44 protein-coding genes (1 of these 44 only partly in view) are annotated in these 51105 nt (G+C 74.2%); 23 read left to right on the top strand and 21 right to left on the bottom strand.

All coding sequences use genetic code 11. The features are described from left to right. Positions 1-112 precede the first annotated feature (112 nt). A complete protein-coding gene (locus ACWGSR_RS25620; RefSeq protein WP_376234530.1) occupies positions 113-1639 on the bottom strand; it encodes an LVIVD repeat-containing protein in 1527 nt (508 codons plus the stop codon). Between the two features lie 175 nt (positions 1640-1814). Between ACWGSR_RS25620 and ACWGSR_RS25615 the strand changes: the two genes are divergently transcribed. Then, positions 1815-2462, top strand: a complete 648-nt coding sequence (locus ACWGSR_RS25615; protein WP_376234527.1) for a DUF305 domain-containing protein — start codon at positions 1815-1817, stop codon at positions 2460-2462. A 27-nt stretch (positions 2463-2489) separates the two neighbouring features. Here the strand turns inward: ACWGSR_RS25615 and ACWGSR_RS25610 are convergent, their stop codons facing one another. After that, positions 2490-2834 (bottom strand): ArsR/SmtB family transcription factor, encoded by a 345-nt coding sequence (locus ACWGSR_RS25610; RefSeq protein ID WP_453569292.1) that lies wholly within the window; start codon positions 2832-2834, stop codon positions 2490-2492. Positions 2835-2990: 156 nt separating this feature from the next. Between ACWGSR_RS25610 and ACWGSR_RS25605 the strand changes: the two genes are divergently transcribed. Both ACWGSR_RS25605 and ACWGSR_RS25600 read left to right on the top strand, forming a co-directional pair. Then, on the top strand, positions 2991-4073 hold the full coding sequence (locus tag ACWGSR_RS25605) for an NADH:flavin oxidoreductase/NADH oxidase (protein ID WP_453569289.1): 1083 nt from the start codon (positions 2991-2993) through the stop codon (positions 4071-4073). 102 nt (positions 4074-4175) lie between these two features. Then, positions 4176-5258, top strand: a complete 1083-nt coding sequence (locus ACWGSR_RS25600; RefSeq protein ID WP_376234519.1) for a WD40/YVTN/BNR-like repeat-containing protein — start codon at positions 4176-4178, stop codon at positions 5256-5258. Between the two features lie 84 nt (positions 5259-5342). On the opposite strand, the gene ACWGSR_RS25595 is transcribed toward ACWGSR_RS25600, so the two are convergent. Next, on the bottom strand, positions 5343-6020 hold the full coding sequence (locus ACWGSR_RS25595) for a uracil-DNA glycosylase (RefSeq protein ID WP_062757865.1): 678 nt from the start codon (positions 6018-6020) through the stop codon (positions 5343-5345). An 84-nt stretch (positions 6021-6104) separates the two neighbouring features. Here ACWGSR_RS25595 and ACWGSR_RS25590 point away from each other — a divergent pair, with 84 nt between their 5' ends. Both ACWGSR_RS25590 and ACWGSR_RS25585 read left to right on the top strand, forming a co-directional pair. Continuing rightward, positions 6105-7109 (top strand): N-acetylglucosamine kinase, encoded by a 1005-nt coding sequence (locus ACWGSR_RS25590; protein ID WP_453569286.1) that lies wholly within the window; start codon positions 6105-6107, stop codon positions 7107-7109. A 176-nt stretch (positions 7110-7285) separates the two neighbouring features. After that, positions 7286-8209 (top strand): sirohydrochlorin chelatase, encoded by a 924-nt coding sequence (locus ACWGSR_RS25585; protein ID WP_376234515.1) that lies wholly within the window; start codon positions 7286-7288, stop codon positions 8207-8209. Between the two features lie 151 nt (positions 8210-8360). Here the strand turns inward: ACWGSR_RS25585 and ACWGSR_RS25580 are convergent, their stop codons facing one another. Together ACWGSR_RS25580 and ACWGSR_RS25575 are read right to left on the bottom strand one after the other, a co-directional pair. Beyond that, positions 8361-9425 (bottom strand): lactonase family protein, encoded by a 1065-nt coding sequence (locus tag ACWGSR_RS25580; protein WP_453569283.1) that lies wholly within the window; start codon positions 9423-9425, stop codon positions 8361-8363. Between the two features lie 123 nt (positions 9426-9548). After that, positions 9549-11051, bottom strand: a complete 1503-nt coding sequence (locus ACWGSR_RS25575) for an FUSC family protein (protein WP_453569335.1) — start codon at positions 11049-11051, stop codon at positions 9549-9551. Positions 11052-11472: 421 nt separating this feature from the next. Between ACWGSR_RS25575 and ACWGSR_RS25570 the strand changes: the two genes are divergently transcribed. The 3 genes from ACWGSR_RS25570 (at position 11473) to ACWGSR_RS25560 (ending at position 12864) form a co-directional block, all read left to right on the top strand. After that, the gene (locus ACWGSR_RS25570; RefSeq protein ID WP_453569280.1) at positions 11473-11844 is read left to right on the top strand and encodes a DoxX family protein; all 372 of its coding nucleotides are present in this window, start codon (positions 11473-11475) and stop codon (positions 11842-11844) included. Positions 11845-11909: 65 nt separating this feature from the next. Next, complete coding sequence (locus tag ACWGSR_RS25565; RefSeq protein ID WP_366372594.1) at positions 11910-12389, top strand: Lrp/AsnC family transcriptional regulator; 480 nt, start codon at positions 11910-11912, stop codon at positions 12387-12389. An 85-nt stretch (positions 12390-12474) separates the two neighbouring features. Beyond that, positions 12475-12864 carry a TOBE domain-containing protein gene (locus ACWGSR_RS25560; RefSeq protein ID WP_366372592.1) on the top strand — a complete coding sequence of 130 codons (390 nt, stop codon included), beginning with the start codon at positions 12475-12477 and terminating at the stop codon, positions 12862-12864. Positions 12865-12933: 69 nt separating this feature from the next. Here the strand turns inward: ACWGSR_RS25560 and ACWGSR_RS25555 are convergent, their stop codons facing one another. Then, complete coding sequence (locus ACWGSR_RS25555) at positions 12934-15021, bottom strand: SpoIIE family protein phosphatase (RefSeq protein ID WP_453569276.1); 2088 nt, start codon at positions 15019-15021, stop codon at positions 12934-12936. 394 nt (positions 15022-15415) lie between these two features. Here ACWGSR_RS25555 and ACWGSR_RS25550 point away from each other — a divergent pair, with 394 nt between their 5' ends. Further along, complete coding sequence (locus tag ACWGSR_RS25550; RefSeq protein WP_453569272.1) at positions 15416-17218, top strand: serine/threonine-protein kinase; 1803 nt, start codon at positions 15416-15418, stop codon at positions 17216-17218. 24 nt (positions 17219-17242) lie between these two features. Here the strand turns inward: ACWGSR_RS25550 and ACWGSR_RS25545 are convergent, their stop codons facing one another. The 7 genes from ACWGSR_RS25545 to ACWGSR_RS25515 all read right to left on the bottom strand — a co-directional run bounded on the left by ACWGSR_RS25545 (position 17243) and on the right by ACWGSR_RS25515 (position 23210). Further along, positions 17243-17836: an isochorismatase family protein gene (locus ACWGSR_RS25545; RefSeq protein WP_376234507.1), complete on the bottom strand. Its 594-nt coding sequence runs from the start codon at positions 17834-17836 to the stop codon at positions 17243-17245. A gap of 64 nt (positions 17837-17900) precedes the next feature. Further along, positions 17901-18797: a hypothetical protein gene (locus ACWGSR_RS25540; protein WP_453569269.1), complete on the bottom strand. Its 897-nt coding sequence runs from the start codon at positions 18795-18797 to the stop codon at positions 17901-17903. Next, positions 18794-20005, bottom strand: coding sequence for a DUF2306 domain-containing protein (locus tag ACWGSR_RS25535; RefSeq protein ID WP_453569266.1), 1212 nt, complete (start codon positions 20003-20005; stop codon positions 18794-18796). The genes ACWGSR_RS25540 and ACWGSR_RS25535 overlap by 4 nt, the downstream gene beginning before the upstream one ends. 147 nt (positions 20006-20152) lie before the next feature. After that, positions 20153-20668, bottom strand: a complete 516-nt coding sequence (locus tag ACWGSR_RS25530; protein WP_376234500.1) for a PadR family transcriptional regulator — start codon at positions 20666-20668, stop codon at positions 20153-20155. A 20-nt stretch (positions 20669-20688) separates the two neighbouring features. Then, positions 20689-21069, bottom strand: a complete 381-nt coding sequence (locus ACWGSR_RS25525) for an STAS domain-containing protein (protein WP_453569263.1) — start codon at positions 21067-21069, stop codon at positions 20689-20691. Between the two features lie 175 nt (positions 21070-21244). Continuing rightward, entirely contained in the window at positions 21245-21655 is a 411-nt protein-coding gene (locus tag ACWGSR_RS25520) for a nuclear transport factor 2 family protein (RefSeq protein WP_386365834.1), read from the bottom strand. 142 nt (positions 21656-21797) lie between these two features. Further along, positions 21798-23210 (bottom strand): aminopeptidase P family protein, encoded by a 1413-nt coding sequence (locus ACWGSR_RS25515; RefSeq protein WP_453569260.1) that lies wholly within the window; start codon positions 23208-23210, stop codon positions 21798-21800. A 163-nt stretch (positions 23211-23373) separates the two neighbouring features. On the opposite strand from ACWGSR_RS25515, the gene ACWGSR_RS25510 reads away from it, so the two are divergent. Next, the gene (locus ACWGSR_RS25510) at positions 23374-24360 is read left to right on the top strand and encodes a LuxR family transcriptional regulator (protein WP_453569257.1); all 987 of its coding nucleotides are present in this window, start codon (positions 23374-23376) and stop codon (positions 24358-24360) included. Here ACWGSR_RS25510 and ACWGSR_RS25505 read toward each other — a convergent pair. Then, entirely contained in the window at positions 24308-26389 is a 2082-nt protein-coding gene (locus tag ACWGSR_RS25505; protein WP_453569254.1) for a prolyl oligopeptidase family serine peptidase, read from the bottom strand. The two genes, ACWGSR_RS25510 and ACWGSR_RS25505, sit on opposite strands and share 53 nt — an antisense overlap. A 49-nt stretch (positions 26390-26438) precedes the next feature. Then, a complete protein-coding gene (locus ACWGSR_RS25500; RefSeq protein WP_453569252.1) occupies positions 26439-26981 on the bottom strand; it encodes an FABP family protein in 543 nt (180 codons plus the stop codon). Positions 26982-27178: 197 nt separating this feature from the next. Here ACWGSR_RS25500 and ACWGSR_RS25495 point away from each other — a divergent pair, with 197 nt between their 5' ends. The 6 genes from ACWGSR_RS25495 (at position 27179) to ACWGSR_RS25470 (ending at position 32491) form a co-directional block, all read left to right on the top strand. Continuing rightward, positions 27179-27262, top strand: coding sequence for a putative leader peptide (locus tag ACWGSR_RS25495; RefSeq protein ID WP_352027631.1), 84 nt, complete (start codon positions 27179-27181; stop codon positions 27260-27262). Between the two features lie 118 nt (positions 27263-27380). Further along, positions 27381-28256, top strand: a complete 876-nt coding sequence (locus tag ACWGSR_RS25490; protein WP_453569249.1) for an ABC transporter permease — start codon at positions 27381-27383, stop codon at positions 28254-28256. Next, positions 28229-28960 carry an ABC transporter ATP-binding protein gene (locus ACWGSR_RS25485; protein WP_383364701.1) on the top strand — a complete coding sequence of 244 codons (732 nt, stop codon included), beginning with the start codon at positions 28229-28231 and terminating at the stop codon, positions 28958-28960. The genes ACWGSR_RS25490 and ACWGSR_RS25485 overlap by 28 nt, the downstream gene beginning before the upstream one ends. Before the next feature lie 58 nt (positions 28961-29018). Then, positions 29019-30050 carry an ABC transporter substrate-binding protein gene (locus tag ACWGSR_RS25480; RefSeq protein WP_453569245.1) on the top strand — a complete coding sequence of 344 codons (1032 nt, stop codon included), beginning with the start codon at positions 29019-29021 and terminating at the stop codon, positions 30048-30050. Then, the gene (locus tag ACWGSR_RS25475) at positions 30050-31261 is read left to right on the top strand and encodes an LLM class flavin-dependent oxidoreductase (protein ID WP_453569242.1); all 1212 of its coding nucleotides are present in this window, start codon (positions 30050-30052) and stop codon (positions 31259-31261) included. Before ACWGSR_RS25480 ends, ACWGSR_RS25475 begins: the two co-directional genes overlap by 1 nt. Positions 31262-31345: 84 nt before the next feature. Then, positions 31346-32491, top strand: coding sequence for an NAD(P)-binding domain-containing protein (locus tag ACWGSR_RS25470; protein ID WP_453569332.1), 1146 nt, complete (start codon positions 31346-31348; stop codon positions 32489-32491). Between the two features lie 46 nt (positions 32492-32537). On the opposite strand, the gene mltG is transcribed toward ACWGSR_RS25470, so the two are convergent. Together mltG and ACWGSR_RS25460 are read right to left on the bottom strand one after the other, a co-directional pair. Then, the gene (gene mltG / locus ACWGSR_RS25465; RefSeq protein WP_453569239.1) at positions 32538-33404 is read right to left on the bottom strand and encodes an endolytic transglycosylase MltG; all 867 of its coding nucleotides are present in this window, start codon (positions 33402-33404) and stop codon (positions 32538-32540) included. Positions 33405-33495: 91 nt separating this feature from the next. Continuing rightward, positions 33496-35352: an ABC transporter ATP-binding protein gene (locus ACWGSR_RS25460; RefSeq protein WP_453569236.1), complete on the bottom strand. Its 1857-nt coding sequence runs from the start codon at positions 35350-35352 to the stop codon at positions 33496-33498. An 89-nt stretch (positions 35353-35441) separates the two neighbouring features. Between ACWGSR_RS25460 and ACWGSR_RS25455 the strand changes: the two genes are divergently transcribed. From ACWGSR_RS25455 to ACWGSR_RS25445, 3 genes are all read left to right on the top strand, one after another. Continuing rightward, positions 35442-35993: a MarR family winged helix-turn-helix transcriptional regulator gene (locus ACWGSR_RS25455; RefSeq protein ID WP_453569234.1), complete on the top strand. Its 552-nt coding sequence runs from the start codon at positions 35442-35444 to the stop codon at positions 35991-35993. A gap of 39 nt (positions 35994-36032) precedes the next feature. Next, positions 36033-38957, top strand: coding sequence for an FAD-binding and (Fe-S)-binding domain-containing protein (locus ACWGSR_RS25450; RefSeq protein ID WP_453569232.1), 2925 nt, complete (start codon positions 36033-36035; stop codon positions 38955-38957). Between the two features lie 136 nt (positions 38958-39093). Further along, entirely contained in the window at positions 39094-40497 is a 1404-nt protein-coding gene (locus ACWGSR_RS25445) for a Gfo/Idh/MocA family protein (RefSeq protein ID WP_453569230.1), read from the top strand. A gap of 278 nt (positions 40498-40775) precedes the next feature. Here ACWGSR_RS25445 and ACWGSR_RS25440 read toward each other — a convergent pair whose 3' ends face one another. Next, the gene (locus ACWGSR_RS25440; protein WP_453569228.1) at positions 40776-41228 is read right to left on the bottom strand and encodes a hypothetical protein; all 453 of its coding nucleotides are present in this window, start codon (positions 41226-41228) and stop codon (positions 40776-40778) included. 14 nt (positions 41229-41242) lie between these two features. Then, the gene (locus ACWGSR_RS25435) at positions 41243-42847 is read right to left on the bottom strand and encodes a restriction endonuclease fold toxin-2 domain-containing protein (RefSeq protein ID WP_453569226.1); all 1605 of its coding nucleotides are present in this window, start codon (positions 42845-42847) and stop codon (positions 41243-41245) included. Between the two features lie 249 nt (positions 42848-43096). On the opposite strand from ACWGSR_RS25435, the gene ACWGSR_RS25430 reads away from it, so the two are divergent. Further along, positions 43097-44923 (top strand): ABC transporter transmembrane domain-containing protein, encoded by a 1827-nt coding sequence (locus ACWGSR_RS25430; protein WP_453569224.1) that lies wholly within the window; start codon positions 43097-43099, stop codon positions 44921-44923. After that, positions 44920-46701: an ABC transporter ATP-binding protein gene (locus ACWGSR_RS25425; RefSeq protein WP_453569222.1), complete on the top strand. Its 1782-nt coding sequence runs from the start codon at positions 44920-44922 to the stop codon at positions 46699-46701. Before ACWGSR_RS25430 ends, ACWGSR_RS25425 begins: the two co-directional genes overlap by 4 nt. Positions 46702-46769: 68 nt before the next feature. Here the strand turns inward: ACWGSR_RS25425 and ACWGSR_RS25420 are convergent, their stop codons facing one another. Next, positions 46770-47561, bottom strand: a complete 792-nt coding sequence (locus ACWGSR_RS25420; RefSeq protein WP_376234447.1) for a metal-dependent hydrolase — start codon at positions 47559-47561, stop codon at positions 46770-46772. Positions 47562-47692: 131 nt separating this feature from the next. On the opposite strand from ACWGSR_RS25420, the gene ACWGSR_RS25415 reads away from it, so the two are divergent. Continuing rightward, positions 47693-50206, top strand: coding sequence for a DEAD/DEAH box helicase (locus tag ACWGSR_RS25415; RefSeq protein ID WP_453569220.1), 2514 nt, complete (start codon positions 47693-47695; stop codon positions 50204-50206). Positions 50207-50219: 13 nt separating this feature from the next. Next, entirely contained in the window at positions 50220-51086 is an 867-nt protein-coding gene (locus ACWGSR_RS25410) for an acyl-CoA thioesterase (RefSeq protein ID WP_453569218.1), read from the top strand. A 3-nt stretch (positions 51087-51089) separates the two neighbouring features. On the opposite strand, the gene ACWGSR_RS25405 is transcribed toward ACWGSR_RS25410, so the two are convergent. Continuing rightward, positions 51090-51105, bottom strand: the 3' end of a protein-coding gene (locus ACWGSR_RS25405; RefSeq protein WP_453569216.1) for an RNA ligase (ATP). It continues 1055 nt past the right edge of the window; the window shows 16 of its 1071 coding nt (coding positions 1056-1071); its start codon lies off the right edge, out of view; it ends in the stop codon at positions 51090-51092.

Raw genomic sequence — 51105 nt, 5'->3', positions numbered from 1 at the left:
CGTCTCCCCCCTCCCCCGCCTGCCGTCCCCCCCCCGGGTGCCCGGGTCCCCGGCCCCCCCCCGCCCCGCGGCCCGGGTCGACGGCGGGCCCCGAGGGTCCCGCCGGGCGGGGTCAGTCGAAGTAGTCCGGCTGCGTCTGGACGTTGAGCTCGTCCAGCCGGATCCACCTCGCGGGGTCGGTGAGGCGGTCGGAGATCTTGAGGACGTCGAAGCCCTTGGCGATGTCGTTCGAGTAGATGTGGCCGTTGTAGTAGTACGCGGACCACGAGCCGCCGACCGACAGGGTGGTGTCGGAGAGCGGGCCGCGCTCGAAGTAGGCGATCTCCTTCGGCTCGGCCGAGTTCGTGAAGTCCCAGACGGAGACGCCGCCCTGGTACCAGGCCTGGACCATGAGGTCCTTGCCCTTGACCGGGATCAGGGAGCCGTTGTGGGCGACGCAGTTCTCGGTGGCGGCCTGGTGGCGCGGGATCTTGAAGTAGCTGCGGAAGACGAGCTTGCGCTTCTTGCCCTTGCCGACGATGTCGTAGATGCCGTCGGCGCCCCGGTTCGGGCCGACCTCGGCGTTGCAGGTGGCCGCGCCGCCGCCGCCGAGCTCGTCGGTGAAGACGACCTTGTTCGCCTTCAGGTTGAAGGTCGCGGAGTGCCAGAAGGCGAAGTTGACGTTGTCCTGGACGCGGTCGATCACCCGGGGGCGCTCGGGGTCGGAGATGTCGAAGAGGATGCCGTCTCCCATGCAGGCGCCGGCCGCGAGGTCCTCCTCCGGCAGCACGGTGATGTCGTGGCAGCCGGTGGTCTTGGAGACGCCCGGGTTGGTGGGGGCGCCCGGGTTGCCGCCGCCGTCCGGGCCCTCGCCCGGGAAGAGGACGGGGAAGCCGACGAGCCTGGCCTTCTCGGGCGCCTTGCGGGGCACCTTGATGACCGAGATGCCGTCGTGCGGGCGCTGGCAGTCCGGCAGGTTGTCACCGGGGCCGTAGGACGAGACGTAGACGTACACGTCCTTGCGCTGCGGCACGATCGTGTGGGTGTGGGAGCCGCAGGCGGTCTCGACGGAGGCGACGTACCTCGGGTTCCCGATGTCGCTGATGTCGAAGATCTTCATGCCCTCCCAGGACTCCTTGACCGTGGCGGGCTGGGTGGTGCTCGCGCAGGAGTCGTCGCTCCGGGAGGAGTCGGTGGAGAGGAAGAGCAGGTCACCGGAGACCGAGATGTCGTTCTGGGAGCCGGGGCAGAGGACCTGGGCGACGGTCTTCGGGGAGCTCGGCCTGCTGATGTCGAAGATCCGGAAGCCGTCGTAGTTGCCGGCGAAGGCGTACTTGCCCTGGAAGGCGAGGTCCGTGTTGAGGCCCGGCAGGGCGTCCTTGGGGATGTTCGCCAGGTGCTCGATGTTCGGGGTGTGGACGATCTCGTCCACGCCGGGTATCTCGCCGCTCCGGATCGCGGAACGCGCTTCCGCGGCCTGCTCCGAGGAGACGGTGGCCCGCGTGGGGGCGTCTCCGGGGTCGGGGGTGGCGGCCACGGGCCCGGCGGCGAGCAGCGTGGCCAGCAGTCCGGCCGCGGCGGATGCCACGCCCAGGCGTCTGATCCGTCCGCGCGGGTCGCGCGCGGCGGTCGTGGTACGCGGGGTACGCAACGAAGTCACTCCGTCCTCCCTGGTGTCCGTTCGGTCCTGAACGGATGCTGGACCCCGGCAGTATCTTCCTTGCCGTGCACATCTCAACAGATGGCAACACAGACGTAATGAAGGATTCTGATCGGTACCCCGGAGAAAAGTGCTAGGAACGGACACGGTCCCGCAAGAACATCTGGAGGTCGCGTTGTTGATCCGCCGTCAGCGTGCCGTCGTCGCCGCGGCCCTCTGCGCCGCCGCCGTACTCGCCCTGGGCGCCTGCGACTCGGAGCCGGACGAGGGCTCGCCGCGGGCGGCGTCGACCGGGGGGACGGTGATCGCGCCGGGGAGGCCGGGCGAGCCGGCCCGGCGGGTGTCCCCCGAGGAGGCCGCCCGGCTGCTCCCCGACGAGAGTCCGAACGGCGCGGACTTCCGGTACGTCCAGATGATGATCGTGCACCACCGCCAGGCCCTGACGATGACGGAACTGGCGCCGGGGCGGGCGGAGTCCGACGGGGTCAGGAAGGTGGCCGAGCGGATCTCGGCCGCCCAGAAGCCGGAGATCGGCGCCATGGAGGGGTGGCTGAAGAGCAACGGCGGGCCGCGCGACCAGGGGGCGCACGACCACCACTCGATGCCGGGCATGGCCACGGAGGCCCAGTTGGCCGAGTTGCGGAAGGCCCGGGGCAAGGCCTTCGACGAGCTCTTCCTGAAGCTCATGGTCACCCACCACCAGGGGGCCGTGACGATGGCGGCGGAGCTGCTGGGCGCGGGCAACAACGGCCTGGTGGAGGAGATGGCGAACGACGTGATCGCCCAGCAGACCTCGGAGATCAACCGGATGCGCTCGCTGTAGGGGCGGGCGGCTCCCGGCGGCGGGCGCCTACCGGTCGCGGTCGGCCTGGGCCTCCGCCGCCGCGAGGACGGTGTCGAGGAGGCCGGGGAAGAGAGCGTCGAGGTCGTCCCTGCGCAGGACGTTGAGCTTCGCCGTCCCCCGGTAGACCTGCCGGACCACCCCGCTCTCGCGCAGCACCCGGAAGTGGTGCGTCGTCGTGGACTTGGTCACCGGGAGGTCGAAGTACGAGCAGCTCAGCTCGGTGTCCTCGCGCGCCATCTCCCGCACGATCCGCAGGCGCACGGCGTCCGCGAGCGCGTGCAGCACGTCTTCGAGGCGGATCTCGTCGCGCTCGGGGTGGTCGAGGACGCGCGGGCTGCTGGTGGTCGTCATGGCGGCGGCTCCACTTCATCCGGGAAGACGCCATTGTACGAGGGATCCCGTAGTTCGATGATCGCCGTAGTTTGACAAGGGCCGTAGTACGGTGAGTATCGTACGAGCGTCTTCGCGACATCCCGAGACCGAGGCACCCCCGAAACGGAGTCCGTCATGAGCGCCGCCCTGTTCGAGCCCTACACCCTGCGTTCCCTGACCTTCCCCAACCGGGTCTGGATGGCGCCCATGTGCCAGTACTCGGCGGTGGCGACCGGACCGGACGCGGGTGTCGCCCACGACTGGCACTTCGCCCACTACGCCGCCCGCGCCACCGGCGGCGCCGGACTGATCCTGGTCGAGGCGACCGCCGTCGCCCCCGAGGGCCGCATCAGCCCGGCGGACCTCGGCCTCTGGAACGACGCCCAGACCGAGGGGCTGCGGCGGATCGCCGGCTTCCTCAAGGAGCACGGCACCGTGCCCGGCATCCAGATCGGTCACGCCGGGCGCAAGGCCTCGACCGACCGCCCCTGGGAGGGCCGCGGGCCCGTCGCGCCCGGCGGCGACGGCTGGCAGCCCATCGGCCCCAGCCCGGTCCCGTTCGACGAGGGCCACCCGGTCCCGACCGAGCTGACCGAGGAGCGGATCCGGGAGATCACCGGGCAGTTCGCGGACGCGGCCCGCCGCGCCCTGGACGCCGGGTTCGAGGTCGTCGAGGTGCACGGCGCCCACGGCTACCTCATCGGCGAGTTCCTCTCCCCGCACAGCAACCGGCGCACGGACGCGTACGGCGGCTCCTTCGAGAACCGGACCCGCTTCGCCCTGGAGGTCGTCGACGCGGTGCGGGCCGTGTGGCCCGAGGAGCTTCCCGTCTTCTTCCGGATCTCGGCCACCGACTGGCTGGAGGAGCAGGGCTGGACGCCCGACGAGACCGTGCGGTTCGCCGCGCTGCTGCGCGAGCACGGCGTGGACCTCCTCGACGTCTCCAGCGGCGGCAACGGCGGACCGGCCCGGATCCCGGTGGGCCCCGGCTACCAGGTGCCCTTCGCCGCCCGCGTCAGGGCGGAGACCGGGCTGCCCGTGGCCGCCGTCGGCCTCATCACCGAGAGCGGACAGGCCGAGAAGATCGTCGCCGGCGGCGAGGCCGACGCGGTCCTCCTCGGCCGCGAGCTGCTGCGCGACGCCTCCTGGCCCCGCCGCGCCGCCCGCGAACTGGGCGCGGAGATCCAGGCGCCGTCGCAGTACGCCTGGGCGATCTGACGAGCTCCCCGGGGGGAGGCGGGGGCGCGTCCGGGAGGCGTTGTCGGTGGCCGGGTGCAGACTGGCCACATCCGTGACAAAGGCGTCCTGGAGGTGGCAGCCATGCCCGACGTACTCCTCACCGTGGGGACCCGCAAGGGCCTCTTCATCGGCCGCAGGCACGAGGGGCGGTGGGAGTTCGACGACCCGGCGTTCCCCGCCCAGGCGGTGTACTCGGTCGCCGTCGACACCCGGGGGCCGGTCCCGCGGCTGCTCGTCGGCGGGGACAGCGCCCACTGGGGCCCGTCCGTCTTCCACTCCGACGACCTCGGCCGGACCTGGACGGAACCGTCCCGGCCGGCCGTGCGGTTCCCCGAGGACACCGGGGCCTCGCTCGAGCGCGTCTGGCAGCTCCACCCGGCGCCGGAGCACTCCCCCGGCGTGGTGTACGCGGGGACGGAGCCGGCCGCGCTCTTCCGGTCGGCCGACGGCGGCGAGTCCTTCGCCCTGGTCCGGCCGCTGTGGGAGCACCCGACCCGCTCGCGGTGGGTGCCCGGCGGGGGCGGCGAGGCCGTGCACACCGTGGTCACCGATCCCCGCGACCCCGACGCGCTCACGGTCGCGGTGTCCACCGCCGGGGTGTTCCGGTCACGGGACGGCGGGGCGGCGTGGGAGCCCTCCAACGAGGGCGTGTCCGCGGTGTTCCTGCCGGACCCGCACCCCGAGTTCGGGCAGTGCGTCCACAAGATCGCCCAGGACGCGGGCGATCCGGACCGGCTCTACCTCCAGAACCACTGGGGCGTCTTCCGCAGCGACGACGCGGGCGCCGTCTGGTCCGACATCGGCTCGGGACTGCCCTCCGACTTCGGGTTCGCGGTCGCCGCGCACCCCCACCGCCCCGGCACCGCCTACCTCTTCCCCATCACGGCGGACTCCGACCGGGTGCCGGCGGGCCGCCGGTGCCGGGTCTACCGCACGACCGACGCCGGGGGCACGTGGGAGCCGCTGACGGCCGGACTGCCCGGGGGCGACCACTACGGCACGGTGCTGCGGGACGCGCTGTGCACGGACGACGCGGACCCGGCGGGCGTCTACTTCGGCAACCGGAACGGAGAGTTGTACGCGAGCGAGGACGACGGGGACACCTGGCGGCTCCTCGCCGAGCACCTGCCGGACGTGCTGTGCGTGCGGGCGGCGGTGGTCTGAGGCGTACGGACGGTGGCGGCGGCGGTCCGGGGCCTGGGCTGCGGACGGCGGCGGTCCGAGGAGCGCCACCGCCCGCGTGCCGGGTCAGGGCAGGCGCCAGTCCACCGGCTGCGCGCCCAGGCCGAGCAGGAGTTCGTTGGCGCGGCTGAAGGGCCGGGAGCCGAAGAAGCCCCGGTCCGCCGACATCGGGGACGGGTGCGCGGACTCGACCGCCGGGAGGCCGTTCAGGAACGGACGGGTGTTGCGGGCGTCGCGGCCCCACAGGATCGACACCAGGGGCTTGCCCCGGGCCGCGAGGGCACGGATCGCCTGCTCGGTGACCTCTTCCCAGCCCTTGTCCCGGTGGGCACCCGGCTTGCGCGGGGCCGTGGTCAGCGCCCTGTTGAGGAGCAGGACGCCCTGGCGTGTCCAGGGGGTCAGGTCGCCGTTGGACGGCCGGGGCAGGCCCAGGTCGGTGTGCAGCTCCCGGAAGATGTTCTCCAGGCTGCCGGGCAGCGAGCGGACCTCGGGCGCGACCGCGAAGCTCAGTCCGATCGCCATCCCCGGCGTCGGGTAGGGGTCCTGACCCACGATCAGGACCCTCACGTCGTCGAAGGGCTGCTGAAAGGCCCGCAGGACGTTCGGCCCTGAGGGCAGATAGGTCCGGCCCGCGGCGATCTCCGCCCGCAGGAAGTCGCCCATGGCCGCCACACGTCCCGCGACGGGGCTCAAGGCCTCCGCCCAGCCGGGCTCCACCAGTTCACTCAAAGGTCGCGCTGTCACGGTCCGTCACTCTACCGGCCTACAGTGACAGCGGGCCCGGACGTCCGCCCGGCCCCCTCCCACCCCGCACGAGGACGGTGCACCTTGGTTTCCGTGAACGCCCCCTCCGACGGTCCGGCCGGTCTGGTCGTCGGTGTCGACTCCGGTGGTTCGGGGCTGCGGATCGCCCTGGCCGACGCCGCCACCGGCACGGTGCTCGACGGCGGCGCCTCGCGCGAACCGGTGCGGACCGGACCGGGCGGGATCTCCGCCTCGCACTTCCTGGAGCAGGTCCTGCCGGCCGTCCGCGCCCTGGCGGAGCCCTTCGGCGGACGGCCGGTGCTCGCGGCGGCCGTGGGCGCCGCCGGCATGGCGACCCTCGGGGACGAGCTGCGGGCCGTGCTGCCGGGCGCGCTCGCGGAGGCGTGGGGGGTGCGGCGGCTCGCCCTCGCGGCCGACGCGGTCACCGCGTACGCGGGGGCGCTCGGACAGCGACCGGGCGCGGTCGTCGCGGGCGGGACGGGGATGATCGCGCTCGGCACGGACCTGACGGCCTGGCGGCGGGCCGACGGCTGGGGGCACCTCCTGGGCGACTGCGGCAGCGGCGCCTGGATCGGCCGGGCCGGTCTGGAGGCGGCGATGCGCGCGTACGACGGGCGGCGGGGCGGTTCGGCGGCGCTCCTGGACCGGGCCGAGAAGCTGTTCGGACCGGTGGCGGGGCTTCCAGCCGCGCTCTACCCGCGCACGGACCGGCCCGCGGTGCTCGCCTCCTTCGCGCCCGAGGTGGGGCGCTGCGCCCCGGAGGACCCGGTGGCGGCGGACATCCTCGCGCGGGCCGGCGCGCACATCGCGGAGGCGGCCGGGGCCGTGTGCCCGGCCGGGGCCGGTGCCGCGGTGGCCCTGACCGGGGGGCTTTTCAGGATGGGCGACCCCCTGCTCGTACCCCTGGGGGCCGCGCTCGGGGAGCTGCTCCCGCACGCCCGGACGGTGGAGGCGGCGGGCGATCCGCTGGCCGGGGCGGTCGCCCTCGCCTCGGCGCTCGCCACCGGGACGCTCCGGCTGCCGGAGGACCCGTCGCTGCTCCGGCTGTTCGGCGAGGAGCCCTCGTAGCGGGACGTCCTCGCAGGTGGGGGCCGGTGCGGCGGCCCGGAGGGCGGCCGGACGGGGGCGGAGGCGGGGCCCGAGGGAAGCGGAAGCGGCTCCGGGACCGGACATAGGGGGACAGAAGGCGCGTGACCGCACCTCAGCGAACGGCGGCGGGGGCGAAACCAGTAGCATGCGGCGCCATGAGCTCCCCCACTGGGCCTGCTTCCGGCCTGCCTGTACGAATGCCTCGACCCCGCCAGTCCGGGCGGCACCGTCGCCCCGAACCCGCGGCGGCGCCCGAGGGCGCTCCCGCGCTGGTTCTCGCCGTGCCCGGCGTGCCGTCCGCCGCCATACGCTCGCTGGCCGAAGAGGTCGTGAGCATCGCCCGTTCCGAGCTGCCCGGCCTGGAGGCCGCGATCGGCTTCCTGGAGGGCGACGACGCCGAGTTCCCGTCCCTGGCGAACGTGCTGACGGCCGTCGAGGCGCTGCGCACCCAGCGGTACGAGCTGGCCCTGGCCGCCGGCCGCGAGGTCACCGCCCCGACGGGCCCGGCCGCGGTCGTCGTCCCACTGCTCGCCGGTCCGGACAGCGCCCAGATGCGCCGGGTCCGCCAGGCCGTGATGGACGGCGGCAACACCGCCGAGCTGACCGACGTCCTCGGTCCGCACCCGCTGCTCGCGGAGGCGCTGCACGTGCGCCTGTCGGAGGCGGGCCTGGCCCGTGCCGACCGCGCCCGCCTGTTCACGGTCACGACGGCCGCCGACGGCATCATCCTGGCCACGGTCGGCGGCGAGGAGGCCGTGCAGGCCGCCGGGATCACCGGCATGCTGCTGGCCGCGCGCCTCGCCGTGCCGGTGATCGCCGCCGCGCTCGACCAGGAGGGCTCGATCGCCTCCGTCGCCGAGCAGCTGCGCGCCGCGGGCTCGGAGCAGCTGGCCCTCGCGCCGTACCTGATCGGTCCCGAGCTGGCCGAGGGGCTCCTCGACGAGGCCTCGAAGGAGGCCGGGTGCGCCGCCGCCGAGCCGCTGGGCGCCTACCCGGCGATCGGCAAGCTGGTCCTCTCGCAGTACTCGGCCGTGCTGGGCATCCCGCCGCAGCAGCCGCAGGGCGCGCCCGCGCTCTGAGGGGCGCGACGCCGTTCGCCGTTCCCACGGAAGGGCCCGCACCGGACGGTGCGGGCCCTTCGGCGTGTCCGGGGCCGGGGCGGGACGGCCCCCGGACTCGGACGCGGCCCCGGACTCGGCCCCGGACGCGGCCCCGGACTCAGCCGAGGACTCAGCCGAGGACGACGCAGGAGGCCGCCGGGGCCTCGATCGCGCCCGCGCGGGACGGGACGCCCGTTCCGGGGTCGAGGGCGAACCAGGTGACGTCGCCGGAGCGCTCGTTCGCCGCGTACAGGTGCCGCCCGGAGGGGGCGAGGGTCAGGTCGCGGGGCCAGGTGCCGCCGCAGGGCACGGTGGCGGTCAGCTCGGCCTTCGCCCCGTCCGGGTCGAGGGCGAGGACGGCGAGGGTGTCGTCGCCGCGGATCGCGGCCCAGAGGAAGCGCCCGTCGGGGGCGACGACCGCCTCGGAGGGGTAGCTGGGGCCGGGGGTGCCCTCGGGGACGACGCGGGTCTCGCCGAGCGGTTCGAGGGTGCCGGTCTCCGCGTCCCAGCGGCAGACGGTGAGGACGGGCTCCAGCTCGTGCAGGACGTACGCGTGCGTGCCGGACGGGTGGAAGGCGAGGTGGCGCGGGCCGGTGCCGGGGCGCAGCGCGGTCTCGCCGTGGAGGGCGGGCCCGTCGGCCGCGGGGTCGAGGGAGTAGGTCCACACGGAGTCGGTGCCGAGGTCCACGCTCAGGGCCCAGCGGCCGCTGGGGTCGGGGAGCACCTGGTGGGCGTGCGGGCCGCTCTGGCGGTCCGCGACGGGGCCGCTCCCCTCGTGGCGCAGGACCGCCTCGGCGGGGCGGACGGTGCCGTCGACGGCCAGGGGCAGGACGGTGACGCTGCCGGAGGTGTAGTTGGCGGTCAGGACGTGCCCCCCGGCCAGGGAGAGGTGGGTGGGTCCCGCGCCGTCGACGGGGACGGGCGCGCCGAGCGGCCGGGGCGCGGGCCCGGTGACGTCGAAGGCGGCCACGGCGCCCGCGTCGGTCTCGGACACGGCGTACAGGAGGGGGCCCGCGAGGGCGAGGAAGGAGGGGTCGGCGACGGCGTCGCTCGCTCCGGTGACGGTCAGCGCGCCCGTCCCCGCGTCCACGTCGGCGACGAGGACCCCGCGTCCGCCCGCCGAGGTGAAGGAGCCGACGTACGCCCGTACCGCGCCCTCGTGCTCCCGGTTCCCGACCGTTCCTGCGTCGCCCACGGCGTCTCCCCTGTCCCGGCGCCGGTCGCGTTCGGCCGGCCGTTCGCGGCCGACGGTAGCAGGGGTCTAGACCAAAGGGCCGGAACCGGGGTCGGTTCCGGCCCCGCGTCGGGACGTTCGGGTTCAGGCGGCCGGGACCAGGGGCGCGCGCGGGGAGGTGCGCAGGGGCGCCGCGAGGCCGACGAGGGCCTGCTCCAGGCCGTGCAGATGGCCGAGGGCGGCCTCGGCGCCGGGGTGGTGGTGCGGCACCCCGGCCGCCTCGGCGACCGAGGCCCCCACGGGCCGCGCCGGGGGCACGAGGGCGTGGACGGCGGCCTCGACGCGCCAGGCGGCGGCCGCGAGCCGGGCGTCGTGCGAGGCGTCCGGGTCGGCCGTGACGGCGGCGAGGCCCCTGATCTCGCGGGCGCAGTCGTCCAGGAGCGCGAGCACCCGGCGGGCGCGGGCCTTGCGGGCGCGCAGCGGGCTCAGCGGGTGCACGAGCGGCGCGAGGGAGAGCCGGACCCGGCCGAGCAGGAGCTCCAGCTCGGCGGCGTGCGGCGCCGGGTCGGCGTCCGGGTCGCCGGCGAGCCGGCGGGCGGCGGCCGTGGTGCAGGTGTGCACGCAGGTCACGGCCCGCTCGATCCAGGCGTTGGTGGCGGCGTGCGTGGTCACGGGCAGCAGGGCCACGCCGATCGCGGCGCCGATCGCGCCGACGGCGGTCTCCTGGAAGCGGAGCAGCAGCAGCCCGGGGTGCAGGACGCCGAGCAGCCCGTACAGCAGTCCGGCCATGACGGTCACGAAGAACATCATCCAGCTGTACGAGAGCGGGGCGGTGTAGAAGATCCCGAAGACGCACACGGCGACGAGGAGGGCGGTCGGGGCGGGCGCGCCGCCGAGGGGGACGGCGATCAGGAGTCCGGCGGCGATGCCGAGGACGGTGCCGAGGACCCGGCGGAAGCCCCGGACGAGGGTCTCGCCGCGCGAGGCGGTGTTGACGAAGATCCACCAGGCGGTGCCGACGGCCCAGTACCAGCGCTCGGGGGAGATCAGCTGTCCGGCGGCGAGGGCGACGGCGCAGGCGGCGGTGGCCTGGAAGGCCTGGCGGGTGGTGGGGCGGGCGAGGCCGGCGCCCGGCAGCGGGACGGGCGCGGCGGGCGGCGGGACGCGCCGCTCGATGCACCAGGCGCCGAAGCGGACGGCGCCGGAGGCGAGCAGGGCGAGGGCCACGGCCGCGTACAGCTCCGGGAGCTGCGCGGGGAGCGCGTGCAGGAACTGCGTCACGAAGAACTGCATGAAGGCGAAGATGCCGAGCGCGTGTCCGCGCGGTCCCCAGCGGCGGGCGTAGACCCCGGCGAAGACGACGAGGAGCCAGGCGGCGTCGCGGAGGAGGGGGGCGCCGTGGAGGACGGTCGCCAGGGCGAGGACGGGGAATCCGGCGGCCGGCAGCAGGGCGGTGGTGACGGCCTGGCGGCGCACGGTCGGGTCGCCCACGGTGAAGAGGGCGAGCAGCGCGGCGAGGCCGGCCGTGATGGAGGCGGTGAGGGAGAACCCCGCGAGCTCGGCGAGCGCGACCGCGAGGCCGATGCCGAGGACCGCCCGCAGGGAGACGCGCAGTCGGACGAGGCCCGGATCCGGGGCCACGAACATCTTCTTCACGGCTACGGCCGCCCCCTTGTCTTGCCTTTCGCCGGCCGTGCGGCGCCCCGGGGTGGTGGGGTCGCGCGGACACGACGAAGGCGCCGCGGTCCGGACCGGCCTCGTCGCCGCCCCGGCGCTGCGCGGCGCCGAAAGTACGTGGATACGACACAGGAAAACATCCCTGGTCCCATTGGCTCAACTCATCGCCGATCCACTGGACCATTGGCCCGGCGAGAGGATTCCGCGCCGCTCCATTGGTGGACCAACGGACCATTCTCGCGGGAAAGCCGCCGCCGTGGCGGGCGCGGAAGGCGGTCCGGATCGCGGAAGGATCGGCTCCGGGTCTCGACGGTTCGCCCGGCACGGGCCTATCCTCACTGCTTACTTACTCGTCAGTAACAGCTCTGCACCGTCGCTTCGGAGGATCTCCATGCCCCGGCCCGCACACTCCGCCCTCGCTCTCGCCGGCCTGATGGCCGCCGCGGGCACCGCCCACTTCCTCGCCCCGAGGCCGTTCGACGCGATCGTGCCGCGCGTCCTGCCGGGCAGCCCGCGGACGTGGACGCGGGTCAGCGGGGTCGCCGAACTGGCCCTCGCCGCCGGTCTCGCGGTGCCGGGCACGCGCCGGGCGAGCGCCCGCGCGACCGCCCTCTTCCTCACCGCCGTCTTCCCGGCCAACGTGAAGATGGCGTACGACTGGCGCCACCGCCCCACGGCGGCCAAGGCCGTCGCCTACGGCCGCGTGCCCCTCCAGCTCCCCCTGGTCCTCTGGGCCCGGCACGCGGCCCGCGCGGAGGACTGAGGGGCACGGAGGCACGGGAAGCGTAGAGTCGGGCCGCGGGCGGGACCGAAGGAGGCCGGCGGGGCATGGCGGTGGACGAACTCGACACCCGGATCCTGCGGCTGCTGATCGAGCAGCCGAGGACGAGCGTGCGCGAGTACGCGCGGATCCTGGGCGTGGCGCGGGGCACCGTGCAGGCCCGGATCGACCGCCTCGAACGCGACGGCGTGATCACGGCGACCGGCCCGGTCCTCTCCCCCGCCGCCCTCGGCCACCCGGTGCTCGCCTTCGTGCACGTCGAGGTGACCCAGGGACACCTGGACGAGGTCGGGGACGCCCTCGCGGCCGTGCCGGAGATCGTGGAGGCCTTCTCGATCACCGGCGGCGGCGATCTGCTGACCCGGGTGGTGGCGCGGGACGCCGGGCACCTGGAGGACGTCATCCAGCGGCTGATCCAGCTCCCCGGGGTGGTCCGCACCCGGACCGAGATCGCGCTGCGCGAGCGGGTGCCCCACCGGCTGCTGCCCCTGGTCGAGGCGGTCGGACGGAGACCGGGGACTTCCTGAGCCCCTTCGGTCCGGGTGGCACCTGCGAGGTGAAAGGCCCCTTTGTCATTGCAAGTGCGGTGATCGACGGCTTAGTCTTCCACCCATGCAGTCCTACACCATCGGGCAGGCCGCGCGTCTGCTGGGCGTCAGCCCCGACACGGCCCGCCGCTGGGCCGACGCGGGCCGGGTCACCACCCACCGCGACGAGAACGGCCGGCGGCTCATCGAGGGCCACGACCTCGCCGCGTTCTCCGTGGAGATCGCGCAGGGCGACGACGAGGACGCGTCGTACACGTCGGCGCGCAACGCCTTCCCGGGCATCGTCACGGCGATCAAGCTCGGCGACGTCGCGGCCCAGGTCGACATCCAGGCCGGTCCGCACCGGCTCGTCTCCCTCCTGACCCGGGAGGCCGTGGAGGAACTGGGACTGGAAGTCGGCATGCAGGCCACCGCCCGCGTGAAGTCGACCAGCGTGCACATCGACGTGACCTGACCCCGCGTCCGCCCGGAACGGAGGACGGGGAACGGGGAACGGGGAACGGGGAACGGCGGGGCCACGGGATCAGCGGGTGTCGCGGACGCCGCCGGCGCCGTGGACGCTGCGGGCGACCAGGATCGCCACGTCGTCCTGGGCGGAGTCCCCGAGGAGCCGTGCGAGGACCTCGTCGCACAGCGTGTCCAGGGGCCGGTCGAGGGGCCGGAGCGCCTGGGCCAACTGCCCCATGCCCTGGTCGAGGTCCCGGTCGCGGGCCTCGACCAGGCCGTCCGTGTAGAGGGCGAGGAGTCCGCCCTCGGGCAGGTCGACCTCCTCCGTGCCGAAGTCGTGGGCGCCCGTGCCCAGCGGGGTGCCCGGCGGTCCTTCGAGGAAGCCGACGGTCCCGTCCGGGGTGGCGACGGCCGGTGGCGGGTGTCCCGCGCGGGCGATCACCCACCGGCCGGTGGCCGGGTCGTGGACCGCGTAGACGCAGGTCGCCATCTCGTCCTCGCCGAGGTCCGCCACGACGGCGTCGAGGGAGCTGAGCATCCGGGCCGGCGGGATGTCGTGGCGGGCCAGGGTCCGCACGGCGGTGCGGAGCTGGCCCATGACGGCCGCCGCGTGGATGCCGTGGCCCATGACGTCGCCGATGACGAGCCCGGTCCTGCCGCCCGGCAGGGCGATGACGTCGTACCAGTCGCCGCCGACGTCGTGGGCGCTCGCGGGCAGGTAGCGGCCGGTGAGTTCGAGGCCGGTGACGGCGGGGAGCGCGTTGTTGGTGAGGGAGCGCCGGAGGGTGAGGGCGGCCTCCCGCTGGGTGGTGTAGAGGCGGGCGTTGTCGATGTTGAGGGCGGCGCGGGCCACGACCTCGTCGACGAGGACCCGGTCCTGGGCGTCGAAGGGCTCGCGGGTCCGCAGCCTGGTCACCGTGACCGCGCCGAGGACCTTGCCCCGGGCCACGAGGGGGACGAGCCGCGCCGAGCCGATGCGGGCGGCGAAGTAGTCGCGGAGCGCCTCGGTGCGCGGGTCGCCGAAGAGGGCCGGGAGGTCGGAGGCGTAGAGGTTGGTGGGCCGCCCGTGGACGACGACCCGCTCGTACACGGAGTCCAGCGGGATCTGGAAGGTCTGGCCCGGGACGAGCACGGACGTGGGGGCGGTCGGCTCGGGGAAGCGGGCGGCGAGCCGCCGCAGGACGCCCCGGGTGGAGGCGGCCGGGTCGTCGGGTTCGAGGACCGACTCCAGCATCTGCACGTCGGCCGAGTCGGCGAGCTGGGGCACGAGGAAGCGGACGACCTCCTCCGCCGTCCGTCCGAGGTCCAGGGTGGTGCCGATCCGGGCGCCGGCCTCCGCGAGCAGGGCGAAGCGGTGGCGGGCCCGCTCGACCTCGTCGTGCGCCTCCTGGCTCTCGGTGATGTCGACGAGGGAGGCGATGAGCCCCAGGGGCCGGCGGTCGGTGCGGTCGAGGAGCGGGGCGTACGAGCAGGACCAGATGTGGTCGCGGCCGGGGTCGGCGGGGGTGCGACCGACCCGGCGGGCGTCGACGACGGCGGTGCCGGTGTGGAGGACCCGGCGCATGAGGACTTCGAGCGAGTCGGCGTTGACGCCGGGCACGACCTCGGCGAGGCGGCGGCCCACGTGCTCGGCGGCCGGGACGCCGTTCATCCGGGTCAGGGCGTCGTTGACGCGCAGGAAGCGCAGGTCGGGGCCGAGCAGGGCGAGGCCGATGGGCGACTGGGTGAAGAGGCTCTCCATCGCCGCCAGGTTCTCCCGCATCCGCAGGACCTCGGAGGTCTCCACGGCGATGAGCATCGCCCCCGTCCGCCCCTTCGGGTCGGCGGCCGGCACGATCCACATCTCCATGGCGACCGCGTGCCCGTCGCGGTGGCGGACGGGCAGCGTGCCCATGATGGTCTCGCCCGCCTGGACGCGGAGGGTGAGCCGGTCGGCGAGCTCCCGGTTGGCGTCGGGGACCAGGAGCGGGGTGGCGAGCCGCCCGAGGACGTGCTCGGGGCGGTGGCCGAGGAGGTCCTGGGCGGCGAGGGACCATTCGACGATGCGGCCGTCGGCGTCCTCCCGCCAGAGGGCGATCGGCAGCAGTTCGCGGAGCACGCCGGCGTCCCCCACGGCCGCCCGGGGCGGCTGCGGGACCCTGCTCGACGACTGGTGAGTCTCCAACGCACCGCCCCACGCCTCGGTCGGCCCCAGGGGGCGCAATCCCTACCGAATCACCCTATCCGAGACATCGACGGCGAGCGCTGCGCATGCGGCCGTTCGATGCCCTCCGGCGGACCCGGGGCCGGACGTGACAGGCACGGCCGGGAACGGCGAAGATCTGGACGCGGACGGGCGTCCGGCGGACCGGACGGCCACCGGGGCCGCCGGGGCCGCCGGGACGCGGAGGCGTCGGCGGAGGCTTCGGCTTCAACTTCGGCGGAGGCTTCGGCTTCGGCTTCGGCTTCGGCTTCGGCTTCGGCTTCGGCTTCGGCGGACGAACGTGTACGGCGAGGCGGGGGCGGCGGCCGGTACCGCTCCGGGGACCAGGGAACGACCCGAGTACAGGGGTGCGCGCGTGAGCAGAGTGATCGACGGCCGTTTCGAGCTGGTGGAGCGGCTGGGCGGGGGCGGCATGGGGACGGTGTGGCGCGCCCGGGACCTGGCCCTCCACCGCGACGTGGCGCTCAAGGAGGTGCGCCCGCCGGACCCCGCGACGGCCGGGCACGACACCGAGGGCGCGCGGACCCTGCGCGCGCGGGTGCTGCGGGAGGCCCGCGCCCTGGCCCGGATCGACCACCCCAACGTGGTGACGATCCATCACATCGTGGACGCGGGCGAGGGCACCTACCCGTGGCTCGTGATGGAGCTGGTCACCGGCGGCTCCCTCCAGGACCGGCTCGACCGGGGCACGATGACCCCTGCCGAGGCCGCCGGGCTCGGCCGCGAGCTGCTCTCGGCGCTGCGCGCCGCCCACGGCCTGGGCATCGAGCACCGCGACGTGAAGCCCGCCAACGTCCTGCTGCGGCCCGACGGACGGCCGGTCCTCACCGACTTCGGCATCGCGGCGATCCAGGAGTCCACCGCGCTGACCGCCTCGGGCTCGATCATCGGCTCGCCGGACTACATGGCGCCCGAGCGGATCCGGGGCGGCGCGAGCGGCCCGGCGGCCGACCTGTGGTCGCTGGCCATGCTCTTGTACGTGGCGGTGGAGGGCCGCCACCCGCTGCGCCGGGAGAACACCCTGGCGACCCTGGCGGCGGTCATCTCCGACGACGTGCCTCCCCCGGTCCGGGCCGGCGCGCTGACCGGCGTACTGACCCGGCTGCTCGTCCGGGACCCGGCGGCGCGCCCGGACGCGGAGGAGCTGGACCGGGCGCTGACGGCCGTCGCGACGGGGACGCCGGAGGACGGCGGGGCGGTACGGGACCGGGCTCCGGGCTTCGGAGCGCCGGGCTTCGGGCCACCGAACGCCGGAGGCACGGGCTTCGGAGGGCCGGGCGCCGGGAGTACGGGCTTCGGGGAGCCGGGGACGGGAGGCGCGGACGCCGGGGGGACGACGTCGTTCCGGCTCGCGCCGCCGGGGGCGGGCGGTCCGGCGGGCACGGGCCCCGGGCCCGGGTTCCCCGGGGCGGGCGCTCCGGCGGGCTTCCCCGGTGGCTCCCCCGCGACCGCCCCGGTGACGGGCGGCGCTCCCGGGCGGCGCGGACGCCGGATCGTCGTGGCGGCCGCCGTGGCGGCGGTCCTGGCGGTGGGCGTACTGGTCGCCGTCGTGAACTGGGACCGGGGCGCGGGCGAGCCGGGCGGCGGGCCGACCGCCGCCGCCCCCTCGCACCGGGGTCCGGGCGCGCAGCCCTCGGCGTCGGCGCAGCCCTCGGCGTCGGCGGCGCCCTCGAAGGAGCCCGCGACGAAGGCGACCACCGGGAAGCCCGACCTGCTGACGCCCGAGGGGGTCCGCACCGCCGTCGCCGCCGTCAAGGCGGCCTCGGGCAACGCGAAGGTCAGCAGGTTCGTCGTGTACCCGGAGTACGCGATGGCCGAGGCGATGGTCGAGGGCAGCACGAAGCGGTACGACCAGTACGTGTACCGGGGCGGGGACGTGGCCGTCCGGCAGGGCCCCGGCGGCACCGCCTTCCCCGGCTCGGTCCCGGTCGACCTGGACACCTTCGCGTGGGACGCCCTGCCGGCGCTCCTGAAGCGCGCCGACAAGGAGCTGGGGGTGAAGGAGCCGACCCACCGCTACCTGGTCGTCAGCCCGGCCTCGACCCTCACGAACACCGCCGCCGGGATGAGCGTCTACCTGTCCGACACGTACGGGTCCGCCTATCTGGCGGCCGACGCGAAGGGGCGGGTGACCTCCGTCTACCCCCGCGAGGACTGACGGCGTCCGGAGGGGGCCGGGCGGTCAGGCCGTTCCGGGGGCCGTGAACGCGACTCCGGCCGCCGGTACGGTGACCTCCGCGTCGCTCCCGAGGGCGTACGCCGCCACCCGTGAGGCCGTCGCGGCCGGAACCGCCTCGGCGACGCCCGGTACCGCCGGGACGTCCTGGGTGGCGTGCGCGTCGTGGGGCACGACGACCCGGTAGCCGCGCGCCAGGGCCGTACGGGCCGTCGCCTGCACGCACATCTCCGACATCACCCCGCAGACGGCGACCGCACGGACCCCCGCGCCGGTGAGGACGTCGCCCAGCGGCGTCCCCAGGAAGCCGTCGTCCTCGGGCTTGCGGATCACCCGTTCCAGCGGGCCCGGCTCCACGCGGTGGTGCAACTCCCAGCCGGGGGTGTGGGGTTCGTCCTCCGAACCGGGCGGGCCGTCGTTCTGGAGGTGGACGACGAGCGCCCCGTCCCGCCGGGCGCGGGCGATCAGGTCCGTCGTCCGGTCGACGAGCCGGTCCGCGTCGGGCACGGCCCCGTCGCCGGTGACGAACGCCGACTGCACGTCCACGACGATCAGGGCGTCGACGGGCGGGGTCTCCACGGGCTGCGCGCTGTCGGTCATCCCGCCATCCTCGTGCCCCACCGGGCCGTGCCGCCACGGGATTTCGGCCGGAGAGGGCCGCCGGTCAGCCGCCCGTCGCGCGGGACGCCCCGTTCAGGAGCAACCGGCCGGAGACGCCCGTCGCCAGGAGGCCGGCGAGCAGGGCGACGAGGGAGGCGCCGGGGCCCGACGCCCAGTCGACCTCCGGGGCGTGGACGGCGAGGACGACGGCGGCGGCGAGGGCCACGGCCGGGACCGCGCCGAGGGCCGGGCGGAGCCGGGTCAGGTCGTCCTCGGCCAAGGAGGCGAGGACGCCGACGCCGAGGGCGAGCGCCCACACCCCGAGGCCCTGCGCGTCGGCGCGGTTCACCGTCCACGGCACGAGCGGGCCCCAGAAGGCGGGGAAGACGAGGAGACCGGCCCCGATGCCGAGCCAGCCGGAGCCGAGCACGGCGAGCGGCGGCTTCGACCAGCCGGGCAGCGGGGCGGCGGGCACCCGCCGGCCCGCGTCCGCGAGGCGGGCCGGGCGGCGGTACTGCGCGGCGAGGCAGCCGACGGCGCCGAGCGCGAGGACGCCGAGGACGGCGACCCAGCCGAGGCTGAACAGGGCGAGGAACAGCGGCCCCCCCTCGGCCGCCTGGAGGCTGCCGGCGTTCAGGAGGCTCACCGCCAGGAGGCCGACGAGGACGGTCACGAGCGGCAGGACGAGGCTCCGCACCTCCTCCCAGACGCGGGCCCGGCCGAGCCTGAGAAGGGCGGGTGCCACCCCGGCCGTCGCCGCGCCGAGGAGTCCGGGGCTGAGCGCCTCCGGGGACACCCAGGCCCCCGCCGCGTACCCGGCCAGGCTCGTGCCGGCAAGCAGCGCGCCGACGGCGAGGCCGACGCCCCCGACGACACCGCCCAGGACCACGATGCCGGGCGAGAGCTCCCGGCCGTCGGGCGTCCCCTCGTCCACGGGCGTCCGTTCTCCGGCGGTGCTCACGCGCGTTCCCCTTCCCCCGTGGCGGCCGACGCGGACCCGGTGCGTACGAGAACCGGTCCGGCCACCCGTGTCCCCTGCCGCTTCACGACCTCGCGGGCGTGCAGGATCCGCAGGCTCACCGCCGTGACGGCCGCGTACGCGAGGACGCCGCAGCCGATGCCGACGCCCGCGATCAGGGCCGTCACCCGGTCGAGGCCGAGGGTCCGCTCCAGGACCGGGACCGTCACCGCCGAGAACGCGGGGGCCAGGCACAGGGCCGCGAGGTGCAGCCCCCACTCCTCGGCGGCCCAGAGGGCCCCCCGGGCGCGGGCGCGGGCCGCCCGCACGGCGATGACCGCGTACATCGCTCCGTACGGGACGAGGTACGCGAGCAGGAGCCGGCGCCCCGCCGTGCCCCCGTCGAGGAACGAGACCGCGATCCACGCGAGGCCCGCGGCGCCCGCGAGATGGGCGGCGACCCGGACGGGGGCCGGGCACCAGGTGCCGGTCAGGCCCGGGACGGAGGTGCGCCGGTCGAGGGCGCGGGAGGCCAGCAGCGCGCCGAAGACGACGAGCGCGCCGAGGTGCATGATCGCGACGCGGTTGACGTCGAGGATGTCGAGCCCCGGGTAGAGCCGGGGCAGCGCGCCCCATTCGAGCCGCAGGAGCGGAGCGGTCATCAGGAAGCCGTAGCAGAGCAGCATCCAGCGCTGGTGCAGGTCGGGGAAGCCCCGGACGGCGGCGAGGACGCCGGAGGTCACGCTGCCGACGGTGCCGACGAGGATGGTGGCGAGCACGATCCAGAACGCGGCCCCGCTGAACGCCTCCGCCGGCGGGGTGCGCACCAGGTAGAGGGCGGCGCCCGCCATCGACGCGTACACCGTGACGGCGAAGACGGTCCCGGCGGCCCGGTGGAGCCGGATCCGGCGCCGGACGGCCGAGAGGAGCTGCACGGGCCCGAGCAGCATCAGGAGGCCGCCGAGGACCGAGTGCACGATCAGCGGGACCAGGCTGCGCTCGTACGGCCCCGCCCGGTCGCGGACGGCCTCGGCCACGAACTCCGGCGAGACGGTCCGGCCGAGGACCCATTCGCCGAGGGCGGGCGCGCCCGGCCGGGCGTACGGCCAGAGTTCGGTCACGGCGATCGGCGCGTACGCGAGGCAGACCGCCGTCACGGCGAGGACGGCCGCCCGCCCCCGTCTCGTGCCTGCCGTACGTCGACGTTCCACGGCGGTTCCCCCTTCGCCCCCTCCGCGCGCCCACGGCCGCGATAGTCCTGTCTGGACCATGGAGGGACTACGGAGGAAGGTAGGGCGGGCCGGGGACGGGGGTCAACCGGTCGGTAACAAGAATTCGGGACGGGGGCCTCGACGGGATCAGGGCTCGCGGCTCTCGACCCACTGCCAGAAGTCGACCATCATCCGCTCGTAGCGGATGCCGAACTCCAGCGCCTCGCGCTGGCCGCGCGTCAGCAGTTCGCCCACGTCGCGGGCCAGTTCCTCGTACCCGTCGAGGGTCCGCCGGTGCTCCTCGACCTGGACGGGGGCGTGGACGCGCGGGCTGGCCCCGAACCACAGCTTGAGGATGCCGCGTTCGCGGGCCTCGACGGGCACGAAGGCCGGGTCGGCGAGCCAGTCGCGCAGGGCCGCCGCGCCCTCCCCGGTGAGGCTCATCAGCCGCCGGTTCCGGCCGCCGGGCTGGCGCACCTCCGAGAGGAGTCCCGCCTCCAGGAGCCGGTCGCACTGCGCGTAGACCTGGGCGTGCGGCATGGACCAGAACGGCGCCACGGTCCGCGCCGCCTCGACCTTCACGTCGTACGGAGTGGCCTCGCCCAGCTTGTCGATGATGCCGAGCACGAGGTACGAGGGCGTGGTCAACCGGACTTCAGACATGCGGCGACCGTACCCCGGCCCTATTCCGTCCGGCGGGCCCTCGCCGGGGCGGCCCCGGAGACCGCTCCGGCCGGGGCGGTCTCCGGGCGGAGGAGGCCGTCGAGCGCGGTCAGGCGGATGAGCCGGAGGATCCTCGGCTGGTCGCAGAGGAGCCGCCAGCGCGCGCCCCGTTCCCGCGTGCGCTCGGCGCAGCGGACCAGGAGGCCGAGTCCGGTGGCGTCGCAGAAGGTGAGTCCCCGGATGTCGAGGGTCAGCGCGTCGGACTCCCGGGCGAGGACGTCGAGTTCGGGGCGCAGGCGCCGCACCAGGACGAGGTCGAGCTCGCCCCGGAGGGCGGCGACGGTGTGTCCGCCGGACGAACGTGCTTCCAGATGTCGGCCTTGACGGGGGATCAGCTGCATCGACCTCTCCAGGGGGTGGTTCCGTATGTCACACAGAGCGTGACCAACTCCTACCCGGAGGGGACGTTTCGCCTGTCACGCAATCACCCGAATCGGTGAATATCAGCCCTGTTTTCCCGTGCCGGCCCCCGGTGCACCCCTTCCCCGCCGGGGGCCTTTCACCGCCGGGGGCCGTTCACCGCCCGTCCGCCGCGAGGGCCGCGGCGGCCTCCTCCTGGATGCGGCCGAACTCGGCGCCCATGGCGGCGGCGAGCGCCTGGGCGGCGGAGAGGGGGCGGACCATGACGGTGAACTCGTCGATCCTGCCCTCCTCGTCGAAGTGGAGGAAGTCGCAGCCGTTGATCTCTTTGTCCCCGACCTTCGCGGTGAAGACGAGGGCGTGGTCGCGGCCGTCCGCGCCCTCGATCTCGCGGACGTACCGGAAGTCGGAGAAGACCCGGAGGACCCCGCGCAGGATCGCGGCGGTGAGGGCCTTGCCGGGGTACGGCTTGAAGGCGACGGGGCTGGTGAAGACGACGTCCTCGGCGAGCAGGGCCTCGACGGCGTCGAGGTCGCGGTTCTCCACGGCGGTACGGAACGGGTGCACGGCGCGACTCCATAGACAACTAGTTGAGTAGGTGCAGAAGTAGCTAACCGTACGGTCCTCGTCCCGTCCAGGGGCCGCTCCCACGACGGCCCCCGGACGGGAGCGCTCCCCGGGCTCCCGTCCGTCCGGCCCCGCCGTGCCGTCAGCCCGCCGTCCTCGCCATCCACGCCTCGACCTCGTCCGCCGAGCGCGGCAGGCCCGCCGACAGGTTCTCGTGGCCGTCCTCGGTGACGAGCAGGTCGTCCTCGATGCGGACGCCGATGCCCCGCCACTCCTCGGGCACGGTCAGGTCGTCGGGCTGGAAGTACAGGCCCGGCTCGACGGTCAGGACCATGCCCGGCACGAGAACGGCGTCGACGTACTCCTCCGTGCGCGCCCGCGCGCAGTCGTGGACGTCCAGGCCGAGCATGTGGCCGGTGCCGGCCATGGTGAAGCGGCGCTGGAGGCCGAGGGCGTACGCGCGGTCCACCGGCCCCTCGACGAACCCCCACTCCACGAGGCGGGCCGTCAGGCTGCGCTGCGCCGCCTCGTGGAAGGCGCGGTAGGGGGCGCCCGGCTTCACCGCCGCCATCCCGGCCTCCTGCGCCTCGTGCACGGCGTCGTACACCCGGCGCTGGACGGCGGTGAAGGTGCCGCTGATCGGGAGGGTGCGGGTGACGTCGGCGGTGTAGAGGGTGCGGGTCTCCACGCCGGCGTCGAGGAGGAGCAGGTCGCCGGGGCGCACCGGTCCGTCGTTGTCCGTCCAGTGCATGATCGTGGCGTGCTCGCCGGCGGCGCAGATCGAGCCGTAGCCGACGGAGTTGCCCTCCAGGCGGGCCCGGCGGAAGAAGGTGCCCTCGATCCAGCGCTCGGAGGAGGCGACCGCCCGGGAGAGCTCCGCGACGCAGTCGGTGAAGCCGCGCACGGTGGAGTCGACCGCCTTGCGCAGCTCGCCGACCTCCCAGGCGTCCTTGACGAGCCGGAGGCCGCTCAGCGCCTCCTCCAGCTCCTCGTCGCGCTCCTCGTCGGTGGCGACGGCCGCTTCGAGGGCCGGGTCGATCCCCCGGACGATCCGGGTCGGGACGCCGGTCCCGGCGGCCAGGTCGTCGGCGGCGGTGCGGACGTCGCGGCAGGGCAGTCCGAGGACGGCGCCGGACTCGGCGAGGGAGGGGCGGCGGCCCGTCCACAGCTCGGCCGTGTAGCCGATCCAGAACTCGTCGTCCTCCCGGCTGTCGCGGGGCAGCTGGTAGCAGTACGCGTCGTGGCCGCCGTCGGCGCGGGGTTCGAGGACGAGGGCGCCGTCGCGGGCCCGGTCGCCGGTCAGGTGCACGTAGCCCGAGTACGGGCGGAACGGGTAGACGTCGTCGTTGGAGCGGTACTTGAGGTTCCCCGAGGGGACGACCAGGCGCTCGCCGGGGAAGAGCGCGGAGAGCGCGGCGCGGCGGCGGGCCGCGTACGGGGCCTGCTCGTCGGGTTCGAGTCCGTGCCGTTCGGTGTCCGCCCACCCCGTCCTCATCAGGGCGGAGAGCTCCTCGGAGACGCCTTCGTAGAGACCGTTCTTGCGACCCTTCGCCACGTCCTGCTCCTTCTTCCGGTTCTTCCCGGTTCTTCGGGGGGGCACGGCCGCCGGGCGTCGGCGGCCCCCGGACGGTACTGCGCCCGGCGCCCGCCGGTGGCCGGGGTCCGCCAGTGGCACGGATCGGCCACTCAGAGGTGCGGCGGGCGCCGATAATGCGGTCATGGCGAACGACGCGAGGCTCGGTGAGGCGCTCCGGCTGCTGGGGGTCGGGGAGGGGGCCAGGCGGCTCTACCCGCGCCTCCTGGAGCTCGGGCCCGCGCCGCTGGACGCGATCGGCGCGGCGGCCGGTCTGGCGGGCGGCGGGCTCGCGGCCGCGTACGGCGAGCTGGTCGACGCGGGTCTGGCGAGCGCCGTCGCGGACGGCGGGGACCCGGTGGCCCCGGTGCCCCCGGCGGCGGGTCTGGAGATCCTCGGCCGGCACCGGGCGGCCGAGCTGGACGAGTCCCGGATCACGGTCGGCGGGGCGTTCGAGGCGTTCCGGCGGCAGCGGCTCGCGGCGTACCACGACGACCTGGTCGAGGTGGTGACCGGGGAGGCGGTCGGACCCCGGATGCGGCAGGCCTGGGCCAGCGCGCGGGAGCGGATCAGGCAGCTCGACTCGCCCCCGTACTTCCCGCTGCCGAGCGCCACCGACGACGCGCTCGCGACCCTGGCGCGCGGGGTGACGCAGCGGGTCGTCTACTCGCAGGCGTCCCTGGAGCACCCGGGGCAGCTGGAGGAGGCGATCGAGCCGTGCGTGGAGGCGGGCGAGCAGGCGCGGGTGCTGCCGTCGGTGCCGGTGAAGCTGCTGATCATCGACGAGGCGTACGCGCTGGTCTCGCTCTCCATCAGGGAGGCCGACGTCCACAACAGCATGCTGGTCGTGCAGCCCTGCGGCCTGCTCTCGGCGCTCGTGGCGCTCTTCGAGCAGACCTGGCGGAGCGCGCTGCCCCTGCACGGCCGCTCGGTGCGGCCGGCGGGGCTGCTGCCCGCCGACCGCCGGCTGCTCCGGCTCCTCGCGGCCGGGGCGGGCGACGACGTCGTCGCCCGGGAGCTCGGGGTCAGCCGCCGCACGCTCTTCCGCCGGATCCAGGTCCTGATGGCCCGGCTCGGCGCTACGAGCCGGTTCCAGATGGCGCTCCAGGCGCAGCGCTCGGGGTGGCTGTGACGTCACCGCACCCGGGGGCCGGTGCGAGGTTCTTCCACAGGAAGGTGTGCAGGAGGGCGCTGTTGTGGGCGGCCTGTTCGTTGTCCCCCGCGCCCGCGTGGCCGCCGCCGGTGTTCTCGTGGAAGAGGACGGGGTGGCCGAGCTCCCGGAGCCGCGCCGCCGTCTTGCGGGCGTGGCCGGGGTGGACGCGGTCGTCGCGGGTCGAGGTCATCAGGAGGACGGGCGGGTAGGGCCGGTCCGCCTCCAGGCGGTGGTACGGGGAGAGGTCCCGCAGGTGCGGCAGGTCGGCCTCGTCGTCCGGGTCGCCGTACTCGGCGATCCAGGACGCGCCCGCCAGGAGCCTGTGGAAGCGGGTCATGTCGAGGAGCGGCACCTGCGCGACGATCGCGCCGAACAGTTCGGGGTACCGGGTGAGCATCGCGCCCATGAGCAGGCCGCCGTTGCTGCCGCCCACCGCGCCGAGCCGGTCCGGGGTGGTGACGCCCCGGGCGACCAGATCCTCGGCGACGGCCGCGAAGTCCTCGAAGGCGCGCGGCCGTTCGGCGCGGAGCGCGGCCTGGTGCCAGTCGGGTCCGTACTCGCCGCCGCCCCGGATGTTGGCGACGACGTGGGTGCCGCCGCGCTCCAGCCAGGCCCGGCCCCGGACGGCGCCGTAGGAGGGGGTGAGGGAGACCTCGAAGCCGCCGTAGCCGTAGAGCAGGGTGGGCCCGGGGCCGGTGACGGAGTGGTCGGGTCCGATGACGAAGTACGGCACGCGCGTGCCGTCCCGGGAGGTCGCGAAGTGCTGCGCGACGGTCAGGCCGGTCGTGTCGAAGCGTTCCGGTGCCTGCTTGAGGACCTCGGTGTCGCCGCCGATCTCGCCGCGGCGGAGGGTGGAGGGCTGGAGGAAGCCGGACACGTCGAGGAAGTACTCGTCGGTGCGGTCCGGGTCCGTGCCGGTGACGCCGACGTCGGAGAGGGGCGGGACGCCGACGAGGGGCGCGCGGTCCCAGGGGCCCTCGTCGGTCGGGGTGAGGACCTCGACGCGGGTGCCGACGTCGCGCATCGTCTGGAGGACCAGGTGGTGGCGGGTCCAGGTGTGCCCGGCGAGGGCGGTCCGCTCGTCGGGCGCGAACAGGACCTCGTGGGCGCGGTCGCCCGCGAGGAAGGCGTCGAAGCCGAACGCGAGGAGGGAGCCGCTCGGCCGCCCGAGCCACTCGGACTTGAGGGCGACGATCAGGTGGCGGCGGTGCGCGTAGGCCTCGGCGTCCTCGGGCACGTCGATCCGCACGAGCGTCCCGCCGGGCTCCAGGAGGTGCGTCTCGCTGCGGAAGAAGTCCAGCGAGCGGCCGACGAAGTCGCGTTCGAAGCCGGGCGTGGTGTCGTGGTAGCCCCAGGCCGACACGTCCGTGCTCCCGGCCTCGAAGACCGTCTCGGCCTCTTCCAGGGGGGTGCCGCGCCGCCAGCGGCGGACCGTGCGGGGGTAGCCCGAGTCGGTCAGCGAGCCCGGCCCGGTGTCGGTGCCGACGAAGACGGTGTCGGCGTCGATCCAGCCGATCCGGGTCTTCGCCTCCGGCAGCCGGAAGCCGTCCTCGACGAACTCCTTCGCCTCCAGGTCGAACTCGCGGACCACCGCGGCGTCGGCGCCGTCCCGCGAGAGGCTCACCAGGGCCCGGTCGTGGGCGGGCCGGCGCGCGACCGCCCCGTCCCAGACCCACTTCTCGTCCTCCTCCGCGGCGAGCGCGTCGACGTCGAGGAGGAGCTCCCACTCGGGCTCGTCCTTGCGGTACTGCTCCAGGGTGGTGCGCCGCCACACCCCGCGCACGTGCTCGGCGTCCTGCCAGAAGTTGTAGAGGTGCGCGCCGCGCCGGGTGGTGTACGGGATGCGGTCCGAGGCGTCGAGCACCTCCCGCAGGCGCTCCTTCAGCGGGGTGAACCCGGGGTCGGCGGCCAGGGCCTCCGCCGTCTCGGCGTTCCGCTCGGCCACCCACGCGAGGGCGGCGTCGCCGGAGACCTCTTCCAGCCACAGGTACGGGTCGTCATCGCTCATCTGCGTATTGTGCGGGACCGGCGCGCACGACCGAAGGGGGCCTGCGGTCTCAGCCGGTCCGGCGGAGCCGTACGCCCAGGTGGTGCTGGAGCGGCAGGCCGACGGCCGCGAGGTCGTGGACGAAGTCGAGCGTGTCCGGGTCGACGAGGGCGTAGCGGCGGCGGGTGGCGTCCACCTGCTTGGCGGTGGGGGCGAGGGCGACCTCGTGGGTGGCGAGGTCGACCGCGGTGCCGTCCGCGCGGCCGACCGAGATCTCCGCGATGCCGGTGGGCTGGGTGATCAGCGCCTCGACGCGCCCCTCCGGCTGGAGCCGCCACCAGCCGCTCTCCCGCGCGGAGGGCCGCAGCGGGGCACCGTCCCCGTCGACCAGCCAGGCCCGCGCCTCGTAGCGGAGGAAGGGCCGCCCGTCGTGGCTGAACACGACCTCCTGCTCGTACGCGAAGTCCTCGTCGAGCGACGGGTACCCGCCGCGCCCCCGTCCGGTCCAGGTCCCCAGGAGCCCGAGGACCGGCGCGAGCAGGGGGTGCGGGGCGGGCCCCGCGTCCGGCCGGAGGGCGTCGGGGTAGGGGTGCTGCCGGTCGCGGTCGGTCATGGGGTGTACTCCTGGATCGTGGGCCGTGCCGGTTCGCAGCCTAGGGGGTGTCCCGTGGGGCCGCCGGTCGCAAGGGAGACCAGAGGGCGGGGATCACGCTCCGGACACGGGCACGTCCCCGTCCCGGCCCCCGGGACGGCGCGTCCACTCTCCGAGACGCCGTTGACCCGCCCCGTGACGGCCGCTACGTTCGCGCCATGTTGCGTACAGCCCTGCTCACCACGCGCGGTCACATCGACCTGCTGCGGGTGGCCTCCGCCGCGTGTCGTCGCGGCCGCTGACGCCCTTTCACCGCTCCTCCCCTCTTCCTGACGCCCTGATCGCCGTGTGCGCGCGCCCGTTCCGCGCCCGCGGTCGCTGACGCGTACCCTCGCCGCCCCCTCCCTCCCGGAGTCCGTCATGACGGTCGACCATGCCCCACCACCCCCCGCCCCTTCCGCGCCCGACATATCGGTTCTGCCCGGTTCGGACGTCGAGTCCCTCACCCCCGCACGGGGAGCCGGCCGCGGCCCCTCCGTCCCCCGCTGGCTGCGCCGGGCCGTCGGACCGGTGCTGCTGCTCCTCCTCTGGCAACTGTCGAGCTCGGCGGGGGTGCTGCCGGCGGACGTGCTCGCCTCGCCGGGGACCATAGCCCGGGCGGGCGGCGAGCTGATCGGCGACGGCACGCTGCCGAACGCGATGGGGGTCTCGCTGCGGCGCGTCGCCGTGGGGCTGCTGCTCGGCGGCGCGGTGGGGATCGCCCTCGCCCTGGTGTCCGGGCTCTCGCGGCTCGGGGAGGACCTGGTCGACGCGCCCGTGCAGATGCTGCGGACGGTGCCCTGGGTCGGGCTCATCCCGCTGTTCATCATCTGGCTGGGCATCGGGGAGGCGCCGAAGGTGGCGCTCATCGCCCTCGGCGTCGCCTTCCACCTCTACCTCAACGTGTACGCCGGGATCCGGGGCGTCGACGCCCAGCTCGTCGAGGCCGGCGAGTCCCTGGGGCTCGGCCGGTGGGGCCTGGTCCGGCACGTCGTCCTGCCGGGCGCGCTGCCCGGCGCCATGACCGGCCTGCGGTACTCCCTCGCCACCGCCTGGCTCGCCCTCGTCTTCGGCGAGTCCATCAACGCCGACGCCGGGATCGGCTTCCTCATGAACCAGGCCCGGGAGTTCTTCCGCACGGACGTGATCGTCGTCTGCCTGGTCGTCTACGCCTTCCTCGGCCTGCTCGCCGACGCCCTCGTCCGCACTCTCGAAAGGCTGCTGCTGCAATGGCGACCGACCTTCACCGGGCAGTGACCGTCCAGGGGCTCACCCGCTCCTTCGACGGACGTCCCGTGGTCGACGGGCTCGACCTGACCCTCCACGCCGGGCAGTTCACCGCGCTCCTCGGGCACAGCGGCTGCGGCAAGTCCACGCTGCTGCGCGTCCTGGCCGGGCTCGACCGGGAGATCTCCGGCACCGTCCTCGTCCCGCGCCGCCGCGCCGTCGCCTTCCAGGCGCCGCGCCTCATGCCCTGGAAGAAGGTCTGGCGCAACGTGCTGCTCGGCCTTCCGGGGAAGCCCGGCCGGGAGGTCGCGGAGAAGGCCCTGTCCGAGGTCGGCCTCGGCGAACGCTCGGGGGCCTGGCCGAAGACCCTCTCCGGCGGCGAGGCCCAACGCGCCTCCCTCGCCAGGGCGTTGGTACGGGATCCGGACCTGCTGCTGCTCGACGAGCCGTTCGGCGCGCTCGACGCGCTCACCCGGATCAAGGCGCAGCGCCTGGTGGCCGAGCTGTGGCAGCGGCGCGGCTGCACGGTCCTGCTCGTCACGCACGACGTGGACGAGGCGCTGCTGCTCGCGGACCGCGCCCTGGTGATGCGGGACGGGGTCATCGCGTACGACACCGCCGTCGACCTCGACCGGCCCCGCTCGCCCGGCGACCCCGCGCTCGCCGCGCTCCGCACCCGTCTGCTCGCCGAACTCGGCGTCTCGGAGGGCGAGTCCGTCGAGAAGGCGGCCTGAATCCCGTACGCGTCCCCACCTCCGCACGTACCCCGTACACACCTCCGAGGAGAGAACCGTGAAGTCCTTCCGCCCGTCCCTCGCCGCCCTGCTCGTGCCACTGGCGCTCCTCGCCTCCGCCTGCTCCGGTGCCTCCGCGGCAGGCGAGGCCTCGAACTCCGACGGCAAGGGCTCCCTCGTCCTGAACGTCGGTGACCAGAAGGGCGGCGCCGAGGCCCTGCTGCGCGCCGCCGGCGAACTCGACGACCTGCCGTACCGCGTCACCTGGTCGACGTTCACCTCCGGCCCACCCCTCCTGGAGGCGGTGAACGCGAAGGCCGTCGACATCGGCTCCGTCGGCAACACCCCGCCCGTCTTCGCCGCCGGAGCCGGTTCGAAGATCACCGTGATCGCCGCGACCCACGGCGACGCGGCCGGCGAGGCGATCCTCGTCCCGAAGGACTCGCCGCTGCGCACCGCGGGCGACCTGAAGGGGAAGAAGGTCGCCGTCGCACAGGGCAGCTCCGCCCACTTCCAGCTCGTCGCCTCCCTCGCGAAGGCCGGGCTCAAGCTGTCCGACGTCCAGGTCACCCTGCTCCAGCCGGCCGACGCCCTGGCCGCGTTCACCACCGGCAAGGTGGACGCGTGGGCCGTCTGGGACCCGTACACCTCGCAGGTCCTGCTCAGCGGGAAGGGCCGGGTCCTGACCGACGGACGCGGGCTCGTCAACGGCCTCGGCTTCCAGGTCGCCTCCCCCTCCGCACTCGCCGACAAGGAGAAGGCCGAGGCGATCGGCGACTTCGTCGAGCGGCTGCGCCGCGCCCAGGGCTGGGTGTTCGAGCACCCGGAGGAGTGGGCGAAGGTCTGGGCGAAGGAGACCGGCCTGCCGTACGAGGTGGCGCTCGCCGCCGTCAAGCGCAGCAACGGCACCCGCGTCCCGGTCGCCCTCGACGAGGCGGCCGTCGCCTCCGAGCAGAAGATCGCCGACACCTTCGCCGAACTCAAGCTGATCCCGAAGAAGTTCCGCTTCGCGGACTACGTGGACACCCGTTTCAACAAGGACCTGCCGCCGTCGACCACCGCGGCGCGCAGCTACGGAAAGGCCTCCTGATGAGCGTCCATCTGCACTGGTTCCTGCCGACCGGCGGCGACGGCCGGACCCTCGTCGACCGGCACGCGTACACGGACGGCGGGATCACCCGTAACCGGACCGTGTCCGGGGTGCGCGCGCCCGACATCGACTACCTGGTCCAGATCGCCAAGGCGGCCGAGCAGCTCGGCTTCGAGGCGGTGCTGACCCCGACCGGCACGTGGTGCGAGGACGCCTGGCTGACCACGGTCGCGCTCGCCCAGCACACCGAACGCCTCAAGTTCCTGGTGGCGTTCCGGCCGGGGGTGATCTCGCCGGTCCTCGCGGCCCAGATGGCGTCCACGTACCAGCGGATCACCCGGGGCCGGCTCCTCCTCAACGTGGTGACCGGCGGCGACTCGGCGGAGCAGCGCCGCTTCGGCGACCACCTCGACCACGACCGGCGGTACGCGCGCACGGCCGAGTTCCTCTCGGTGGTGCGGGGCGTGTGGGGCGGGCGGCCGTACGACTTCGAGGGCGAGCACTTCCACGTCGAGGGCGGACTCACGGCCCTGCCGCCGGACCCGCTGCCCGAGATCTTCTTCGGCGGCTCGTCCGAGGCCGCCGGGCCGGTGGCGGCGGAGCACGCGGACGTGTACCTGACGTGGGGCGAGCCGCCGTGGCAGGTGAAGGAGAAGATCGACTGGATCCGGCGGCTCGCGGAGGAGCGCGGCCGGACGGTCCGGTTCGGCATCCGGCTGCACACCATCTCCCGCGACTCGGCCCGCGAGGCCTGGGCGACCGCCGACCGGCTGCTCTCCGACCTCGACGCCGAGACGGTCGCCGCCGCGCAGGAGCTCCTGGGCCGCAGCGAGTCGGTCGGCCAGCAGCGGATGCTGGCGCTGCACCGGGGCGGTTCGCTCGACCGCGACCGCCTGGAGATCTCGCCGAACCTGTGGGCGGGCGTGGGCCTGGTGCGGGGCGGGGCCGGGACCGCGCTCGTCGGCAGCCACGCCGACGTCGCGGACCGGATCGAGGAGTACCACGACCTCGGGGTGGAGCACTTCGTGCTGTCGGGCTACCCGCACCTGGAGGAGGCGTACTGGTTCGGCGAGGGCGTGACGCCGGAGCTGGCCGCGCGCGGACTGCTCCCCTCTCCCCCGGCCTCCCCGCTCCTGGGCGTCCCGGCGGCGAACGGGCGTCCGGCCTCGGCCCCGGGCGGCGCCCCGCTGCTCGTGCCCGGCAGCCGGTAGGAACCGCCGACGGGGCGGGGGGACGGGAAGATCCGCGCCCCCGCCCCGGTTGGTAGAAGCGTGAACGATTTCGTGAGGGCCGAAATGGTGGGAGGAGCGGCCGGGGAGGCCCGTCCGCTCGACGTCGTCGTCATCGGCGCCGGGCAGGCGGGCCTCTCCGCCGCCTTTCACCTGCGGCGCGCCGGCCTGGAGCCGGACCGGGACTTCGTCGTCCTCGACCACGCCCCGCGCCCGGGCGGCGCCTGGCAGTTCCGGTGGCCCTCCCTCACGTACGGCAAGGTCCACGGGATGCACGCGCTGCCCGGGATGGAGCTGACCGGCGCGGACCCCGCGCGCCCCTCCTCCGAGGTGATCGGCGGCTACTTCGACGCGTACGAGCGGACCTTCGACCTGCGGGTCCACCGGCCCGTGGACGTCACCGCCGTCCGGGAGGGCGGGGGCGGCCGGCTCCGGGTGGAGACCTCGGAGGGCGTCTACGAGACCCGGGCCCTGATCAACGCCACCGGCACCTGGGACCGCCCCTTCTGGCCGCGCTACCCGGGTCAGGAGACCTTCCGGGGCCGTCAGCTGCACACCGCCGGATACCCGGGCCCGGAGGAGTTCGCGGGCGAGCGGGTGCTCGTGGTGGGCGGCGGGGCCTCCGGGACCCAGCACCTGATGGAGATCGCCGGGGTAGCCGCCGACACGTTCTGGGTGACCCGGCGCGAGCCCGTCTTCCGCGAGGGCCCGTTCGGCGAGGCGGAGGGTCGGGCCGCCGTCGCGCTGGTCGAGGAGCGGGTGCGGCGGGGGCTGCCCCCGCAGAGCGTCGTCTCGGTCACCGGCCTCCCCCTCAACGACGCGATCCGGGAGGCACGCGCGCGCGGGGTCCTGGACCGGCTCCCGATGTTCGACCGGATCACCCCGACCGGGGTGGCCTGGGACGACGGCCGGAGCGTCGACGTGGACGTGATCCTGTGGGCGACCGGCTTCCGGGCCGCGATCGACCACCTGGCCCCGCTGCGGCTGCGGGAGCCGGGCGGCGGCATCCGGGTGGAGGGCACGCGCGCGGTGCGGGACGAGCGCGTCCACCTCGTGGGCTACGGCCCCTCGGCCTCGACGATCGGCGCCAACCGGGCCGGTCGCGCGGCCGTCTCCGACATCGGGCGCCTCCTGCGCCGCGAACGGGAGCGGGAGCGGGACGGCGAGCAGTCCGTCGTTCCTGCGAACCGACCCGTCGAACCGGTCCTTTGAACCGGTCCTCCGACCCGGTCCGTCGAACCGGCCCGTCCCCGCCGCCTCAGGGTGTCGCCGCCCTCCGGCCCGCGTTGAACTCGGCCACGTTCACCTGGTGGGAGGCGTAGTCGGCGGTGAAGCGGGTGTCGCCCGGGGCGACCGTGACGAAGTAGAGCCAGTCCCCGTCCGCCGGGCTGATCACCGCGTCCAGGGCCTGGTCCCCCGGATTGCCGATGGGGGTCGGCGGCAGCCCCTTGCGCGCGTAGGTGTTGTACGGGCTCGTGGAGCGGATGTCCTCGTGCGTGGTGTCCACAGTGCTGCGGCCGAGCGCGTAGTTGAGGGTCGAGTCCATCTGGAGGGCCATGCCCCGGGCGAGCCGGTTGTGGACGACCCGGGCGACCTTGGCCATGTCGTCCGGGTTGTCGGCCTCGGCCTGGACGATGCTGGCCGCGATCACCGCCTCGTACGTGCTCATCCCGTGGGCCCTGGCGCCCTCGGTGACCTTCGCGGTGCCGAACCGCTTTCCGGCCGTGGCCACCATGAAGCGCAGCAGCTCCTCCGGCGTGGTGGTCGGGAGGACCGGATAGGTGGCGGGGAAGAGGTAGCCCTCGGGGTTGCCGCGGGCCTCGGCGGGCAGCCGGAGGGCGGTGCCGGGCGCGGTCGCGGCCTTCCTCGCGGCCCCCTCGGGCAGTCCGAGCGCCCGGTCGACGGACGTGTAGACCTGGGCCGAGCGCCGGCCCTCCGGGACCAGCAGGGGGCGGGGCCGGTCGGCGGCCGGGCGGCCGTCGCGGACGAGCAGCAGGGTGGCGGTGACCGCGGCGGCCACGGCGAGCGCTGCTCCGAGGAGGAGCACCAGCCGTCCGCGGCGGGTGAGGCGGGGTCGGGAACGGTGCGGGGGTGGGGGTGCGTACGGTGTCGGCCGGTACGTCATGGGCGCACGCTAACCCGGCCCGTACGGGAATCCGGGGAACCCCGCACACGACGGCCCCCGTACGGAGGCCGGGCGTCGTCTCCCGGAACGCTCACGCGGTCCGGGGGACGACCGCCTCCGCGCCCGCCCGCCCGTCCTCCGGGGTCGTGGCACCGTCCCGGCGGACCAGGGCCGCGTACCGCCCGTCCCGGGCGAGCAGCTCCTCGTGCGTCCCGCGCTCCGCGATCCGCCCCTCCTCCAGGACGACGATCTGGTCGGCGTCGCGGACGGTGGAGAGCCGGTGGGCGATGGTGATCGTGGTGCGGCCGGCCGACAGGGTGTCGACGGCCCGCTGCACGGCGTGCTCGGTGCGCGTGTCCAGGGCGCTGGTCGCCTCGTCGAGGACCAGCACCGGCGGATCGCGCAGGATGGTGCGCGCGATGGCGAGGCGCTGCTTCTCGCCGCCCGAGAAGCGGTATCCGCGCTCGCCGACCAGGGTGTCGTAGCCGTCCGGGAGCGAGGCGATGTGGTCGTGGATCTGGGCGGCGCGGGCGGCGGCCTCGATCTCCTCGTCGGTGGCGTCCGGCTTGGCGAAGCGGAGGTTGTCGGCGACGGAGGCGTGGAAGAGGTAGGTCTCCTGCGAGACGACTCCGACCGCGCGGGCGAGGGTGTCGAAGTCCAGGTCGCGCACGTCGACGCCGTCGAGGGTGACGCGCCCGTCGGTGACGTCGTACAGCCGGGGCACCAGGTAGCTGAGGGTGGACTTGCCGGAGCCGGTGGGGCCGACGACGGCCAGGCTGCCGCCGGCGGGGACGGTCAGGTCGACGGCGTCCAGGGTGGGGCGGCCGGGGGCCCCGGGGTCGTACCGGAACTCGACCTTCTCGAAGGAGACCTCGCCGCGGATCCTCGGCAGCCGGACCGGGTCGGCGGGCTCGGTGATGTCGACGGGCAGGTCGAGGTACTCGAAGATGCGCTGGAAGAGCGCGAGGGAGGTCTGCATCTGCACGCCGGTGGAGAGCAGGCTGACGGCGGGCCGGAAGAGGCCCTGCTGGAGCGAGACGAAGGCGACGAGCGTGCCGAGGGAGATCGCGGTGCCGCCGGATCCGACGGCCAGGCCGGCGGCCCAGTAGATCAGGGCGGGCATGGCGGCCATGACGATGCCGATGACGGACATCCGCCAGCGTCCGGCCATGGAGGAGCGGACCTCCAGGTCGACCAGGCGCTCGGACTCCTCGGCGAAGGACCTGGTCAGCGAGTCGGAGCGGCCCATGGTGCGGCCGAGCAGGATGCCGCTGACCGAGAGGGACTCGGTGACGGTCGCGGCCATCGCGGCCATCTGCTTCTGGCGCTGGGTGGTGATCCGCTTGCGCTCGCGGCCGACGCGGCGGCTGATCCAGACGAAGACCGGCAGCAGGAGCAGCGAGACGAGGGTGAGCCGCCAGTCGAGGGCGAGCATGGCGACGACGGTCGCGACGACGGCGGTGAGGTTGGAGACCAGGGAGGTGGCCGTGGAGGTCACGGTCGCCTGCATGCCGCCGATGTCGTTGGCGATGCGGGACTGGACCTCGCCGGTACGCGTGCGCGTGAAGAAGGCGAGCGGCATCCGCTGGAGCTGCTCGTAGACCGCGGTGCGCAGGTCGTGCATGACGCGCTGGCCGACGGTGGTCGAGATGAGGGTCTGGAGGACGCCGAAGACGCTGGTCAGGACGGCGGTGACGATCATCCCGAGGGCGAGCAGGCTGAGCAGCCCGGTGCGGCCCTGGGGGATCGCGACGTCCAGGATCTCCCTGAGCAGGAACGGCGAGGCGACCGAGACGAGCGAGGCGGCGCCGACCAGGAGGCCGACGAGCGCCAGGCGCGCGCGGTAGGGGCGGAAGAGCCGCAGGATGCGCCGCACCTGGGCGGGCTCCTTCGGTTCTCCGGGGTCGCGGGGCGGGGGTGTCCATTCGGACCGGTCGTGGGGGCGCATGGGCTCCTTCGGAGGATTCGGCGTCGATCAGAGCATAGGTCACTGTTACCTATGCTCACAATGAACGGCGTCCTGATATTGTTCCCGTCATGAGCACTACCGACCGTACGAGCGATCCGGACGCCCCCGGCCGCACGAGCGAGGCGGACGTCCCGAGGCGCGCGGGCGAGGCGGACGTCCCGGGCCGCGCGGGCGGGCCGGGCGCCTCCGACGCCGACGGGCTCCTCGCCGAGCAGCTGCTCCGGCTCACCCGCCGGCTGCACCGCATCCAGAAGCGCCATCTGGAGCCGGTCGGCATCACCCCCGCGCAGTCCCGGCTCCTGCGCACGGTCGCGGCCTTCGGGGAGCCGCCCCGGATGGCCGACCTCGCGGCCCGTCTGGAGGTCGTCCCCAGGGCGGTGACCAGCCTCGTCGACGGCCTGGAGGCGGCCGGCCGGGTACGCAGGGCACCCGACCCGGTCAACCGCCGCGTGATCCGGATCGAGCTCACCGACGCGGGCCGCGCCACGCTGCGGGAGCTGCGCAGCGCGCGCCGGGCCGCCGCAGAGGACATCCTTGCTCCATTGACCGCCGAACAGCGCGAGGTGCTCGGAGGCCTGCTGACCGCCCTGGTCGACCCCGGCCCGGAGGGCGGCTGCTGACCCCCCGGGGACGGGATCGCGCCGAAGGGGAGCCGTGACATGCCGCTGCTGGAACCGGACCCGCAGGCCCTCCGTCCCGGCCGGGAGCGGACCCCGGCCCCGGACCGGGTCCCGTCGCTGCACGCCAAGGGCACCTCGCGCCGGCTGCGCGAGGAGCTGACCGGGATCCTCGGCCCCGGCAAGGTGCTCGGGAGGATCTCCGACCTGGTCCGTTACGCCTCGGACGCGAGCCCCTACCGCTTCGTCCCGCAGGTCGTCGTGGTCGCCGAGGACCTCGACGACGTCTCCGCCGTCCTGTCGTACGCGCACGGCAAGGGCCGCGAGGTCGTCTTCCGGGCCGCCGGGACCAGCCTCAACGGGCAGGCTCAGGGCGAGGACGTCCTGGTGGACGTGCGCCGCCACTGGGCCGGCGTCGAGGTCCTGGACGGCGGCGCCCGCGCCCGGATCCGGCCCGGCACCACCGTCGTGCGGGCCAACGCGGCGCTCGCCCCGCACGGGCGGGTCCTCGGCCCCGACCCCGCCAGCGCGATCGCCTGCACGATCGGCGGGGTCGTCGCCAACAACGCCTCGGGCATGACGGCCGGGACGACCCGCAACTCCTACCGGACGGTCGCCTCGCTCACCGCCGTCCTGCCGAGCGGCACCGTGGTCGACACCGCCGCCCCGGACGCCGACGAGGAGCTGGCGCGGGCCGAGCCGGCGCTCTGCGCGGAGCTGCTCGCGCTGAAGGCCGAGATCGAGGCGGACGCCGAGCTGACCGCCCGCATCCGGGCCAAGTACACCCTCAAGAACACCAACGGCTACCGGCTCGACGCCTTCCTCGACGGGGACACGCCCGTCGAGATCCTGCGGGGCCTCATGGTGGGCTCCCAGGGCACCCTCGGCTTCCTCTCCGAGGTCGTCTTCGACACCCTGCCGCTGGACCGCGAGGTCTCCACGGCCCTGCTCTTCTTCCCCTCGCTCCCGGCCGCCGCCGAGGCCGTGCCGCTGTTCAACGACGCCGGGGCGATCGCCGTCGAGCTGATGGACGGCAACACGCTGCGGGCCTCGGTCAGCGTGGCGGGCGTGCCCCCCGACTGGGCGGAGCTGCCGAAGGGGACGACGGCCCTCCTGGTCGAGTTCCGGGCCCCGGACGCGGCGGCCCTCGACGCCTGTGAGCGGGCGGCGGACGAGGTGCTCGCCGGGCTCGACCTCATCGCCCCGGTGGCGTCCGTGGAGAACGCCTTCACCCGCGACCCGAAGCGGATCGGCGGCTACTGGAAGGCCCGCAAGGCGTTCGTGACGGCGGTCGGCGGCTCGCGCCCCTCCGGCACGACCCTGATCACCGAGGACTTCGCGGTGCCGCCGGCCCGGCTCGCGGAGGCCTGCGGCGCGCTGCTCGACCTCCAGGAGCGGCACGGCTTCGACGCGGCCGTGGCCGGTCACGCGGCCCACGGAAACCTCCACTTCCTGCTCGCCTTCGACGCGGCCGACCCGTCCGACGTCGAGCGGTACGCGGCCTTCATGGACGAGTTCTGCAAACTGACCGTGGAGCGCTTCGACGGCTCCCTGAAGGCCGAGCACGCCACCGGCCGCAACATCGCGCCCTTCCTGGAGCTGGAGTGGGGGACGCGGGCGACCGAGCTGATGTGGCGGATCAAGGAGGCCTTCGACCCGGCCGGGGTGCTGGCCCCGAGGGTCGTCCTGGACCGCGACCCGCAGGCCCACCTGCGCGGCCTGAAGACGATCCCGGCCGTGGAGCGGATCGCCGACCCCTGCATCGAGTGCGGCTTCTGCGAACCGACCTGCCCCAGCCACGACGTGACGACCACCCCGCGCCAGCGGATCGTGCTGCGCCGGGAGATGCTGCGGCAGGACGACGGCTCGCCGGTCGAGGCCCGGCTCCTGGAGGAGTACGGGTACGACGCCGTCGACACCTGCGCCGGTGACTCCACGTGCGCGCTCGCCTGCCCGGTCGGCATCGACACGGGCGCCCTGATGAAGGAGTTCCGGCACGCGCGGCACTCGCCGCGCGAGGAGCGGATCGCCGCCCTGACCGCGCGGAACTTCCGGGCCGTGGAGGCCTCGGCGCGGCTCGCGGTCGCCGCCGCCGACCGGATCGGCGACCGGGTCGTGGAGTCGGTGACCGGTCTCGCCCGCAGGGCGGTCCGCCCCGACCTCGTACCGGAGTGGCTGCCGGAGATCCCCGGCGCGGCGCCGCGCCGGCTGCCCCGCACCCACCGCCCGGCGGCGGTCGCCGTCTACTACCCGGCCTGTGTGAACCGGATCTTCGGCAACCCGGACGGCGACCCCGGGCCCTCGCTCCCCGAGGCGGTCGTCGCCGTGTCGGCGCGGGCCGGACGGCCGGTGTGGATCCCGGACGACGTGGCCGGCACCTGCTGCGCGACGATCTGGCACTCCAAGGGGTACGAGCGGGGCAACGAGGTGATGGCGAACCGGATCGTCGAGGCGGCCTGGGGATGGACGGCGGGCGGGAGGCTGCCGCTCGTGGTGGACGCCTCCTCGTGCACGCTCGGCGTCGCGCACGAGGTGGTGCCGTACCTGACGGAGGACAACCGGGAGCTGCACGCCGGACTGACCGTGGTGGACTCCCTCGTGTGGGCGGCGGACGAGCTGCTCCCCCGGCTCGACGTGCGCCGCCGGGTCGGCTCGGCCGTGGTCCACCCCACGTGCTCGATGCGGCACCTGGGCGACGAGGACCGGCTGACCGAGCTGGCCGGGGCCTGCGCGGAGGAGGTCGTCGTCCCCGCCGACGCGGGCTGCTGCGCCTTCGCGGGCGACCGGGGCATGCTGCACCCGGAGCTGACGGCGTCGGCGACGGCCCGCGAGGCGGCCGAGGTCACGGCCCGGCCCTTCGACGCGCACCTGTCGGCCAACCGGACGTGCGAGATCGGGATGGACCGGGCGACGGGCCGGACCTACGAGTCGGTGCTGCTCGCCCTGGAGCGCGCCACGCGCCCCTGACCACCCGTCAGCACCCCCGGAAAACCCGGACGCCGGAGACCTTCGTACGTTCGGGTGAGGCGCGGCGGACGGTACGGCACCGCGCCGGAGCCGGAACGTACAGTCCGACTGTCCGACTCCGGCTCCGGGAGGTTCCGTGAACGAGCAGTCGCCGCCCGCCCCGAGCCGCCGCGAGGTCCTCAGGACCACCGCCGGAGCGGCCGGAGCGGGTCTCGGTCTCGCCGCCGTCGGCACCGGGGCGGCCCACGCGGCCCCCGGCCCCGGCCTCGCCCCCGCGGCCGCCCCGGCACGCCGGGACGCCACCATGGCCGGTGTTCCCTTCGAGGCCCGCTCCACGGTCCGGGTGGGGATCGTGGGCTTCGGCAACCGGGGCGCCGCCATGATCGGCCACTTCCTCGCCCACTCCTGGGTGCGGATCGTCGCCGTCTGCGACCCGGTGCGCGCGAAGGCCGAGCGGGCCGCCGCGCAGGTCGTCGCCGCCGGCCGGCCCGCCCCCGCCCTGTACGCCAACGGCGAGGAGGACTACGAGAACCTCTGCGCCCGCACCGACCTCGACCTCGTGTACGTCGCCACCCCCTGGGAGAGCCACTTCGCGATCGCCCGGGCCGCGATGCTGAACGGCAAGCACGTCGGCGTGGAGTGCCCCGTCGCCATGGAGCTGGACGAACTGTGGGAGCTGGTCGACCTCTCGGAGCGGACCCGCCGGCACTGCATGCAGCTGGAGAACTGCTGCTACGGCCGGAACGAGATGCGGGTGCTGCGGATGGCGCACGCGGGGAAGTTCGGCGAACTCCTGCACGGGGCGGGGGCGTACAACCACGACCTGCGCGCCCTGCTGTTCTCGCCGACGTACTACGAGGGGCCCTGGCGCCGGCTGTGGCACACCCGGCTGCGCGGCGACCTCTACCCCAACCACGGCTTCGGCCCGGTCGCGAACTACATGGACGTCAACCGGGGCGACCGGGCGGTGAGCATCAGCAGCCTCGGCACCCCGGCGCTCGGCCTCGCCGAGTACCGGAGGGAGCACGTGCCGTCCGGCGACCCGAGCTGGAAGGAGACGTACGTCGGGAGCGACCGGACGATCAGCCTCGTCCGGACGGCCAGGGGGCGGGTGATCCGCCTCGAACACGACGTCTCCACCCCGCACCCGTACAGCAGGGTCAACAGCCTGGGCGGCACCCGGGGCGTCTTCGAGGACTACCCGCCCCGGATCTATCTGGAGCCGGACCACCGGGACGACCAGTGGGGCGACTTCTCGGCCTACGCCGCCGCGTTCGACCACTGGCTCTGGAAGGAGCACGCCAACCCGCCGGGCGCGCACGGCGGCATGGACTACCTCATGGTGTACCGCCTGGTGCAGTGCCTGCAGAAGGGACTCGTACCGGACTTCGACGTGTACGACGCCGCCGTCTGGACGGCCCCGCTGCCACTGAGCCACGCCTCGATCAGGGCGGGCGGGGCACCGCAGGAGATCCCGGACTTCACCCGCGGGGAGTGGCAGCGGGCCCGGTCGGGCGTGGACTCGGTGAGACCGGGCTGAGGGGTTTCCGTGCCCGGCTCCGGCAGGCGGGGGCCGGGTGGAGCAGGTACCTTCTGAGACCCCCGCCGCCCACACCCGCCACGAACTCCAGGCAGTCGCGACCGCGTTCGAACGCGCCTCCCGCTCTCACATCCGCGCTGCACACTGCCACGACCACGCTCTACGCCGAGCCGCCCGCGACCCCATCCGCAGCAGCCCTGCCCTAGGCCGATCGGATCACCGACGAGGTGAAGGCCGTTCTCGTCCTTCACCACGCCTCGACCTGAGGTCGGAAAAGCTCAGTGGTCGAATGCGTCCAGGTGCCGGTGCAGCAGGGCACCGATGTCTTCGCGGCCCCCTCCGGCCGGCAGCGGCGAGGGGGTGTCCTCACCGTTCGCCATGGCGAGGCTGCTGGCGAAGCGCACGAGGTTCGGTGTCGGGACGAAGGAGTCGCGCAGCCAGACGGCGAAGGCGCCGGCTTCGTCCGCCGTCACATCGGTGAGGGTGATGTAGGCGTAGTCGGGCTCGGTGATGGCCGCGGTGCCGTCCAGCCACACGTCCGGCGCCAGCTCGATCTCGAAGTCCAGCACGGTCATCTCGTGGACGCCGGACCGCCGGTGCCCGATGGCGGGGTCGGGGAACGCCTCGCGCAGCGCCCGCTCCAGGGAGTCCAGCGTGGCGTGCCAGGCTCCGCCGTCCCCCTCGGGGGGATAGAAGGCGAAGTTCGTCCGGATGTTTCGTTCCGTGGCCATGGTCTTCCTTGTTCTCAGGGGACGTACCGCGTCGAGCCGGGCGTGCCCGTCATCGCCATCATGGACTGCCAGTAGACGGCGTTGTCCCTGCCGTTCGTCACGATCTCCAGGCCCTTGATCTCGCTGTTGGCAGGGTTGGCCATGGCCTGCTTGTAGCGGACGAGTTCCTTCTCGTCACCCGCGTACATGGAGTCGACGACGGGGTCCCACGCGATCTTTCCCTGATTGTTGATCTTCACAGGCTTCGCCAATGTCTCCTCGACTCGGTCGAGGGTGCGGAAGCTCTTCTTCGTGCAGTCCGGGTCCCGCACGTGCTTCGCCTCGACGAGGTGGCCGTCGAGGGGGCGTATGCCGTCCACCATGAGCCCGCGCTTGCTCCCGAGCAACGGCACTTCCCGCTCGGGGTAGCCGGCCACGCGAAGCTGGTAGGCGTTGTCCGGGGCCGCCGGGCCACCACCGCCGGCCAGGCCGCCGGGCCGGAGGGTGTTCACCCACGCGCGGAACTGCTGCTGCTCTGCCGCGGTGAGCAGACGGGTCGTCCCGGGGACCGGTGGAATCGGGTCGACGAAGGAGATTCCCGGGTAGACAGGGTTGATCATCGGAGCCAGGGTCGGCACCTGCCCGGTGTACGACGCGAGGACGACCGGGACGGGTACGGGCACCGGCACGGGAACGAGCGGCGGCAGGAACGGGAGTCCCGGGACGGCGGGCGCCGCCGGCGGATCGGCCGCGGGGAGCTTGACGCGTGCGGCGGACGAGTCCAGCGCATGGCCCACGGAGCCGAGGTCCCGGATCCAGGAGTCCCCGAGCACGGCATCGAGCAGTCCGCCGTCGTATCCGTTGCCGCCGAACATCGGCTGGTCCCAGGGCATGTCGACCGCGAAGAGGTCCAGCTTGCGCTCGGCGATCCTCCCCTTGGAGGCCTCCACGTGCTCGGCGTACCGGTCACATGCCTTGGCCATCTGTGTGCAGGCGGCGACGAGATTCGTCACCAGCGGCTCGCCTTCCTCCGCCTTCGCCGGAGGGCAGGTGAGGCCGACACTGTGCTTGACGTACGTCTGGAAGGCATCGGCGGCCTCGCCGGAGTGCGCCTTGCTCGCGGTGAGGGCGTACGCCTGCGCGTCCTCCAGGAAGCGCTGCATGAGCACCCCGGCGTGACGCCAGGAGCCGGCGACGTCCCGGATCTTCTCCGGCGAGCCACGGAAGCGGTCACTGCCGCCGCTGGGAGCGTACTGCTCGTACCAGGCGGTCTCCCCCACCACCTCAGGGAGCTCCTGGCCCAGCCCGAGGTAGTTCTCGGTGCAGTCGGCGCCGGGGTCTCCCATCCCTGCGGTGAGGTCGGCCTGCCGGCCCAGGAAGGCAGAGACCAGACGGCTTTCCTCGGCCATGAACTCGCGGGCGTTACGCATCAGCCCCTTGCTCGTCTCGCCAAGGACGTAGGAGCTGAACCCCATCTTGTCGAGCGTCGCGGAGGCCGCCGAGACGTACACCTTGGCAAAGGCTCGCCCGGCTTCGTCGTCTCCTGCCATCCTGTGTTGCCGCGCCAGTTCGTGTCCCAGGGCGATAGCCGTGTCACGCGCTCCTCGCATCGTGGCGAGCCGGTCCGAGACGCTGTGCATCGCGTGCAGGATCACGCGGCGTCCCGCTGCCGCTGCCAGGAGGTTCGCCGACAGCTCCGACGCGAGTCCGGGTGCGGCGTCCCGTCCGGTCCCGGCGCCTTCCGGGCGTGACCATGGCCGGATCCGTTCCCTCCAGGTGGAAAATCGATTGCCGGTTCCCGGGGAAAAAAGCGAACCTTGCACGGTTTCCGGCGCCGTCGCACCCCCGACGCGCGTCTCCCCCGCCCTACCCGGAGACCCTGGGACGCCATGCAGATTCGAGATCTTCCCTATGCCGACCCAGGCGTCCCCGATGTGCGTTCGGGCACGCGGTTCCTCGTCTGGCTCGGTCGCCGACAGCTCGGCGGGCAGGTGAAGTCCCTGCTCTGGGGGCTGTTGCACTACCTGGGCATCGCCGGCCTGCCGTTCGGCATCGGACTCGCCGTCCAGGCGGTCGTGGACCGCGACGGCGGGCGGCTCGCGCTCGCCGGGGTGCTGCTCCTCGCCTTCGGGGTCGCGATCGCGGCGGGCGACGTGATGCTGCACCGCACCGCCGTCACCAACTGGATCACCGCCGCCACCCGGGTGCAGCAGCTCCTCGCCCGCAAGACCGCCGAACTGGGCTCCGTCCTGACCCGGCGGGTCGCCGCCGGCGAGGTCGTCGCCGTCTCCACCGGCGACGTCGAGAAGATCGGCTGGTTCGTCGAGGCCCTGTCGCGGTTCGCGGCGAGCGCCGTCGTGCTCGTGGCCATCTGCGCGGGCCTCCTCGTCTACCAGCCCGCCCTGGGCGTCGTGGTGGCCGTCGGCGTCCCCGTCCTCGCCCTCGCCGTGCTGCCGCTGCTCCCCCGCGCGACCCGCCGGGCGGACGTCCAGCGCGAGAAGGCGGGCCGGGCCACGGAGCTGGCCTCCGACACCGTCGCCGGGCTGCGCGTGCTGCGCGGCATCGGCGGCGAGGAGCTGTTCCTGGGCCGCTACCGCGCCGCCTCGCAGGAGGTCCGACGGGCGGCCGTGCACAGCGCGCGCATGTGGGCCCTGATCTCCGCGATCCAGGTCGTGCTGCCCGGTCTGCTGCTCATCGCGGTGGTGGTGCACGGCGCCCGGCTCGCGCTCGACGGGCGGATCGCGGTCGGCGAACTGGTCACCGTCTACGGCGCCGTGGCCCTCGCCCACCATCCACTGCGCAACTTCGAGGAGATCGCGATGGCGTACTCCTTCTCCCGGCCGTCCGCGAAGCGGGCCGCGCGGGTGCTGGCGCTCGCCCGTACGACGACCGCCACGGCGGCCGGGGACGGGGAGCGCCGGGCGACCGGCGACCTGTACGACCCGCTGACCGGGGTGCGCGCCCCGGCCGGGCTGTTCACCGCCGTCGTCTGCGGCGACCCGGACGCGGCCGGGCGGCTCGCGGACCGGCTCGGCGGCCACCCGGCCGAACCGTCCGCCGAGGGGCGGGCCCACGCCTCGGTGCTGCTCGGCGGGGTCCCGCTCGACGAACTGCCGCTGGAGACCGCCCGTACCGCCGTCCTCGTGCAGGACAAGGACCCGGTGCTGCTCTCCGGCACCCTGCGCGAACTGCTCGACGTGCCCGCCTCGGGCGCGGTGCGGGCCGAGGACGCGCTGACCGCCGCCCGTTGCGAGGACGTCCTCGACGCGCTGGCCCAGGCCTCCGTGGACGCCGACGGCGACCCGATGCGCACCCGGATCACCGAGCGCGGCCGGTCGCTCTCCGGCGGCCAGCGCCAGCGCCTCGCGCTCGCCCGGTCCCTGGTGGCCGACCCGGAGGTCCTCGTCCTGGACGAGCCGACCTCGGCGGTCGACGCGCACACCGAGGCACGGGTGGCCGCCGGGATCGCCGGACTGCGCGCGGGCGCGACCACCGTCGTCCTCGCCTCCTCGCCGCTGCTCCTGGACCGCGCCGACCGGGTGGTCCTGGTCCACGAGGGCCAGGCGGTCGCCGTCGGCACCCACCGCGAACTGCTCGCCCGGGAGCCCCGCTACCGCGCGGTCGTCACCCGTGAGGCGGACGAGGAGTTCACGGTGGGCGCCGTGCGCGAGCCGGGGGCGGTCGCACTCGAAGCACTGGAAGGGGAATCGGCATGATCGGCCTGGCTCCGCCGGAGTACGACCCGGGGGCCCCGACGACGGCGACGACGCTGCCCGTCGCCGCGACGGCGACCGTCCGCACCTACGTGCGCGCGCTGCTCCGCCGTCACCGCCGGGCGTTCGCCCTGCTCGTCGGGGTGAACGCGGTCGCCGTCATCACCTCGATGGTCGGCCCGTACCTGTTGGGCTCGGTGGTGGACGGCCTGGCGGCCGGGGCCCGCGACCTGCACCTGGAGCGCACGGTCGCGCTGTTCGCGGGCGCGCTCCTCGTCCAGGCCGTGTTCGTGCGGCTCGTCCGGCTGCGCGGGGCGATGCTGGGCGAGGAGATGCTCGCGGACCTGCGCGAGGACTTCCTGGTCCGGTCGGTGGGCCTGCCGCCGGGCGTGCTCGAACGGGCCGGGACCGGGGACCTGCTCTCGCGGATCACCACGGACGTCGACCGGCTCGCCAACGCGATGCGCGAGGCCGTGCCCCAGCTCGCCATCGGCGTGGTGTGGGCGGGGCTGCTGCTCGGCGGCCTGGTGGTGACGGCCCCGCCGCTCGCGCTCGCCCCGCTCCTCGCGGCGCCGCTCCTCGTCGTGGGCTGCCGGTGGTACTTCCGGCGGGCTCCCTCGGCGTACCGCTCGGAGGCCGCGGGGTACGCGGCGGTGGCCGCCGCGCTCGCGGAGACCGTCGACGCGGGCCGCACGGTCGAGGCGCACCGCCTCGGCGCGCGCCGGGTCGCCCTGTCGGACCGGCGGATCAGGGAGTGGGTCGGATGGGAGAGGTACACCCTCTTCCTGCGCTCGGTACTCTTCCCCGCCGTCGACCTCACCCACGTGCTGGTGCTGGGCGTCGTGCTGCTGCTCGGCGGGACGTTCGTGCTGCGGGGCTGGATGGACGTGGGACAGCTGACCACGGGCGCGCTGCTCTCGCAGATGCTGGTGGAACCGATCGGGATCGTCCTGCGCTGGTACGACGAGCTCCAGGTCGCGCAGGTCTCCCTGGCCCGGCTCGTCGGCGTCCGGGACATCGAGCCGGAGGCGGGCGACGCGAAGGTGCGGCCCGAGGGCCGGACGGTGCGGGCGGACGAGGTGCGGTTCGGCTACCGGGAGGGCGTCGACGTGCTGCACGAGGTGACCCTGAAGGTGGCGCCGGGCACCCGGATCGCCCTGGTCGGCCCGTCCGGCGCGGGCAAGTCCACCCTCGGGCGGCTGCTCGCGGGCGTCTACGCCCCGCGGACCGGGTCGGTCACCCTCGGCACGGCCGAACTGGCGCGGATGCCCGCCGAGCGGGTCCGCGAGCACGTGGCCCTGGTCAACCAGGAGCACCACGTCTTCGTGGGCTCCCTCCGGGACAACCTGCTGCTCGCCAGGGCCGGGGCCGACGACACCGAGCTGTGGGCGGCGCTCGCGGCCGTGGACGCGGAGGGCTGGGCCCGGGGCCTCGACGGGGGCCTGGACACCGAGGTCGGCTCGGGCGGCCGGGCGCTGACCCCGGCGCAGGCCCAGCAGATCGCCCTGGCCCGGCTCGTCCTGGCGGACCCGCACACCCTGGTCCTGGACGAGGCGACCTCCCTGCTCGACCCCCGGGCCGCCCGCCATCTGGAGCGGTCGCTCGGCCGGGTCCTCGACGGGCGCACGGTCGTGGCGATCGCGCACCGGCTGCACACCGCGCACGACGCCGACCTGATCGCGGTGGTCGAGTCCGGCCGGATCAGCGAGCTGGGCAGCCACGAGGAGCTGGTCGCGGCGGACGGGGCGTACGCGGCGCTGTGGCGGTCCTGGCACGGGTGACGGGCCGTGCGTACGCGAGAGGGCCCGCGCCGGAGATCCGGTGCGGGCCCCCTCGCCTGCGGGCGGAGCTACACCAGGCCGAGCGCGAAGACCGCGCCGAGCCCGCCCAGGAGCATGAAGGCGGGTGTGAGGACCTTCAGCTCGACCCAGCTTCCGGCCCGGAACCGCATGAACCTGGGCGGGCCGACCGGGTACCAGAACTTGCGGCCGACGGGTATGGGCCAGAGGACCGGGCAGCCCGAGACCGTCAGGGCGTCGCCGATGTCGTGGACGAGGGCGCCGAGGACGATCGGCAGCCCGAGCCACAGGTACTCCTGGCCGGGACCGGTGAAGAACCAGTTCGCGCCGTTGCCGGGGTCTTCGAGGATGTCCGCCATGATCCAGGCGCCGGCCGCGCCGAGCAGCCAGACCAGGACGTCGCTGGAGGCCCGGGCGGCCTTCCACAGGAGGCCTTCCACGGCCAGGACGAGGTGGACGAAGAGGAGGGCGAGGACCGCCCACCGGCCGCCGCTGACCGCCGCCGCGGAGGCCCCGACGCCCATCAGGGCCGCCCAGAGCCAGGTGTGGGTGAGGGTCCGGTGTCCTCCGGTCCGCCGGGGGTCGGCCTTGGAGCGGGTGGCCTTGTAGACGGCGTACGACAGCTTGTCGATGATCCCGCAGAGGATCTTGGAGAGGGGACCGAAGGAGCGCGATATGGTCGCGGACTTGTGGTCGAGGTCGGGGGCGAGGGCGGCGCCCGCGCAGATGAGCGCGCCGACGACGAGCACCGGCCAGGGCATCGGGCGGTCGTAGGCCGCCGCGAGGGCCCCGACCCCCAGCCAGGCCGCCGCTCCGGACAGCGAGTGCGCCGGTCCCATCATGGTTGGCCCGCCCCGTTTCTCCCCTGCCGGCGCTCGGTTGACGGCCGGTCGACGGACGAGCCTACCGCTCGTGATCAACACCGTCGGTGGCCGGTTCCCTCCTCCGGCCGGAATCCAGGCAAGATGGGGGCGTGACCCTTATCGACCAGCTGCCGCCGACCGCCGACCCCGACGCCCTCTTCGAGGCCTTCTCCTCCTGGGCCGAGGAGCGGGGCATCACGCTCTACCCGGCCCAGGAAGAGGCGCTGATCGAGGTCGTCTCCGGGGCGAACGTCATTCTGTCCACCCCCACCGGATCGGGAAAGTCGCTGGTCGCGGCGGGTGCGCACTTCACCGCGCTCGCGAACGACCAGGTGACCTTCTACACCGCGCCGATCAAGGCGCTGGTGTCGGAGAAGTTCTTCGACCTGTGCAAGCTCTTCGGCACCGAGAACGTCGGCATGCTGACCGGCGACGCCTCCGTGAACGCGGACGCGCCGGTGATCTGCTGCACGGCGGAGGTCCTCGCCTCGATCGCGCTGCGGGACGGCAAGTACGCCGACATCGGCCAGGTCGTCATGGACGAGTTCCACTTCTACGCCGAGCAGGACCGCGGCTGGGCCTGGCAGATCCCGCTGCTCGAACTCCCCCAGGCGCAGTTCGTCCTGATGTCGGCGACGCTCGGCGACGTGTCGATGTTCGAGAAGGACCTGACCCGGCGCACGGGCCGGCCGACCTCGGTGGTCCGCTCCGCGACCCGGCCGGTGCCGCTCTCGTACGAGTACGTGCTCACGCCGATCACGGAGACCCTGACGGAGCTCCTGGAGACCAGGCAGGCGCCCGTCTACATCGTGCACTTCACGCAGGCGCAGGCCGTCGAGCGCGCGCAGTCGCTGATGAGCATCAACATGTGCACGCGCGAGGAGAAGGACAAGATCGCCGAGCTGATCGGCAACTTCCGCTTCACCACCAAGTTCGGCCAGAACCTCTCGCGGTTCGTGCGCCACGGCATCGGCGTGCACCACGCCGGCATGCTGCCGAAGTACCGGCGCCTGGTGGAGAAGCTGGCGCAGGCCGGTCTGCTGAAGGTGATCTGCGGGACGGACACGCTCGGCGTGGGCGTGAACGTGCCGATCCGCACGGTGCTCTTCACCGCGCTCACCAAGTACGACGGCAACCGGGTGCGCACCCTGCGCGCCCGTGAGTTCCACCAGATCGCGGGCCGGGCCGGCCGGGCCGGCTTCGACACCGCCGGCTACGTGGTCGCCCAGGCCCCCGAGCACGTCATCGAGAACGAGAAGGCGCTCGCCAAGGCGGGCGACGACCCGAAGAAGCGCCGCAAGGTGGTCCGCAAGAAGGCCCCCGAGGGCTTCGTCGCCTGGAGCGACACCACCTTCGAGCGGCTCATCGACGCCGAGCCGGAGCCGCTGACCTCCCGCTTCAAGGTCACCAACATCATGCTGCTCTCGGTGATCGCCCGGCCGGGCAACGCCTTCGAGGCGATGCGGAGGCTCCTGGAGGACAACCACGAGCCGCGCAAGGCGCAGCTGCGGCACATCCGCCGGGCCATCGCGATCTACCGCTCGCTGCTCGACGGCGGCGTGGTGGAACAGCTCGACGAGCCGGACGCCGAGGGGCGGACGGTCCGTCTGACCGTCGACCTCCAGCAGGACTTCGCGCTGAACCAGCCGCTGTCGACGTTCGCGCTCGCCGCGTTCGACCTGCTCGACCCCGAATCCCCCTCGTACGCCCTGGACATGGTGTCCGTCGTGGAGTCGACGCTCGACGACCCGCGCCAGATCCTCGCCGCCATGCAGAACAAGGCGCGCGGCGAGGCGGTGGGGAGGATGAAGGCGGACGGCGTCGAGTACGAGGAGCGGATGGAGCGGCTCCAGGAGATCTCGTACCCGAAGCCGCTGGAGGAGCTGCTCTGGCACGCGTACAACGTCTACCGGACGTCGCACCCGTGGGTGGGCGACCACCCGGTGTCGCCGAAGTCGGTCATCCGTGACATGTACGAACGGGCCATGTCCTTCACCGAGTTCACCTCCTGGTACGAGCTGGCGCGGACCGAGGGCATCGTCCTGCGGTACCTGGCGAGCGCGTACAAGGCGCTGGACCACACCATCCCGGACGACCTGAAGACCGAGGACCTGGAGGACCTGATCGCCTGGCTGGGCGAGATGGTGCGCCAGGTGGACTCCTCGCTGCTCGACGAGTGGGAGCAGCTGGCGAACCCGGAGGTCCAGACGGCCGAGGAGGCGCAGGAGAAGGCCGACCAGGTCAAGCCGGTCACGGCGAACGCCCGCGCCTTCCGGGTCCTGGTGCGCAACGCCCTGTTCCGCCGGGTGGAGCTGGCCGCCCTGGACAACGTGGACGCGCTCGGCGAGCTGGACGCGGAGTCCGGCTGGGACGCGGACGCGTGGGGCGAGGCGATGGACGCGTACTGGGACGAGTACGACGACCTCGGCACGGGCCCGGACGCGCGCGGTCCGAAGCTGCTCGCCATCGAGGAGGACGCGGCGCACGGCCTGTGGCGCGTCCGGCAGACCTTCGCCGACCCGAACGGCGACCATGACTGGGGCATCAGCGCGGAGGTGGATCTCGCGGCCTCCGACGAGGAGGGGCGCGCGGTCGTCCGCGTGACGTCCGTCGGACAGTTGTAGGAGGAGTTCCGTGGTGACCAATCCCGCCGAGAGACTGGTGGACCTGCTCGACCTGGAGCGGATCGAGGTCGACATCTTCCGGGGCCGCAGCCCGCAGGAGTCGCTCCAGCGGGTCTTCGGCGGGCAGGTCGCCGGGCAGGCCCTGGTGGCGGCCGGGCGGACCGTGGAGGACGACCGGCCGGTGCACTCGCTGCACGCCTACTTCCTGCGGCCGGGCCGTCCCGGGGTGCCGATCGTGTACCAGGTGGAGCGGGTGCGCGACGGGCGCTCGTTCACGACCCGCCGGGTCACGGCGGTGCAGGAGGGGCGGACGATCTTCAATCTGACGGCCTCCTTCCACCGGCCGGAGGAGGCCGGGTTCGAGCACCAGCTGCCGCCCCGGCACATGACGGACCCGGAGAGCCTGCCGAGGCTGGTGGACGAGATCCGCGACCACCTCGGGGAGCTGCCGGAGGCCCTGGAGCGGATGGCCCGCCGGCAGCCCTTCGACATCCGGTACGTGGACCGGCTGCGGTGGACGAAGGAGGAGGTCGAGGACGCGGATCCGCGCAGCGCGGTGTGGATGCGGGCCGTGGGGCCGCTGGGCGACGACCCGCTGGTCCACACCTGCGCCCTGACGTACGCCTCGGACATGACCCTGCTCGACGCCGTCCGCATCCCGATCGAACCCCTGTGGGGCCCGCGCGGCTTCGACATGGCGTCGCTCGACCACGCGATGTGGTTCCACCGGCCGTTCCGGGCGGACGAGTGGTTCCTGTACGACCAGGAGTCCCCGATCGCCACGGGCGGCCGGGGACTCGCGCGGGGCCGGATCTACGACCGCGAGGGCAGGCTCCTGGTGTCGGTGGTCCAGGAGGGCCTGTTCCGCGCGCTCGGCTGAGCGTCACTCGAACTCGGTG

It is taken from the genome of Streptomyces sp. NPDC055632, from assembly GCF_053618675.1.
This window is presented reverse-complemented; position numbering and strand designations above follow the sequence as displayed.

Coding starts and splice junctions, on each gene's coding strand:
- ACWGSR_RS25565 (WP_366372594.1), top strand. CDS start 11,910: ATGGCGGTGGACGAACTCGACACCCGGATCCTGCGGCTGCTGATCGAG.
- ACWGSR_RS25435 (WP_453569226.1), bottom strand. CDS start 42,847: ATGCACAGCGTCTCGGACCGGCTCGCCACGATGCGAGGAGCGCGTGAC.
- ACWGSR_RS25585 (WP_376234515.1), top strand. CDS start 7,286: ATGAGCTCCCCCACTGGGCCTGCTTCCGGCCTGCCTGTACGAATGCCT.
- ACWGSR_RS25450 (WP_453569232.1), top strand. CDS start 36,033: ATGCCGCTGCTGGAACCGGACCCGCAGGCCCTCCGTCCCGGCCGGGAG.
- ACWGSR_RS25490 (WP_453569249.1), top strand. CDS start 27,381: ATGACGGTCGACCATGCCCCACCACCCCCCGCCCCTTCCGCGCCCGAC.
- ACWGSR_RS25455 (WP_453569234.1), top strand. CDS start 35,442: ATGAGCACTACCGACCGTACGAGCGATCCGGACGCCCCCGGCCGCACG.
- ACWGSR_RS25460 (WP_453569236.1), bottom strand. CDS start 35,352: ATGCGCCCCCACGACCGGTCCGAATGGACACCCCCGCCCCGCGACCCC.
- ACWGSR_RS25475 (WP_453569242.1), top strand. CDS start 30,050: ATGAGCGTCCATCTGCACTGGTTCCTGCCGACCGGCGGCGACGGCCGG.
- ACWGSR_RS25505 (WP_453569254.1), bottom strand. CDS start 26,389: ATGAGCGATGACGACCCGTACCTGTGGCTGGAAGAGGTCTCCGGCGAC.
- mltG (WP_453569239.1), bottom strand. CDS start 33,404: ATGACGTACCGGCCGACACCGTACGCACCCCCACCCCCGCACCGTTCC.
- ACWGSR_RS25485 (WP_383364701.1), top strand. CDS start 28,229: ATGGCGACCGACCTTCACCGGGCAGTGACCGTCCAGGGGCTCACCCGC.
- ACWGSR_RS25440 (WP_453569228.1), bottom strand. CDS start 41,228: ATGGCCACGGAACGAAACATCCGGACGAACTTCGCCTTCTATCCCCCC.
- ACWGSR_RS25575 (WP_453569335.1), bottom strand. CDS start 11,051: ATGTTCGTGGCCCCGGATCCGGGCCTCGTCCGACTGCGCGTCTCCCTG.
- ACWGSR_RS25495 (WP_352027631.1), top strand. CDS start 27,179: ATGTTGCGTACAGCCCTGCTCACCACGCGCGGTCACATCGACCTGCTG.
- ACWGSR_RS25470 (WP_453569332.1), top strand. CDS start 31,346: ATGGTGGGAGGAGCGGCCGGGGAGGCCCGTCCGCTCGACGTCGTCGTC.
- ACWGSR_RS25500 (WP_453569252.1), bottom strand. CDS start 26,981: ATGACCGACCGCGACCGGCAGCACCCCTACCCCGACGCCCTCCGGCCG.
- ACWGSR_RS25425 (WP_453569222.1), top strand. CDS start 44,920: ATGATCGGCCTGGCTCCGCCGGAGTACGACCCGGGGGCCCCGACGACG.
- ACWGSR_RS25560 (WP_366372592.1), top strand. CDS start 12,475: ATGCAGTCCTACACCATCGGGCAGGCCGCGCGTCTGCTGGGCGTCAGC.
- ACWGSR_RS25510 (WP_453569257.1), top strand. CDS start 23,374: ATGGCGAACGACGCGAGGCTCGGTGAGGCGCTCCGGCTGCTGGGGGTC.
- ACWGSR_RS25600 (WP_376234519.1), top strand. CDS start 4,176: ATGCCCGACGTACTCCTCACCGTGGGGACCCGCAAGGGCCTCTTCATC.
- ACWGSR_RS25605 (WP_453569289.1), top strand. CDS start 2,991: ATGAGCGCCGCCCTGTTCGAGCCCTACACCCTGCGTTCCCTGACCTTC.
- ACWGSR_RS25430 (WP_453569224.1), top strand. CDS start 43,097: ATGCAGATTCGAGATCTTCCCTATGCCGACCCAGGCGTCCCCGATGTG.
- ACWGSR_RS25530 (WP_376234500.1), bottom strand. CDS start 20,668: ATGTCTGAAGTCCGGTTGACCACGCCCTCGTACCTCGTGCTCGGCATC.
- ACWGSR_RS25420 (WP_376234447.1), bottom strand. CDS start 47,561: ATGATGGGACCGGCGCACTCGCTGTCCGGAGCGGCGGCCTGGCTGGGG.
- ACWGSR_RS25570 (WP_453569280.1), top strand. CDS start 11,473: ATGCCCCGGCCCGCACACTCCGCCCTCGCTCTCGCCGGCCTGATGGCC.
- ACWGSR_RS25610 (WP_453569292.1), bottom strand. CDS start 2,834: ATGACGACCACCAGCAGCCCGCGCGTCCTCGACCACCCCGAGCGCGAC.
- ACWGSR_RS25545 (WP_376234507.1), bottom strand. CDS start 17,836: ATGACCGACAGCGCGCAGCCCGTGGAGACCCCGCCCGTCGACGCCCTG.
- ACWGSR_RS25525 (WP_453569263.1), bottom strand. CDS start 21,069: ATGCAGCTGATCCCCCGTCAAGGCCGACATCTGGAAGCACGTTCGTCC.